General features: G+C 64.7%; 51 protein-coding genes (1 of these 51 only partly in view). 32 read left to right on the top strand and 19 right to left on the bottom strand.

Translation table 11 applies throughout. From position 1 onward, the window contains the following. Positions 1-428: 428 nt before the first annotated feature. The 3 genes from JJB99_RS27080 to JJB99_RS27070 form a co-directional block, all read right to left on the bottom strand. A complete protein-coding gene (locus tag JJB99_RS27080) occupies positions 429-1,889 on the bottom strand; it encodes a Spy/CpxP family protein refolding chaperone (RefSeq protein WP_200495317.1) in 1,461 nt (486 codons plus the stop codon). 485 nt (positions 1,890-2,374) lie between these two features. Beyond that, complete coding sequence (rocD, locus tag JJB99_RS27075; RefSeq protein ID WP_200495315.1) at positions 2,375-3,589, bottom strand: ornithine--oxo-acid transaminase; 1,215 nt, start codon at positions 3,587-3,589, stop codon at positions 2,375-2,377. Positions 3,590-3,815: 226 nt separating this feature from the next. Further along, the gene (locus JJB99_RS27070; protein ID WP_200495313.1) at positions 3,816-5,036 is read right to left on the bottom strand and encodes a cytochrome P450; all 1,221 of its coding nucleotides are present in this window, start codon (positions 5,034-5,036) and stop codon (positions 3,816-3,818) included. 106 nt (positions 5,037-5,142) lie between these two features. On the opposite strand from JJB99_RS27070, the gene JJB99_RS27065 reads away from it, so the two are divergent. The 9 genes from JJB99_RS27065 (at position 5,143) to cnbZ (ending at position 17,070) form a co-directional block, all read left to right on the top strand. After that, positions 5,143-5,685: a phosphonopyruvate decarboxylase gene (locus JJB99_RS27065; protein WP_200495311.1), complete on the top strand. Its 543-nt coding sequence runs from the start codon at positions 5,143-5,145 to the stop codon at positions 5,683-5,685. Beyond that, a complete protein-coding gene (locus tag JJB99_RS27060; RefSeq protein WP_200495309.1) occupies positions 5,682-6,272 on the top strand; it encodes a thiamine pyrophosphate-dependent enzyme in 591 nt (196 codons plus the stop codon). Before JJB99_RS27065 ends, JJB99_RS27060 begins: the two co-directional genes overlap by 4 nt. 66 nt (positions 6,273-6,338) lie before the next feature. Continuing rightward, entirely contained in the window at positions 6,339-7,040 is a 702-nt protein-coding gene (locus JJB99_RS27055) for a TetR/AcrR family transcriptional regulator (RefSeq protein WP_200500314.1), read from the top strand. Between the two features lies 1 nt (position 7,041). Further along, positions 7,042-8,235, top strand: coding sequence for an efflux RND transporter periplasmic adaptor subunit (locus JJB99_RS27050; protein ID WP_200495308.1), 1,194 nt, complete (start codon positions 7,042-7,044; stop codon positions 8,233-8,235). 70 nt (positions 8,236-8,305) lie between these two features. After that, positions 8,306-11,401, top strand: coding sequence for a MexW/MexI family multidrug efflux RND transporter permease subunit (locus tag JJB99_RS27045; RefSeq protein WP_200495306.1), 3,096 nt, complete (start codon positions 8,306-8,308; stop codon positions 11,399-11,401). A gap of 145 nt (positions 11,402-11,546) precedes the next feature. Then, positions 11,547-14,681: a GAF domain-containing protein gene (locus tag JJB99_RS27040; protein ID WP_200495304.1), complete on the top strand. Its 3,135-nt coding sequence runs from the start codon at positions 11,547-11,549 to the stop codon at positions 14,679-14,681. Beyond that, positions 14,678-15,067 carry a response regulator gene (locus JJB99_RS27035; protein WP_200495302.1) on the top strand — a complete coding sequence of 130 codons (390 nt, stop codon included), beginning with the start codon at positions 14,678-14,680 and terminating at the stop codon, positions 15,065-15,067. The genes JJB99_RS27040 and JJB99_RS27035 overlap by 4 nt, the downstream gene beginning before the upstream one ends. Further along, positions 15,064-16,314: an adenylate/guanylate cyclase domain-containing protein gene (locus JJB99_RS27030; protein ID WP_200495300.1), complete on the top strand. Its 1,251-nt coding sequence runs from the start codon at positions 15,064-15,066 to the stop codon at positions 16,312-16,314. Before JJB99_RS27035 ends, JJB99_RS27030 begins: the two co-directional genes overlap by 4 nt. Before the next feature lie 9 nt (positions 16,315-16,323). Beyond that, entirely contained in the window at positions 16,324-17,070 is a 747-nt protein-coding gene (cnbZ, locus tag JJB99_RS27025) for a 2-amino-5-chloromuconate deaminase CnbZ (protein WP_200495298.1), read from the top strand. A gap of 22 nt (positions 17,071-17,092) precedes the next feature. Here cnbZ and JJB99_RS27020 read toward each other — a convergent pair whose 3' ends face one another. From JJB99_RS27020 to JJB99_RS26965, 12 genes are all read right to left on the bottom strand, one after another. Beyond that, on the bottom strand, positions 17,093-17,980 hold the full coding sequence (locus JJB99_RS27020; RefSeq protein WP_200495296.1) for an ABC transporter permease: 888 nt from the start codon (positions 17,978-17,980) through the stop codon (positions 17,093-17,095). A 3-nt stretch (positions 17,981-17,983) separates the two neighbouring features. Next, positions 17,984-18,925, bottom strand: a complete 942-nt coding sequence (locus JJB99_RS27015) for an ABC transporter permease (protein ID WP_200495294.1) — start codon at positions 18,923-18,925, stop codon at positions 17,984-17,986. Positions 18,926-18,935: 10 nt separating this feature from the next. Then, a complete protein-coding gene (locus JJB99_RS27010) occupies positions 18,936-20,444 on the bottom strand; it encodes an ABC transporter substrate-binding protein (protein WP_200495292.1) in 1,509 nt (502 codons plus the stop codon). 23 nt (positions 20,445-20,467) lie between these two features. Continuing rightward, positions 20,468-21,574: an ABC transporter ATP-binding protein gene (locus tag JJB99_RS27005; RefSeq protein ID WP_200495290.1), complete on the bottom strand. Its 1,107-nt coding sequence runs from the start codon at positions 21,572-21,574 to the stop codon at positions 20,468-20,470. Continuing rightward, complete coding sequence (locus JJB99_RS27000; RefSeq protein ID WP_200495288.1) at positions 21,574-22,563, bottom strand: ABC transporter ATP-binding protein; 990 nt, start codon at positions 22,561-22,563, stop codon at positions 21,574-21,576. The genes JJB99_RS27005 and JJB99_RS27000 overlap by 1 nt, the downstream gene beginning before the upstream one ends. Next, a complete protein-coding gene (locus JJB99_RS26995) occupies positions 22,560-23,270 on the bottom strand; it encodes a DUF1028 domain-containing protein (protein ID WP_200495287.1) in 711 nt (236 codons plus the stop codon). Before JJB99_RS26995 ends, JJB99_RS27000 begins: the two co-directional genes overlap by 4 nt. Positions 23,271-23,279: 9 nt before the next feature. After that, the gene (locus tag JJB99_RS26990) at positions 23,280-25,085 is read right to left on the bottom strand and encodes a gamma-glutamyltransferase family protein (RefSeq protein ID WP_200495286.1); all 1,806 of its coding nucleotides are present in this window, start codon (positions 25,083-25,085) and stop codon (positions 23,280-23,282) included. An 81-nt stretch (positions 25,086-25,166) separates the two neighbouring features. After that, positions 25,167-26,156 (bottom strand): ABC transporter ATP-binding protein, encoded by a 990-nt coding sequence (locus JJB99_RS26985; RefSeq protein ID WP_200495285.1) that lies wholly within the window; start codon positions 26,154-26,156, stop codon positions 25,167-25,169. Beyond that, positions 26,153-27,139, bottom strand: coding sequence for an ABC transporter ATP-binding protein (locus tag JJB99_RS26980; protein ID WP_200495284.1), 987 nt, complete (start codon positions 27,137-27,139; stop codon positions 26,153-26,155). Before JJB99_RS26980 ends, JJB99_RS26985 begins: the two co-directional genes overlap by 4 nt. Before the next feature lie 13 nt (positions 27,140-27,152). Then, complete coding sequence (locus JJB99_RS26975) at positions 27,153-28,112, bottom strand: ABC transporter permease (RefSeq protein WP_200495283.1); 960 nt, start codon at positions 28,110-28,112, stop codon at positions 27,153-27,155. A gap of 1 nt (position 28,113) precedes the next feature. Continuing rightward, entirely contained in the window at positions 28,114-29,094 is a 981-nt protein-coding gene (locus JJB99_RS26970; RefSeq protein ID WP_200495282.1) for an ABC transporter permease, read from the bottom strand. Between the two features lie 115 nt (positions 29,095-29,209). Next, complete coding sequence (locus JJB99_RS26965) at positions 29,210-30,808, bottom strand: ABC transporter substrate-binding protein (RefSeq protein WP_200495281.1); 1,599 nt, start codon at positions 30,806-30,808, stop codon at positions 29,210-29,212. A gap of 304 nt (positions 30,809-31,112) precedes the next feature. Between JJB99_RS26965 and JJB99_RS26960 the strand changes: the two genes are divergently transcribed. The 6 genes from JJB99_RS26960 to JJB99_RS26935 all read left to right on the top strand — a co-directional run bounded on the left by JJB99_RS26960 (position 31,113) and on the right by JJB99_RS26935 (position 38,848). After that, the gene (locus tag JJB99_RS26960) at positions 31,113-31,370 is read left to right on the top strand and encodes a DUF6489 family protein (RefSeq protein ID WP_200495280.1); all 258 of its coding nucleotides are present in this window, start codon (positions 31,113-31,115) and stop codon (positions 31,368-31,370) included. Positions 31,371-31,390: 20 nt separating this feature from the next. After that, positions 31,391-32,170 carry an alpha/beta fold hydrolase gene (locus JJB99_RS26955; protein WP_200495279.1) on the top strand — a complete coding sequence of 260 codons (780 nt, stop codon included), beginning with the start codon at positions 31,391-31,393 and terminating at the stop codon, positions 32,168-32,170. Positions 32,171-32,216: 46 nt separating this feature from the next. Continuing rightward, positions 32,217-33,767 carry a WS/DGAT/MGAT family O-acyltransferase gene (locus JJB99_RS26950; RefSeq protein WP_200495278.1) on the top strand — a complete coding sequence of 517 codons (1,551 nt, stop codon included), beginning with the start codon at positions 32,217-32,219 and terminating at the stop codon, positions 33,765-33,767. An 8-nt stretch (positions 33,768-33,775) separates the two neighbouring features. Next, complete coding sequence (locus JJB99_RS26945) at positions 33,776-34,771, top strand: alpha/beta fold hydrolase (RefSeq protein WP_200500313.1); 996 nt, start codon at positions 33,776-33,778, stop codon at positions 34,769-34,771. A 136-nt stretch (positions 34,772-34,907) separates the two neighbouring features. After that, on the top strand, positions 34,908-38,144 hold the full coding sequence (locus tag JJB99_RS26940) for a bifunctional cytochrome P450/NADPH--P450 reductase (RefSeq protein ID WP_200495277.1): 3,237 nt from the start codon (positions 34,908-34,910) through the stop codon (positions 38,142-38,144). A gap of 29 nt (positions 38,145-38,173) precedes the next feature. Next, the gene (locus tag JJB99_RS26935) at positions 38,174-38,848 is read left to right on the top strand and encodes a spermidine synthase (RefSeq protein ID WP_200495276.1); all 675 of its coding nucleotides are present in this window, start codon (positions 38,174-38,176) and stop codon (positions 38,846-38,848) included. On the opposite strand, the gene JJB99_RS26930 is transcribed toward JJB99_RS26935, so the two are convergent. Next, entirely contained in the window at positions 38,845-39,765 is a 921-nt protein-coding gene (locus JJB99_RS26930; protein WP_200495275.1) for an alpha/beta fold hydrolase, read from the bottom strand. The two genes, JJB99_RS26935 and JJB99_RS26930, sit on opposite strands and share 4 nt — an antisense overlap. Before the next feature lie 170 nt (positions 39,766-39,935). Here JJB99_RS26930 and JJB99_RS26925 point away from each other — a divergent pair, with 170 nt between their 5' ends. The 16 genes from JJB99_RS26925 to JJB99_RS26850 all read left to right on the top strand — a co-directional run bounded on the left by JJB99_RS26925 (position 39,936) and on the right by JJB99_RS26850 (position 53,919). Continuing rightward, positions 39,936-40,316, top strand: a complete 381-nt coding sequence (locus JJB99_RS26925) for a hypothetical protein (protein ID WP_200500312.1) — start codon at positions 39,936-39,938, stop codon at positions 40,314-40,316. Further along, positions 40,313-41,395 (top strand): alpha/beta fold hydrolase, encoded by a 1,083-nt coding sequence (locus tag JJB99_RS26920; protein WP_200495274.1) that lies wholly within the window; start codon positions 40,313-40,315, stop codon positions 41,393-41,395. The genes JJB99_RS26925 and JJB99_RS26920 overlap by 4 nt, the downstream gene beginning before the upstream one ends. Continuing rightward, positions 41,392-41,985, top strand: a complete 594-nt coding sequence (locus tag JJB99_RS26915) for a GNAT family N-acetyltransferase (protein ID WP_200495273.1) — start codon at positions 41,392-41,394, stop codon at positions 41,983-41,985. Before JJB99_RS26920 ends, JJB99_RS26915 begins: the two co-directional genes overlap by 4 nt. A gap of 221 nt (positions 41,986-42,206) precedes the next feature. Further along, positions 42,207-42,662, top strand: coding sequence for a phasin (locus JJB99_RS26910; RefSeq protein ID WP_200495272.1), 456 nt, complete (start codon positions 42,207-42,209; stop codon positions 42,660-42,662). 209 nt (positions 42,663-42,871) lie between these two features. Then, a complete protein-coding gene (locus JJB99_RS26905; RefSeq protein ID WP_200495271.1) occupies positions 42,872-44,158 on the top strand; it encodes a DUF445 domain-containing protein in 1,287 nt (428 codons plus the stop codon). Between the two features lie 189 nt (positions 44,159-44,347). Further along, positions 44,348-45,118: an alpha/beta fold hydrolase gene (locus tag JJB99_RS26900; protein ID WP_200495270.1), complete on the top strand. Its 771-nt coding sequence runs from the start codon at positions 44,348-44,350 to the stop codon at positions 45,116-45,118. 215 nt (positions 45,119-45,333) lie between these two features. Next, positions 45,334-46,200: a phenylacetic acid degradation operon negative regulatory protein PaaX gene (paaX, locus tag JJB99_RS26895; RefSeq protein ID WP_200495269.1), complete on the top strand. Its 867-nt coding sequence runs from the start codon at positions 45,334-45,336 to the stop codon at positions 46,198-46,200. 76 nt (positions 46,201-46,276) lie between these two features. Next, positions 46,277-47,269, top strand: coding sequence for a 1,2-phenylacetyl-CoA epoxidase subunit PaaA (gene paaA / locus JJB99_RS26890; protein WP_200495268.1), 993 nt, complete (start codon positions 46,277-46,279; stop codon positions 47,267-47,269). A gap of 10 nt (positions 47,270-47,279) precedes the next feature. Next, on the top strand, positions 47,280-47,567 hold the full coding sequence (gene paaB, locus JJB99_RS26885; RefSeq protein WP_080136639.1) for a 1,2-phenylacetyl-CoA epoxidase subunit PaaB: 288 nt from the start codon (positions 47,280-47,282) through the stop codon (positions 47,565-47,567). A gap of 12 nt (positions 47,568-47,579) precedes the next feature. After that, on the top strand, positions 47,580-48,356 hold the full coding sequence (gene paaC, locus JJB99_RS26880) for a 1,2-phenylacetyl-CoA epoxidase subunit PaaC (protein ID WP_200495267.1): 777 nt from the start codon (positions 47,580-47,582) through the stop codon (positions 48,354-48,356). Then, positions 48,350-48,853 carry a 1,2-phenylacetyl-CoA epoxidase subunit PaaD gene (paaD, locus tag JJB99_RS26875; protein WP_200495266.1) on the top strand — a complete coding sequence of 168 codons (504 nt, stop codon included), beginning with the start codon at positions 48,350-48,352 and terminating at the stop codon, positions 48,851-48,853. The genes paaC and paaD overlap by 7 nt, the downstream gene beginning before the upstream one ends. A 2-nt stretch (positions 48,854-48,855) precedes the next feature. Further along, entirely contained in the window at positions 48,856-49,938 is a 1,083-nt protein-coding gene (gene paaE / locus JJB99_RS26870) for a 1,2-phenylacetyl-CoA epoxidase subunit PaaE (RefSeq protein ID WP_200495265.1), read from the top strand. Positions 49,939-49,993: 55 nt separating this feature from the next. Next, positions 49,994-50,443 (top strand): hydroxyphenylacetyl-CoA thioesterase PaaI, encoded by a 450-nt coding sequence (paaI, locus tag JJB99_RS26865; RefSeq protein ID WP_200495264.1) that lies wholly within the window; start codon positions 49,994-49,996, stop codon positions 50,441-50,443. 30 nt (positions 50,444-50,473) lie between these two features. Next, positions 50,474-51,805, top strand: coding sequence for a phenylacetate--CoA ligase PaaK (paaK, locus tag JJB99_RS26860; protein WP_200495263.1), 1,332 nt, complete (start codon positions 50,474-50,476; stop codon positions 51,803-51,805). A 51-nt stretch (positions 51,806-51,856) separates the two neighbouring features. After that, positions 51,857-52,861, top strand: coding sequence for a quinone oxidoreductase family protein (locus JJB99_RS26855; RefSeq protein ID WP_200495262.1), 1,005 nt, complete (start codon positions 51,857-51,859; stop codon positions 52,859-52,861). A 2-nt stretch (positions 52,862-52,863) separates the two neighbouring features. Next, positions 52,864-53,919, top strand: coding sequence for a YeeE/YedE family protein (locus JJB99_RS26850; protein ID WP_200495261.1), 1,056 nt, complete (start codon positions 52,864-52,866; stop codon positions 53,917-53,919). On the opposite strand, the gene JJB99_RS26845 is transcribed toward JJB99_RS26850, so the two are convergent. After that, complete coding sequence (locus tag JJB99_RS26845; RefSeq protein WP_200495260.1) at positions 53,898-54,812, bottom strand: DMT family transporter; 915 nt, start codon at positions 54,810-54,812, stop codon at positions 53,898-53,900. The genes JJB99_RS26850 and JJB99_RS26845 overlap by 22 nt on opposite strands. 100 nt (positions 54,813-54,912) lie before the next feature. On the opposite strand from JJB99_RS26845, the gene JJB99_RS26840 reads away from it, so the two are divergent. Continuing rightward, a complete protein-coding gene (locus JJB99_RS26840; protein ID WP_246775331.1) occupies positions 54,913-56,337 on the top strand; it encodes a PLP-dependent aminotransferase family protein in 1,425 nt (474 codons plus the stop codon). A 61-nt stretch (positions 56,338-56,398) separates the two neighbouring features. Here the strand turns inward: JJB99_RS26840 and JJB99_RS26835 are convergent, their stop codons facing one another. Then, a complete protein-coding gene (locus tag JJB99_RS26835) occupies positions 56,399-57,622 on the bottom strand; it encodes a bifunctional alpha/beta hydrolase/OsmC family protein (RefSeq protein ID WP_200495259.1) in 1,224 nt (407 codons plus the stop codon). A 25-nt stretch (positions 57,623-57,647) separates the two neighbouring features. Further along, positions 57,648-57,671, bottom strand: partial view of a sulfite oxidase-like oxidoreductase gene (locus JJB99_RS26830; protein WP_200495258.1) — the end only. Its footprint extends 639 nt past the window's final position; the window shows 24 of its 663 coding nt (coding positions 640-663); its start codon lies beyond the right edge, outside the window — the gene reads right to left on this strand; its stop codon occupies positions 57,648-57,650.

Raw genomic sequence — 57,671 nt, 5'->3', positions numbered from 1 at the left:
GGAGGGAGGTTCGCAGTGGAGAGAGTGCAGCGTTTGCGTGCGATGAGCTCATTGTGCCGGCAACAGGCCGCGTACAACAGCATGAACAAATGGAAGCTGCTTGCAGAAGCAGAATACTGGGACCATCTGGCCGAGCTCGAATTGTCTTCTCACTTCCAGCAATGCAACTCACTTACGACAACGCAACCCCATTGGCTCGAATGAGATAGAGCGGCCTCAAGCGATCGCCAACACGAATGATGCTGGCGGAAGACCATCTCCGCGTGAGGTCAGAACGAGGCTGTCGTTTGCGTTCCGTGCCACTGCGCTCTCACAGAGGCTGCAGCGGTGCCATTCTTAGTGTCGTCGCGCTTTGAAGCAGGATGATTACGTCGCCCCGCGTTGTTTGGACGCTGCGCAAATTGCAACGCGAGAACGCGCCGCCGCCCTCATTGGCCTGCGACCTGTTGCAGCGTGTTGAAGCGCGCCTTCTGCTCGCTGCTCAGCATGGCATAGAACTCCTCCAGGGCAGGCTCGACCAGCTTGGCGGCGGCCAGCATGGCCTCGAGCCGGTGCTGCATCGCTTCCAGCCGTCCGACCGGCGTCAGCGGCACATCGTTCGGGCAGGCCGCCTGCAGGCCTTCAACGCCCTTGGCTGTCGCCTCACTGAGGCGGTCGAGTGCCTCCTTCTGCTTGCCGGCGGGGTGGAGCACAGCCTCGATCCTTTGGATCGGCAACTGCGTCAGGCCGGATTTCGGATCGCCACAGCCCTCGGCACTGGCTTGCTGTTGCGGCGAGCGCTCGCCGACATTCGGACCGAGCGCGTTGAAGCTGGCCTGCTGCTCGTCACTGAGCGAGTTGTAGAAATTCTCCAGTGCCGGTCGCACGATCTTGACGGCTTCAAGCGTCGCGCTGATGCGGTTCATCATCGCCCGCAATCGGCCAGGGGGAGTCAGGGCATAGGTCTCCGAACAGGAATCCTTGAATACATCGGCAGCTCTTGCGGCCGCAGCCTTCAACTCGTCGAGCAGCGCGCGCTGCTCGGGCGTGGGCCGCACCGCCCGGGCGATATCGCCAAGCGGCCAGGCCGTCAGGCCCTTGTCCGGTGTGCCGCACAATTGCTGTAGCGTTCGCGGCCTCACGCTGGCGCGCTGGCGAACGCGGCCGCCGCCGCCGGCTTGTGGGTAATCATACGGGCTGATGCTGGCATAGGCGGAATAGGGGCCGTCACCACCCCAGAACACGGTGTCGACGAAGTCGTCATACGCGTACGCCCAATAGCCGGGCTCGTAGGCATAGGACCAGAACGTATAGTCGAAAATGTCGGAATAGGCATAAGGCCAGAACACGGGACCAAGCCAAGCCACGAATACCGCGGGATGGCGGTGGCGCCAGGCCTGCCGGGGAGCCCAGCCGCTCTGGCGGATGGTGAGCGCCGCCTGCGCTTGCGCAGGGACCTGCTCGCGGAAGCGCTCCGCAAACCGCCCGCGCTCGGCGGCCTGGGCCGTGGCGGCAGCAGCTGGGGCCCGCGCGGCCGGAGCTTGTAGTCCAAGCCGCTGTTGGCGCGCCAGGTCGCTTTGCTGCGCGCGCTGCTCACGCTGAAGCAAACGGTTCTGCGTCTGGAGCGTTCGTTGCTGCTCGCGCAACGCGCGCGCGCCTTCCGGCTTCTGCGACTGGAGTTGTTGCACGCGCTGCTGCAGGCGATCGATGCGGGTCTGGCGTTCCGTCGTCTGGCGCGACAGCATCTCGCGCTGGCGCTGCTGCACCATCTGCTGGCGCTGCTGGATCTGCTGTTGGCGCTGTTGCGCGCGCTGTTCGATCTGATCCCGCCGCGACAGCCGCTCGCTCGCGGCCGGCGGTCCGCTGGGCCGCGAGGGGGCGGCGATGTGTGGCGTCGGCCGGGGTGCCATGGCCGGGCGCTGCGGTGGGCCCGGCGCCCGATGGAATTCAGGCCGCGGCGCCGCCACGTGCGGGGCCGCCCGCGGCGGCGGTGCAGCGAAATGCGGGGTCGGGCGCGGTGGCGGTGAGGCAATGTGCGGCGCAGAATGTGGCGCCATGGCCGGTCGCTGCGGCATGGCCGGGGGATGGAATGCCGGCGCGGCCGGACGTGCCATGGCTGGCGGCGCCGCCGGACGGGCCATGGCCGGTGGTGCTGCCGGCGCTGCGGCTGGGCCGGGTGGCCCGCCCCTGCCATGTCCCTGGCCAGGTCCTTGAGCCAACGCGCCGGCGCTCGCCGCCAGCATCGAGACAACCACTAAACTAGTAAGGCAAACGCCACGCGGAAGCATGATCGTAGCCGCCAGCTCATAATCGCCCACGACATTCAACGCGCAGCTGGCGGAATCGTTCGTTGTTTGGCCATGGCCGGCATTGCGATCTTCCGACGCAGGCAGTCTCAGGAGAAATCCTGCGTCAGAGTGGTGGCGAGCCGCTCCAGCGCCCAGTCGACCTGGTCACTGGTGATCACCAGCGGCGGGGCGATGCGGATCGTTTGCTCATGGGTATCCTTGGCGAGGATGCCCTTGCCCTGAAGCGCCTCGCAGTAGCGGCGAGCGCGGCCCGCCTCGGGATGCAACTCGACTGCCAGCATCAAGCCGCGCCCGCGCACCTCGCGGATCGTATTGGCACGAATGTCCTTCAAGCCTTCCAGAAAGCGCACGCCCTGCCTGGCCGCGTTCTCGATCATGCCTTCCTCGACCAGCACGCGCATCGCCGCGCGCGCCACCGCGCAGGCGAGTGGGTTGCCGCCGAAGGTCGAACCATGCTGCCCGGGCCTCAGCGTCCCGAGCACGTCGTTGTTCGAGAGCACGGCCGAGACCGGATAGAAGCCGCCGGACAGGGCCTTGCCGAGCAGGGTCACGTCCGCCTCGATTCCCTCGTGCTGCTCCGCGAGCAGCTTGCCGGTGCGGCCGAGCCCGGTCTGGATCTCGTCGAGCACCAGCATCACGTTGTTGGCGGTGCAGAGCTCCCGCACCTTCGTGAAATAGCCGGCTGGAGGAATGACGACACCGGCTTCGCCCTGGATAGGCTCGACAAGAAAGGCGACCGTGTTTGGGGTGATTGCCTCCTCCAGCGCAGCAGTGTCGCCGAACGGGATGATCCTGAAGCCCGGCGCGAACGGTCCGAAATGTGTGCGTGTCTCGGGGTCGGTTGAAAAGCCGACGATGCCCAGCGTGCGTCCGTGGAAATTGTTGGCGCAGACGATGACCTCGGCCTGGCCGTCCGGCACGCCCTTCACCTCATAGCCCCATTTGCGCACCGACTTGATCGCGCTTTCGACCGCCTCCGCGCCGCTGTTCATCGGCAGCACCTTGTGGGAACCGGTGAGCGCCGCGATCTCTTCGTAGAACAAGGCGAGCTGGTCGTTGTGGAAGGCCCGCGAAGTCAGCGTCAGCCTGTGCGCCTGTTCGACCATCGCTGCCAGGATCTTGGGGTGGCAGTGGCCCTGGCTGACCGCCGAATAGGCCGAGAGGCAGTCGAGATAGCGGTTGCCTGCGGTATCCCAGACCCAGACGCCTTCGCCGCGCGACAGGACGACCCCGATCGGCTCGTAATTACGAGCCCCAAAGCGTGCTTCCGCTGCGATGAAATCGATGACCGACGAGCTCATCTGTCGTCACTCCATTGCTGCGCGCCGGCGTCAACCGACTGCGCCGGCCGCGCTCAAGCTGATGTGGGTAGCAGCCTGCCCGCTCGGAAGCCTTGACGCGCCCGATCGCATGGCGCGACCTGATTTGCCCGAAATGTCAGATGGTTCTGCGCGACCACAGGGCATCCTTCGCCGACCGACCCGCTACTGTGCATGGGGTTGTTTTCGCCATTTTTGTTTTGAGGCCTCAGCCGATCGCGCAGGGCACGCTCAGGAAGCCGCGAAACCGCACCCGTCCACCCCGCACCGGTTGGCCGCTCAGGGCATAGTTCGGGAAGCGCGCCAGAAAGCGTGAGACCGCAATCGCGCCTTCGAGCCGCGCCAGCGCCATGCCGGCGCATTGATGTGCGCCAGTGGCGAAGGCGAGATGCCGGTTCGGCGTCCGCGCGATGTCGAAGCGTTCGGGGTCGGGAAACTGCGCAGGGTCGCGGTTGGCAGCGCCAATGCACAGCGTCACCGATGTGCCGGCTTCGAGCATGATGCCGCCAAGCTCGACCCGCTCCGTCGTCATGCGGTTGCCGAGCTGGTTGGAGCTCTCGTAGCGCAGCATCTCCTCGACGGCCGTCTTGATGAGATCGGGATTGTCGATCAGCCGCTGCTTCTGATCCGGATTGCGGTCGAGGGCGACCAGGCCGTTGCCGATCAGGTTGGTCGTGGTCTCGTGGCCGGCATTGAGCAGGAAGATGCAATTGTGCAGCAGCTCCTTCTCGGTCAGCCGCTCGCCGCTGTCCTCGCCCTGGATGAGACGCGTCAGCACGTCGCGCTCCGGATTACCCGGCTTCTCGCGCCGCCGCGCGACCAGCGTCCGGAGGTAATCGAGAAAATCCGTCACCGCCTTGTTGCCGCGTGCGGCCACGTCAGGCGACACCACGGGTTCGAGCGCGCCGAGGATCGCCAGCGACCAGTCGCGCAGCGGCGCGCGTTCGTGATGGGGCACGTCGAGCAGATTGCCGATGACCTCGATGGGAATGGAGGCCGCGAAATCCTCGATCAGCTCGCAATGACCTTTGGCGGCGATCGCATCGAGCAGGCGGTCGACGAGCTTGACCAGATCGCTCTCCATTCCCGCGATCGCGCGCGGCGACAGCGCGCCCATGATCAGGCGCCGCACACGGGTATGCGCCGGGGGATCGTTGAAGACGAGGCTGGTGGTGTGGTGCTCGTAGAGCGGGGTGTCGCCGTATTTCGGCGCGAACTCGCGCTTCTTGTCCGAACTGAACGATTTGGTGTTCTTATAGGTGGTGACGAGATCGTCATAGCGGGTCAGGAACACGGTGCCGTTCGGCAGCCGCTTGACCGGCTCGTTCTCCCGCAGTGCACGATAGGTCGGGTAGGGATCGGCGTAGAATTCCGGCGTCAGCTTCTCCAGATCGAAACTGGCCGCCAGTTCTTTCGCATCTGCGTTCATCCGCCATACTCGCCGGTTGAGACCGTTATGCTGTTTTCGCTCTTTCGAGCGGCTCCGATCACCGTCTACAGTCGCGCCGTGATTTGCAAGACGACCGGACCGGAAAATGCACGCCCGCGCTGACGCTGCCGACACGGCCCCGACCTGGCCGGACGATATATTCGCGACCCTGCAACGCTTCGACGTCAGGCAGGTGCCCTACGTGCCCGATGCCGGCCATTCAAAACTGATCCAGCGCGTGCTGGGCTCGTCGACGATGCGCGGCATTCCGCTGACGACGGAGGAGGAGGGCGTGGCGCTGCTCGCCGGCGCCTGGGCCGGCGGCCAGCGTGGCGTGCTGCTGATGCAGTCGAGCGGCGTCGGCAATTGCATCAACATGCTCTCGCTGATCCCGATCCTGCGCTTTCCCTTCCTGACGCTCGTGACCATGCGCGGCGAGTGGGGCGAGTTCAATCCGTGGCAGGTGCCGATGGGATCGACCACGCAGGGCGTGTTAGAACTGTCAGGCGTCAAGGTGCTGCGCGCCTCCAACGCGGCGGAGGTGCTGGCCGTGCTGGAGGCCGCCGCAGCCCAGGCCTACAATGCGCTCACGCCCACTGCCGTTCTGCTGTCGCAGCGCCTGATCGGCGCCAAGGTTTTCACCAAATGAGCAAAGCCAATCTCCTCGATCGCCGTCAGGTGGTCTCCGCGCTGCTTGCTGACCGCAACGACGTCGTCGCGATCGGCGGCTTGGGCGCCTCCACCAATGACATCTGCGCGGCCGGCGACCACGCCCGCAATTTCTATCTCTGGGGCGGCATGGGCGGCGCCGCCATGATCGGGCTGGGTCTTGCTCTGGCGCAGCCAAAGCTGCCGGTGCTGGTGATCACCGGCGACGGCGAGATGCTGATGGGCATGGGCAGCCTTGCCACCATCGGCCTGCAAAAACCGTCCAACCTCTCGATCGTCGTCCTCGACAATGAGGCCTATGGCGAGACCGGCGGCCAGACCAGCCACACCTCCGCGGCCGCCGACCTCGTCGGTGTCGCTAGGTCCTGCGGCATCCGGGACAGCCGGGCTGTGACGACTATGGCCGAGGTCGAGGCCTTCGCCAAAGCCGTCCACGACCTCTCCGGCGGCCCGCGTTTTGCCAATGTGAAGATCGACAGCGCCAATCTGGAGCGGATTTTGCCTAGCCGGGACGGGACTTACATCGTCAACCGGATCCGTAGCGATCTCGGCTTCCAGCCGATCTAGACCTCGTGTAGGTTGCATCGCACCATTTGGCTTGACTTTTGCGTGGGTGAGTGCTTACTCACTCCCATGAGCTCATTGCGAATGACGAGCGACCTGAGGCGTCAATTGATCCTCGGCGCCGCAAAACGCTGCTTTGCGCGACACGGGTATACGGGCACCACAACCAAGAGCGTGGCGGCCGCCGCTGCCATTTCCGAGGCACTGCTGTTCAAGCATTTCCCGTCCAAGGCGGCGCTCTACGCTGAAATCCTCAGCGACGAATGCGAGGCCGACCCGGCTTTCGTCGAGCTGCTCGAACGGGAGCCGTCGACGGCCACCCTGGTCGAGCTGATCCGCGGCATGGTGGAGCATTTCCTCGAGATCGCCGACGGGCCCGACCAGGAAGAGGCGCAGCGCCTGCGACTGATGGCCACGAGCCATTTGGATGATGGCGAATTCGCCCGTTTGCTATATGCCAAGATCGAGACGCTGATCGGGCCGGCCTTCGTCGCCTCGCTCGGGCGCGCGGTGGCCGCCGGGGACGCGCGGCCATTCGGCGGCGATCCGCTCAACCTGTTCTGGTTCGCGCATCACACCGTGATGACGGCGGCGCTGACCAGGCTGCCGGTCACGCCGTGTCTCGCTTACGGCAAGGCTGACGACCTCGAGCGCCAGCTCTGTGAGTTTCTCCTGAGGGGTATCGGACTTAACGACGCCGCAATTGCTTCGCATCTGGGCCGCGATCAGGCCACGGATGCCGGCAAGACGGCGATTGCAGAAAGTGCATGACATGAACATCGTAGCCGAACACAAAATTTCGGGCGAACCGATCGATAACAAGGCTCCCAAGCGTCCGGTCCGGCCGGTGCTCTGGTTCATCATCGTCGGCACGCTTCTCGGCGCGCTCGTCGGTGGCCTCGTCTGGTTCAATTACTTCCGCGGCCAGATGATCAAGCAGTTCTTCGCCAACAACAAGCCGCCGCCGACTGCGGTCAGCGCGGCCGAGGCGAAATCCGAAGTGATCCCGAACCTGTTGACGGCGGTCGGCGAACTCGTCGCCGTGCACCAGGTCAACGTCAGCGCCGACGTCAACGGCCGCGTCACCGAGATCAAGTTCGAGCCGGGCGCCCATGTCGAAGCTGGCACGCCGCTGGTGCAGCTGTTCGACGCGCCGGAGCAGGGTGACCTCGCCAATTACAAGGCGCAGGCGACCGTCGCGCAGCTATCGCTCGATCGCGCCAAGCAATTGGCGTCGCGTCAATTCGGTCCGCAGGCAACCGTCGATACCGCGCAGGCGGCCTATGACCAGGCGTTGGCCGGCATCGCCAAGACCGAGGCGCTGATCTCGCAGAAGCTGGTGCGCGCGCCGTTCGCAGGCGATCTCGGCGTCCGCAAGGTCGAGGTCGGCCAGTATCTGACCGCCGGCACCGCGATCGTGTCGCTAACCGATCTGTCGGAGCTGTGGGCCAACTTCACGGTGACGGAAAAGGATTCCGGCAGCCTCAAGGTCGGCCAGACGGTCCGACTCAAGGTCGACGCCTATCCGGGCCGCGTCTTCGAGGGCAAGATCACCACGATCGAGCCGCAGATTGCCTCCGACACCCGCAATATCCGCGTGCAGGCGACGATCGCCAATCCGGAGAGGATCCTCAAGCCCGGCATGTTCGTGACCACCACGGTGGTGCTGCCGGACAAGCCGCCGGTGATCACCGTGCCCGAGACGGCGGTCGACTATACGCTATATGGCGACTCGGTGTTCGTGATCACCGAGAAGAAGGAAGAGGACGGCAAGACCAGCCTCTCGGCGGTGCGCACCTTCGTGCAGACCGGCAACCGCGTCGAGGGACGCGCAGAGATTTTGAAAGGTTTGAAGCCGGGGGACAAGGTCGTCGCCGTCGGCCAGATCAAACTGCCATCGGGCGCGGCGGTCTCGATTTCGACCGACCCGGCTCCGCAGATCCCGGCGCAGCCGCCGCGCTACTGACAACATCCCCAACGTGATCCGGCCTCGCCGGATCACGTTTCTTGAGACAAAAGAAATCGAGATTGCCGCGATGGCCTTTACTGATATTTTCATCAAGCGCCCGGTCCTGTCGGTTGTCGTCAGCCTGCTGATCCTGCTGATTGGCCTACGCGCGGCGATGGTGCTGCCGATCCGGCAATATCCGAAGCTGTCGAACACGGTCATCAACATCACGACCGTCTATCCCGGCGCGTCCGCGGACCTGATCCAGGGCTTCATCACGACGCCGATCGAGCAGGCCGTCGCCTCCGCCGAGGGCGTCGACTACATCACCTCGTCTTCGGTGCTCGGCACCTCGACGATCCAGGTCTACATCAAGCTGAACTTCGACCCAAACCAGGCGCTCACCGAGGTGCTGGCCAAGACGAACTCGGTCAAATACCTGATCCCGAAGGAATCCAACGACCCGATCGTCACCAAGACCACGGGCCAGACCACGGCCGTGATGTATCTGGGTTTCTCGTCCGAGGAGCTGTCGGGCTCGGCGATTTCAGACTATTTGACGCGCGTGGTGCAGCCGGTGCTGTCAACCGTCGACGGCGTGGCGTCCGCCGACATCCTCGGCGGCCAGACCTTTGCGATGCGGCTCTGGCTTGATCCGGTGAAGATGGCCGGCCGCAATGTTTCGCCCGCGGACATCTCGGCGGCGATCGCCGCCAACAACTTCCAGTCCGCTGCGGGCCAGACCAAGGGCTATCTCATCGTCTCGAACATCTCGACGAATACCGGCCTGACCGACGTCAACCAGTTCAAGAAGATGATCGTCAAGGCCAAGGACGGCGGTTTCGTGCGGATGGAGGACATCGCCACCGTCGAGCTTGCCGCCCAGAGCACGGATGCGAGCGTCGCCTTCAACGGCGAGCACGCGATCTTCATCGGCGTGCAGGCAACGCCGCAGGGTAACCCGCTGACGCTGGTCAAGGGCGTGCGCGCGCTGTTCCCCGAACTGGAACGCAACCTGCCACCATCGATGAAGATGAAGGTCGCCTACGATTCGACCAAATTCATCCAATCCTCGATCGACGAGGTGGAGAAGACGCTCGGTGAAGCCGTGATCATCGTGATCGTGGTCATCTTCCTGTTCCTGGCCTCGCTGCGCTCGGTCATCATCCCGGTCGTCACCATTCCGCTGTCGATGATCGGGGTCTGCACCCTGATGCTGGCGCTGGGCTTCAGCTTTAACCTGCTGACGCTGCTGGCGATGGTGCTCGCGATCGGCCTCGTGGTCGACGACGCCATCGTCGTGGTGGAGAACATTCACCGCCATCTGGAGGAGGGCAAGACACCGGTCCAGGCCTCGCTGCAAGGCGCACGCGAGATCGTCGGTCCCGTCGTCTCGATGACCATCACGCTCGCCGCCGTGTACGCGCCGATCGGCTTCCTCGGCGGCCTCACCGGCTCGCTGTTCCGCGAATTCGCCTTCACGCTTGCGGGCTCGGTGATCGTGTCGGGCGTGATCGCGCTGACGCTGTCGCCGATGATGTGCTCTGTGCTGCTCAAGAACACCGAAGAGGGCCGCTTCGCCAAGCTCGTCAACAGGGTCTTCGGTGCGGTGACGCGCTGGTATGGCCGCAGGCTCGACCGTTCGCTCGACTACAAGGCCATCACCGGGCTGTTCGCGGTGACGATCCTCGGGCTCGTCGGCTTCCTCTACATGCATACTTCAAAGGAGCTGGCCCCCGAGGAAGATCAGGGCATCGTGTTCGCGGTGACCAAGGCGCCGAAATACGCCAACATCGACTATCTCGATTTCTACGGCGAAAAGCTCGACGAGAAATTCCAAAGCTTCCCCGAGACCGACCTGCGCTTCGTGCTGAACGGCATCAACGGGCCGCAGGGCGGTATCGCCGGCATGCTGCTCAAGCCCTGGGACGAGCGCAAGCGTTCCTCGATCGCGCTGAAGCCGCTGGTGCAGGCCGAGCTCTCCAAGATCGAGGGCGTGCAGGCCTTTGCGTTCAATCTGCCGCCGCTGCCCGGCGGCCCCGGCGGTCTGCCGGTGCAGATGGTGATCAATTCGACCGCGAGCTTCCAGACCGTCTATGAGCAGATGGAGAAGCTGAAGGACGCCGCGCGCAAGAGTGGCATGTTCATCGTCTCCGACAGCGATCTCGCCTTCAACCAGCCGACCGTGAAGGTGAACATCGATCGCACCAAGGCTCAGGATCTCGGCGTTAACATGCAGAACGTCGGCAGCGCGCTGGCGGTGCTGCTCGGTGGCAACTACATCAACCGCTTCAATCTGGAGGGACGCTCCTATCAGGTCATTCCGCAGGTGCCGCGCGGCAAGCGGCTCTCACCGGAATCGCTCGGCGGATATTACGTTTCCACCAATACCGGCCAGCAATTGCCGCTGTCGACGGTGGTTTCGATCGAGACCACGACTCAACCGAATTCGCTGACACACTACAATCAGCTCAATTCGGCGACGTTCTCGGCCGTGCCGATGCCCGGCGTGACGGTCGGCGCGGCGGTCGACTTCCTCGAAGGCGAGGCCAAGAAGCTGCCGCAGGGCTTCAGCCATGATTATCTGGCGGACTCGCGCCAGTACGTGCAGGAAGGCAACCAGCTCGCGATCACCTTCGGCTTCGCGCTGATCATCATCTTCCTGGTGCTGGCGGCGCAGTTCGAGAGCCTGCGCGACCCGTTCGTGATCATGATCTCGGTGCCGATGGCGATCGTCGGCGCGCTGATCCCGCTGTTCTTCGGCGTGGCGACCATGAACATCTACACCCAGGTCGGTCTTCTGACCCTGGTCGGCCTGATCACCAAGCACGGCATCCTGATGGTGGAGTTCGCCAACGAGCTCCAGGTCAAGGAGCGGCTCGACCGCCGCTCCGCGATCGAGATGTCGGCCCGTATCCGCCTCCGGCCGATCCTGATGACCACGGCCGCCATGGTGACGGGCCTGATCCCGCTCCTGACCGCGTCCGGTGCGGGCGCGGCCAGCCGCTTCTCGATCGGCCTGGTCGTCGTCGCCGGCATGTCGATCGGCACGCTGTTCACGCTGTTCGTGCTGCCCGCCGTCTACGTGGTGCTGGCGACCGACCACCGCGCGGCGGCCGATTCCGAGCGGAACAAGCAGGTCAACGAGCTCGACCTCGATGCCAAGGCGCTGCGGCCGACCTGAGGCGGCGGACAATCGAACGAAAAGAGAAGGGCGGCAGCGGCCAATCCGCTGCCGCCTTTTTTGTGCCGGGGTGCCCGCGTCCGCCGTAAGGCTTAGGGCGAGCATGAGAGACAAGGCCGGGCCTTCTTGCTAGGTTCGGCCGGATATGACCCTCTCACTCCATCCCGACACCCCGCAAGCCAGGACGCTGCCGAGCGCGGTCTCGGACGGCGTTGGCTCTGGCGCGACGGCTGGGCGGGGGATCCGGACCCGTCTGTTCACCAAATATGTCGCGCTGTTCGTGGCCGTCGTCGCCATCGCGCTGCTGGCCAACGGGCTGTTCGAGGTCTTCTTTTACTATCGTGAGCACAAGGCCGCGCTGATCCGGGTCCAGCATGAGCAGGCCGAGGCGGCGGCGGCCAAGATCGGCCAGTTCGTCAAGGAGATCGAGAGCCAGCTCGGCTGGACCACGCAGCTGCCCTGGTCGGCGGCTTCGGTCGAGCAGCGCCGATTCGACGCGCTGCGGCTGCTGCGTCAAGTGCCCGCAATCACCGAGCTCGCCCAGGTCGATGCGACCGGCAAAGAGCGGTTACGGGTCTCCCGGCTCGCGATGGACGCGATCGACAGCGGGATCGACCTGTCGGCGGACCCGAAGTTCACCGAGGCGGTGGCGCACAAGGTCTATTATGGGCCGGTCTATTTCCGCAGGGACTCAGAGCCTTATATGACGCTGGCGCTGGCCGGCGCGCGCAAGGATGCCGGCGTCAGTATCGCCGAGGTCAATCTCAAGCTGATCTGGGACGTCGTGTCCCAGATCAAGGTCGGCGAGCACGGACATGCTTATGTGGTCGGCCCTGAGGGGCGACTGATCGCGCATCCCGACATCAGCCTCGTGCTGCGCAACACCGATATGTCGGGGCTCGCGCAAGTGCGAGCGGCGCAGGCCGCCGGCGGCGCGATGCCTGAAGCATTATCGGAATCGCGCAACATCCAGGGGCAGGAAGTGCTGACGGCATCGGCGCCGATCGCACCGCTGCATTGGACCATGTTCGTCGAGTTGCCGGTCGAGGAGGCTTATGCCGCGCTCTACGCCGCGTTGCAGCGGCTGGCGATCGTGCTGCTCGCAGCATCGATCTTCGCGGTGCTTGCGGGAATCTTCCTCGCGCGCCGCATGGTCGGGCCGATCCAGGCGCTGCGCAGCGGCGCCGAGCGGATCGGCGGCGGCGATTTCTCCCAGCGCATCTCGATCGGGACTGGCGACGAGCTCGAAGGTCTCGCCAATCAATTCAACGACATGGGCGCGCGGTTGCAGGAATCCTATGCCGACCTCGAGAACAAGGTCGAGCAGCGCACGGCGGAATTGAGTGAATCGCTGCAGCAGCAGACCGCGACCGCCGAGGTGCTGCGGGCGATCAGCAACTCCTCGGGCGACCTGCAGCCCGTCTTTGACGTGATGCTCGCGAACGCGACGCGGATCTGTGGGGCAAAATTTGGAATGATGCTGTTGGTCGAGGGCGATTCCGCCCGATGCGTGGCTCTTCACAATGCACCGGAGGCGTTCGCCGAACTGCGGCGGCGTGAGCCGCTGTTTCGTCCTGGCCCGGATACTGCGATGGGCCGGCTGCTCCTCACCAAGCAGGCGGTTCATGTCATCGACTCGAAGGCCGAACGTGCTTACGTCGAAGGCGATCCGGTCCGCCGCGCGAATGCCGATCTTGCCGGAGCGCGCACCATCCTTGCGGTGCCCTTGCTCAAGGAGACAGAGGTCATCGGCGCAATCGGTATCTTTCACCAACAGGTCCATCCGTTTACGGAGAAACAGATCGAGCTGGTGACGAATTTTGCAAACCAGGCCGTGATCGCCATCGAGAATACGCGGTTGCTAAGGGAATTGCGCCGGCGCACCGACGATCTCAGCGAATCACTGCAACAACAGACCGCGACCGCCGAGGTCTTGAAGGTGATCAGTCGTTCGGCGTTCGACTTACAGGCTGTACTCGACACGCTCGTGGAATCCGCGGCGCGCCTGTGCGACGCCGACGAGGGGACGATTTTTCGTCCCATGGATGATGGCTATCGGTTGGCTGCAAGCCACGGACTTGCAGAGCCTCAGAAAAACCACCTCGCCACATTTACGACCGTGCCGGAGCGTGGAAGTGTCGTCGGCCGGACCCTGCTGGAGGGGAAGACGATCCATGTCCCTGACGTGCAGGGGGATCCTGAATACGCGCCTTCGTCTGCGCGAAGAGGCTCCAACGTTCGTACGATGCTCGGTGTGCCTTTGCTTCGGGAGGGGACGCCCATCGGCGTGTTCGTCCTGACGCGGCATGTCGTGCGTCCCTTCAGCGCAAAGCAGATCGAGCTCGCCACCAGCTTTGCAGACCAGGCCCTTATCGCGATCGAGAATGTCCGGTTGTTCGAAGAAGTCCAGGATCGCACCAGGGAGCTGTCGCGGTCGCTCGACGATCTGCGCGCCGCGCAGGATCGCCTGATCCAGACCGAGAAGCTTGCCTCGCTCGGCCAGCTCACCGCCGGGATCGCGCACGAGATCAAGAACCCACTCAACTTCGTCAACAATTTCTCCTCCGTGTCGACCGAGCTGATCGACGAGCTCAACGAGGCCCTGCAGGCGGCCTCGCTCGACGGCAAGACCCGGGAGGAAGTCGACGAGCTGACCGGCATGCTCAGGAGCAATCTCGAGAAGGTGGTGCAGCACGGCAAGCGCGCCGATTCCATCGTCAGGAACATGCTGCTGCATTCGCGCGAGGGCTCCGGCGAGCATCGCCCGAGCGACATCAATGCGATCGTGGAGGAAAGCCTCAATCTCGCCTATCACGGCGCGCGCGCCGAAAAGCCGGCCTTCAACATCACGCTGAAGCGCGATTTCGATCCCGCCGCCGGCATGATCGATGTCTATCCGCAGGAGATCACCCGCGTCCTCCTCAATCTGATCTCGAACGGATTCTATGCGTCCGCCAAGCGCAACGAGAGCGCGCGGGACGGCTTCGAGCCCACTTTAAGCGCGGTCACGAAAAATCTCGGCGGCGGGGTCGAGATCCGGATCCGCGACAACGGCACTGGAATTCCGGACGAGGTGAAACAGAAGATGTTCAATCCCTTCTTCACCACCAAGCCGGCCGGCGAGGGCACCGGGCTCGGCCTGTCCATGAGCCATGACATCGTCGTGAAACAGCACGGCGGCACGATCGACGTGAACACCGAACCCGGTGTATTCACCGAATTCATCATCACCCTGCCGCGCACGATGGCGGCGGGCGGCACTTCCGGAGGCAAGAGTTGAACGTTTACATCCTGGTCGTCGATGACGAGCCCGACGTCGAGGCGCTGTTCCGGCAGCAGTTCCGGCGCGACCTGCGCGCCGGCCGTTTCCAGATGGAATTCGCGCCGTCCGCACCCGATGCGCTGAAGCTTGCCGCCGAGGTTCGAGATCCCTCGTTGATCCTGATCCTGTCCGACATCAACATGCCCGGCATGAGCGGGCTCGACATGTTGCCCAAGGTGCGTGCCGAGCATCCCGACGTTCCCGTCATCATGATCACGGCCTATGGCGATGCCGAGACGCGCCGCAAGGCGATCGAGCGCGGCGCCGTTGCCCTCCTGACCAAGCCGATCGACTTTGCGCTGCTGCGGCAGGAGATCGACACGAGGCTCGAGCAAGCCGCATGACTGCGACCATCCTCTTCGTCGACGACGAGCCGGATCTCGAGGCCCTGGTCCTGCAGAAATTCCGCAGGCAGATTCGCGACGGGCTGCTCGCCATCATGTTCGCCCGCGATGGCCTCGAGGCGCTGCAATCGCTCGAAGAGAATCCGCATGTCGACATGGTGGTCTCGGACATCAACATGCCGCGCATGGACGGGCTGTCGCTGCTGCAAAAGCTCCAGGACGCCGAGGACAAGAAGTCGACCATCATCGTCTCGGCCTATGGCGACATGAGCAACATCCGCACCGCGATGAACCGCGGCGCGTTCGACTTCCTGACCAAGCCGATCGACTTTTCCGACCTGCAAGCCACGATCGACAAGACCATCCGCCACATCGAGATGCTGCGCGAGGTGCGGCGCCGCCAGATGGTGGCGGAGCGGGCCCATGCCGCGTTGTCGCGTCATTTTTCGCCCGAGCTTGCCAAGCGTCTGGCAGCAAGCGGCGAGGGCGAGGGGATCGAAGTGCAGTGGCGCGACGTCGCCACGATCTTCACCGACATCACAGGTTTCACCTCGCTGGTCGAGACTGCGCCGCCGGAGACGCTGGGCGAGCTCCTCAACGAATATGTCGGCGGAATGACCGAGATCGTGTTCGAACATGAGGGGACGGTCGCGAAGATCATCGGCGATGCGCTCCAGGTGCTGTTCAATGCGCCGGGCGATCAGCCTGACTATGCGACGCGGGCGGTCGCCTGCGCCCACGATCTCGATGCCTGGGCGCAGGATTTCTGTGTCCGCCAAAGTGCCAAGGGTGTGCGTTTCGGCGCCACCCGCATCGGCATTCATGCCGGGCCGGCGCTGGTCGGCAATTTCGGCGGCAACCGCTTCTTCGACTACACCGCTTATGGCGACTCCATCAACATCGCGGCGCGGCTGGAAGCCGCCAACAAGCATCTGGGCACGCGCATCTGCGTCAGTGCCAGCGTCGCCAAGGCGGCCGAGAATTTCCAGGGCCGCCCTGTCGGCGAGCTGATGCTGCGCGGACGCAGCGAGCCGTTGCGCGCGTTCGAGCCGCTGGCGCAAGCCAAATTCGAAGCGCCGGAGACTGCGCTCTATTCCGAGGCCTTTGCCAAGATGGAGGCTGGCGATCTCGCTGCCATGCCGGCCTTTGCCGCGCTGGTGGGGATGCATGCCGAGGATGCGCTGGCCAGCTTCCATCTGAAGCGCCTGCTCAATGGGGCCAAGGGTAGCCGCATGCAACTGGATTAGGAGCTCGACATGGTCAGTGATTTCTCCGCCGGCAATTATCGCTTCATCCCGTCCGTGTTCCAGTATTCGGCCGGCGCGGCCGCGGACGACGGCTATGAGATCGAGCGCGTCCGGTTCGACCGCCTGGTGCCGCTCGCCGAGGGATTTGCGCTGGCGGCAAAGTACATCCAGGAGGCAGGCCGGCCGCTCACCGCATTCTGCGCCTGCGAGCTCCGCTCGCCGGCAGCCTTCAGCGAGGAGGGCTTTCGCGCCTTCAACCTGCACTATGTGAAGACGCTGTCGGAATGGGGTATCTTCGACGGCACCACCAATCCGGTGGCGCGCAGCAATGTCTGTCCCGAGATCGATCCGCCGTCCGAGCCGTGCTTCTACGCCTTCTCCTTCACGCGCCCGACGACATCGAAGGCGCCGTCCTTCGTGATCGCCGGCGGCGCCGAGGCGCGCGAAGGCAGCGGCAGCTATGTCGAGCGCACGGTACGATACCGCGACCTCAGCCGGGAGGGTCTTCGCGAGAAGGTGCGGTTCACCACGACCTCGCAGATGGAAAACCGGATGACCGCGTTCGGTTTCGGTTGGAAGGACACGACCGGTGTGCAGGCCTATTCGGTGCACGACTTCCACCACGCGCTGGTCGACGAACTGGTCCGCCGCGGCGCGCTGCGCTCCGGCTTGACCTGGCATTTCGCCCGGCCGCCGGTGGTCGATCTCGAATACGAGATGGATTGCCGCCGGGTGATGCGGGAGGTGGTGATCTGATCGCTCGACCCGCTAGTTTAATCTAACGCTGCCTTGGATCGAGCGCGTCGCGCAGCCCGTCGCCGAGCAGGTTCAGCGACAGCACGACCAGGAAGATGGCAAGTCCCGGCCAGATTGCCATCCAGGGCGCCTGGGTCAGGAACCGTTGTGCCGCATTGAGCATGCTGCCCCAGGACGGAGCCGGCGGCTGCTGGCCGAGGCCGAGGAAGGACAGCGCGGCTTCGGCGATGATGGCGGCGGCGATCGACAGCGTAGCCTGCACCAGCAGCGCCGGCAGGATGTTCGGCAGGATGTGCGAGAATGCGATCCGCCACGGCGGGTTGCCGAGCGCGCGGGCGGCCTCGACATAGTCCTCGGCCTTGACGCTCAGCACCTGGCCGCGGGTCAGGCGGATGAAGATCGGGGTTGCCGAGATGCCGATCGCGATCATGGCGTTGCCGAGGCTCGGGCCGAGAAATGCCGCGAGCGCGATCGCCAGGATCAGGAACGGGCAGGCCAGCATGGCATCGGTGATCCGGCTGATCAGCGCATCGACGAATCCGCCGCGATAGCCGGCGAGCAGGCCGAGTGGCACGCCGATGCCGAGCGCAATCGCGACCGAGATCAGGCCGGCGAGCAGCGAGGCGCGCGCGCCGTAGACGACGCGGCTGAAGATATCGCGGCCGAGCTCGTCGGTGCCGAACCAGTGTGCCGCCGTCGGTGGCTTGCGGACCAGGCTCCAGCTCGTCGCGATGGGATCGTAGGGCACGATCAGAGGGGCCAGCAGCGCGAGCAGGATGAACACGACGAGCACCACGAGGCCCGCAACCGCCGCCTTGCGCTTGAACAGCCGGCGCCGCGCCCGGCGCGCCGGGCTGTCCAGCTCACCGGCATCGGCGACGGGATTGGCTGCGAGCACAGCGTCGGTCATGGCCTAGCCCCTCAGCCTGGGATTGACGAGGATGTAGGCGATGTCAGCGATCAGGTTGAGCGTGATGTAGATCGTCGCCGTCACCAGCACGACGCCCTGCACGACGGCGTAATCGCGGTTGAAGACGGCATCGACGATCAGCTTGCCGAAGCCGGGGATGGAGAAGATCTGCTCGGTCAGTACGGCGCCCGACAGCAGCGTGCCGAGCTCGAGTGCGCCCAAGGTGATCACTGGGGTCAGCGCGTTACGCATGGCGTGCTTGAGGATCACCGAGCGCTCCAAGAGTCCCTTGGCGCGCGCGGTGCGGACATAGTCACTTTCCAGCACCTGGAGCATGGCGCTACGCGTGTGCCGCATCAGGACCGCAGCGATGGCGTTGCCGAGCACGAAGGCGGGCATGATGGTGGCAGCGAGACTCGCGCGCCAGCTCTCGGTGAGCGGAACGTAACCGGAGGCCGGCAACCATCCGAGCTCGATCGAGAACAGGAAGATCAGCATGATGCCGAGCCAGAAGTTCGGCGTCGAGATGCCCCACAGCGCGAACAAATTGGCGCCATAATCCCAGGCGGAGCCCTTCTTGACGGCGGCGACGATGCCGGCGGGAATGCCGATCAGGAAGGCGATGATGATCGCCATCGAGCCCAGCTGGAGCGTCACCGGCAGCTTCTGCGCGATCAATTCGCGCACCGGCATCTTGTTGCGCAGGGACTCGCCGAAATCGCCCGACAGTACGCCCTTGATCCAATAGGCGTACTGCACCGGGACGGGCTGATCGAGCCGGTACTGGTGCCGGATCTGTTCGATCACGGCCGGATCGCGCTCTTCGCCCGCCATCACCAGCGCGGGATCGCCCGGCAGCAATTGCTGCAGCGAGAAGATCAGCACCGAGACGAAGAACAGCGTCGGCACGATCTGCGCAAGGCGGCGGGCGAGGAAGTTCAGCATCCTTGCAACGTCACTTCAGCTTGAGGCCAATGACGCGCACGAGACCGTCGGGCATCTGCCGGTAGCCTTCGAGCTTGGTCGTGTGCGCGATGATGATGCGGCGGTGGTAGAGGTAGAGCAGCGGCTCCTCATCCTGGACCAGCTTCGCCAGGACCTCATAGCTCGCCTTGCGCTTGACGGGATCGGTGACGAGACGCGCGTCCTCCAGCGCCTTGTCGGCCTGCGGATTGTTCCAGGCGCCGTAGTTCTGCGGCGCGCCACTGTGCAGGAAGACGAAGGTGTTGCCGTCGGGATCGACGCGGCCGCTCCAGGCGAGCATATAGGCCTGATAGTCGCCGGCCTCGGCCTGCTTCAATCCGGTCGCGAATTCGGTGAGGCGGATCTTCATGTCGAACCCGGCTTCCGCCGCCATCGACTGGATCACCTGCGCCGGCGTCTCGGTCTCCGCGCCCTTCGGCACAAGGAAATCGACGCTGACCGGCGGCGTCACGCCGGCCTCCTTCAGCAGCGCCTTGGCCTTCTCCACGTTGCGGGGCCGGATCGGAAGGGACTTTTGATAGTAGGGATGATCGGGATTGACCCATTGATTGCCGGGCTGGAACTCGCCGTTGAACACGACCTGGTTGATCGCCTCGCGGTCGATCGCAAGGTCGAGCGCCTGCCGCACCTTGGCGGACTGGCTGAGCGGTCCCTTGGCCTTGTCCTTGCCGATGTTGAGCGTGATGCCCTGATAGCCGAGCTCGATCGCGGTCGCGACCTTCAGCCGTGAATCCGCGCGTACGTCCTTGAGGTCGGTGGCGAGCACGCGCTCGATCAGATCGAGGCCGCCGGATTTCAGGTTCGCCAGCCGCACCGTGGCGTCCACGATCGGCTGGAACACGATGCGGTCGATGAAGACGTTGTCCTTGTTCCAGTAGTCGGCGAACTTCTCGAACACGATGCGGTCCTGCTGCACGCGCTCGATGAATTTGTACGGACCGGCGCAGACGGGATGCAGGCCGAACTTGTCGCCGGATTCCTTCGCCGCCTTCGGCGACATCATCATGCCGGCGCGGTCGGTGAGCTGGGCAAGCAGGGGCGAGAACGGCGCCTTCAGTACCAGCTTGATGGTGAGGGGATCGACGATGTCGATGTGGTCGACCGAGGCCAGCTCCGGCTTGCGGAACGAGCCGGGGAAGGTCAGATGGCGCTCCAGCGAGAATTTGGCGGCCTCCGCATCGAACGGCTCGCCGTCGTGGAATTTCACGCCTGGCCGGAGCTTTATCACGAGACCCTTGCCGTCATCGACGGTCTCGCTCGACAGCGCGAGCTGCGGCACGATGTTCAGCTTCTCGTCGATGTCGAACAGCTTGTCGCAGAACGCCGAGAACACGATGCGGCCGACATAGGTGCGCGCCATGGTCGGATCGAGGATGTCAGGATCCTCGGCAAGACCGACGCGCAGGGTGGTCTGGGCCTGAGCGGCTCCAAGCGACAGCAGGACAGCGGCGGCCGTTGCGGCCAGACGAAATATCTTCATCGGACAATCCCCATTGCTGCGGCTTACGTCGTTGTAGGCCTTGCACCCTGTATACCAACCCCGGACGGGCCGGCGCCTTCCGTCTTTCGGCTGAACGCCGCGACCAATTTTGCCAGTGCCGGCGAGAACCCGGCCGCAGCGGGCAGGATGGCATCGGCGGGCGGCAGCTCGCTGACGCGGTGACAGGCGGTGGCGTGTCCGCTGGCGTCCGCCAGAAGCTCCGGCGCCTCGTTGCGGCAGCGCTCGATGACGAACGGGCAGCGGGTGTGAAAGCGGCAGCCAGCCGGCGGATCGAGCGCGCTCGGGATCTCGCCTTGGAGAATGACCTTCGCTCGCTTGGCGTGGGGCTCCGGCAGGGGAATCGCGGACAACAAGGCGCGGCTGTAGGGATGGCGCGGTTGGGCGAACAGCGCGTCCGCATCGGCTATCTCGACGATCTGGCCGAGATTCATCACGGCGACGCGGTCGGCGATGTGCTTGACCACGGCCAGATCGTGCGAGACGAAAATGTAGGCAAGGCCAAGCCGGTCCTGGAGCTCGCGCAGCAAATTGAGGATCTGCGAGCGGATCGAGACGTCCAGCGCCGAGACCGGCTCGTCGCAGATGATCAGCTTCGGTTCGACCGCAAGCGCACGGGCAATGGCGATGCGCTGGCGCTGGCCGCCGGAGAATTCGTGCGGATAGCGCCGGGCCAGCCGCGGCTCCAGCCCGACCAGCCGCAGCAGCTCCGCAACCCGCTCGCGCCGCTGTGCCGGTGGCACCAGATCGTGCAGCGCCAGCGGCTCGATCAGGATCTGGCCGACCGTCATGCGCGGGTTAAGCGAGGCGTAGGGGTCCTGGAAGATGATCTGCGCCTCGCGGCGGAACTTGCGGAGGGCGAGGGCGTCGAGCGAGAGCAGGTCGCGGCCATCGAAGCGCACCGTGCCCGCATCCGGCTCGATCAGCCGCAGCACCAGGCGGCTAACGGTGGATTTGCCGCAACCGGATTCGCCGACCAGCGCCAGCGTCTTGCCGGCTTCGAGCGAAAAGCTGACGCCATCGACCGCTTTGACATGCGCCAGCGCGCGGCCAAACAGCGAGCGCTGGGCGACGAAATGCTTGACCAGGCCCCTGACCTCGAGCAGCGCCATCACGACACCAGGCGTTCGAGCGGCGCGCGGATGCAGCGCGACAGGTGACCGGGGCCGACTTCCACCAGCGGCGGCGGCGCCCTGGTGCAGGCGTCCAGCACGAAGGGGCAGCGCGCGGCGAAGCGGCAGCCGGCGGGCGGCTGCGCCATGTTCGGCACCATGCCCTCGATCGTGGCAAGCTGTTCGGCGCGATGATCGAGCCGCGGGATCGAGCCGAGCAGCCCGACCGTGTAGGGATGCTGAGGCGCGGAAAACAGTTCATCGACTGGCGCGCGCTCGACGATCTCGCCGGCATACATCACCGCGACCTCGTCGCAGACTTCGGCGACGACGCCGAGATCGTGGGTGATCAGGATGATCGCGGCGCCGCTTGCCGCCTTCAGCTCGCGCATCAGCTCCAAAATCTGCGCCTGCAGGGTGACGTCGAGCGCAGTGGTCGGCTCGTCTGCGATCAGGAGCTGCGGATCGCAGGCCAGCGCCATCGCGATCATGACGCGCTGGCGCATGCCGCCGGAGAGCTTGTGCGGATATTCGTCGATCCGTCGCTCGGGCGAGGGGATGTGGACACGGCGCAGCAGCTCGACAGCCCGCTGGCGCGCGCTCTTCCGCGAGCCGCCGCGATGGCGCAAAATGGTCTCGATGATCTGGTCGCCGATGGTGAAGCTCGGGTTGAGCGAGGTCATCGGCTCCTGGAAGATCATCGCGAGCCGGTTACCGCGGAGGTCGCGCAGCGTCTGGTCGGACGTATGCAGCAGGTCAAAACCGTCGAAGCGGATTGCGCCTGATATTTCCGCGCTCTGCTTCGGCAGCAAGCCCATGATCGCCAGCGACGTTACGCTCTTGCCGCAGCCGGATTCGCCGACGAGGCCGAGCGTGGCGCCGTTGGCGACGCTGAGATCGACGCTGTCGACCGCATGGGTGACGCGGCCGTCGTCGCCGTGGAAACGGATGCGCAGGCCCTCGATCTCGATGAGAGGGCTCGCGCTCATGACAGCCTTGCGCGCGCTGCTTTGATGCTGGCGTCGATGACGCTGCGATCGGTGTTGCCGGCCGGGTTCTGCCGCGTCGGCAGCGAGCTGCGGAAGTGCACCCAGAGCTCCTGGCTGATGCGTTCGAGCCGTTCGAGTTCGCCGAGCGGATCGGAATGGTCGTCGGCGCGGATGTCCAGCGCCGGCCATTCCTCTTCGCCGTGGATCAGCAGTGCCGCGGACTGCTTGCCGCGCTTGTCGCCGCCCGCAGCCTCGCCCGCGCGCATGGCGGCGAGCAGGCGGCGCGGAAAGGGCAGGCTGTCATTGGTGATGTAGGTCTTGGCCGTCTCGTCAAGCACGTCGGCGCCGGTGAGCATGTTGCCGGCGATCGAGAAGCCGCTGCCCGCGACGTGCCCGCACCAGTCGACGCAGTCGCGGCCGGTATGCGCGGCGATCTCGCCGCTCGCGTCCATGATATGAAGCTGACGGCTCTCGCGGCCGTCATCGATCGCGAGCAGGGGGGCGAGCACGTCATGCGCGTTCAGGCCCTCGCGCAGCAGTTTGATGCCGTCGATGCCGTAATAGGGATTGACGAAGGCCTGCGTCGCGATCGCGCCGAGGCCGGCCGCGATATAGGGCACGCGAGCACCGACGGCGAAGAAGCGGCTCGCGACCGCAATGCCGAACTGGCCGGTGACAGGGTCTCGCGCGATGATCGACCAGGTCATAAGATGCCTTCAGCGCCCTGCGGCGTAGCCCTGCATGCCGCGCGGATTGGCGGCGGCGCGGCGGCGCGAACCGACGCGCGAGGCCGCAGTGAGGCGGCCTTCCGACCAGTCCGGCCCGACCTCGACGACATGTCCGCGCTCGCGCAGGTTCTCGATCGTCGCCTTCGGCACGCGGTTCTCGATCACGAGCACGCCGGGCCTTGCGGTGCGGGGCCAGAACGAGATCGGAAAGTGCTCGGAATGCCACGCCGGCGCGTCGATCGCCTCCTGGAGATTGAGGTTGCAATGGACGTGGCGCAGGAAGAATTGCGTGATCCACTGATCCTGCTGGTCGCCGCCGGGCGATCCCCAGGCCAGATACGGCTCGCCGTCGCGCAGCGCCATGGTCGGCGACAGCGTGGTGCGCGGCCGCTTGCCCGGCGCGAGCGAGCTCGGTTGGTTCTCCTCCAAATCGAACATTTGTGCGCGGCTGCCGAGGCAGAAACCCAGCTCGGGAATGACAGGCGAGGATTGCAGCCAGCCTCCCGACGGCGTCGAGGACACCATGTTGCCGGCCTTGTCGATGATATCGAAATGCACGGTGTCGCCGCGCACCTCGCCGAAGCGGCCGACGGTTGGCTCGCCGGCGCCGAGCGCGCCGACGGCCTCGCGTTGGCCTTCAGCGCGGCGCAGCCTGACCACGCCGCCAAAGCCCTCGACCGCGCCGGGCCGCAGATCGAGCGAAGCCTTCTCGGTCACCAACTTGCGACGTTCGTCGTTGTAGGCGTCCGATAGCAGCGTCGCGATCGGGATCTCGCTGAACTTGGGATCACCGTAGAATTTTTCGCGGTCAGCGAAGGCGAGCTTTGCGCATTCGATCTGAAGATGGATGAACTCCGGTCCGGTCGGGTCGAGCCCGTCGAGCGCAAAGCCCTTTAGCAGCGCAAGCTGCTGCAGCGTCACCGGGCCCTGGCTCCAGACGCCGGCCTTGCAGACGGTGTAGCGGCCGTAGTCGTAGGTGAGGGGAGCCTCGACCGTCGGCTGCCAGCGCGCCATGTCGTCGGCCGACAGGACCCCGCGATGCGGCGAGCCGCTGACGTCCATGACTTCCTGGGTCCGGCAGAAATTGTCGGTCGCTTCGGCGACGAAACCTCGCGACCACGATTTGCGCGCGCGCTCGATTTCGGCATCGCGGCCGCCACCGCCGCTCTCGGCTTCGCTCAGGATGCGGGTGTATGTTGCGGCCAGCGTCTTGTTGGTGAAGAGCGTGCCGGGTCGCGGCACTTCACCATTGGGCAGGTAGACCGCGGCAGAGGTCGGCCAATGCTTGCGGAACAATTGCTCGACGGTCTGGATCGTGGCGCAGGCTCGCTCGACCAGCGGATAGCCGTCGCGCGCATAAGAGATCGCCGGCTCCAGCACATCGCGCAGGCGCATGGTGCCGTAGTCGCGCAGCAGCATCATCCAGGATTCGAACGTGCCGGGGACGCAGGCCGCAAGCAGGCCGGTGCCGGGCACCATGTCGAGGCCTTCGCTTCTGTAATGCGCGATGGTCGCGCGGGCCGGTGCCGGGCCCTGGCCGCAGATCACCTCGGTGCGGCCGCGCTTCACGTCGTGGACGATGATCGGCACATCGCCGCCGGGGCCGTTCAGATGCGGCTCGACCACCTGGAGGGTGAAGGCGGTGGCGACGCCGGCATCGAAGGCATTGCCGCCCTTCTCCAGGATGCCCATGCCGACGGCGGTCGCAATCCAGTGCGTGCTGGCGACGACCCCGAACGTGCCCTCGATTTCGGGGCGCGTCGTGAACGGATCGGGATTGATGTTGCTGGCCATGGGCTACCTCATTTGCGGCGCGCGCACTTGATCACAGGCGATGCCGTGCCGCCAATGCGCTGCTGGCATGGCACGCGCGCGTCACGCCGGGACCGGTGCGGTGTTCACCGCGTGACAGGCGACGCCGTCAATCAGTTCCGGAACCTCCTTGCGGCAAAGGTCGAACGCCAGCGGACAGCGCGGATTGAAGGCGCAGCCGGAAGGCGGATTGATCGGGTTCGGGATCTCGCCCTTCACCGGAATGCGCTGGCGGCCGGACATCGCGAGATCAGGCACCGCGCCCAGCAGCATTTTTGTGTAGGGCATGCGCGGCCGGGCGAACAGCTCGCGCCCCTCCGCGATCTCGACGATGCGGCCAAGATACATCACGCCGACGCGGCTTGCCATGTGGCGGACCACGGCGAGGTTATGGCTGATGAACATGTAGGTCAGGCCGAACTTGTCCTGGAGGTCGCGCATCAGGTTCAGGATCTGCGCCTGCACGGAGACGTCGAGCGCCGAGGTCGGCTCGTCGCAGACGATGAACTCGGCATCGGAGGCGAGCGCCCGGGCGATCGCGATGCGTTGGCGCTGGCCGCCGGAGAATTCGTGCGGAAACTTCAGCCGGTCGTCGGGATGCAGGCCGACGAGGCTCAAGAGTTCGCCGACGCGCGCCTGGATGTCGCGTTCGCCCTGGATCAGGTCGAAGGCGCGGATCGGCTCGGAGATGATGGCATCGACCCGGAATCGCGGGTTCAGGCTCGCATAGGGATCCTGGAAGATCATCTGGATGCGGCGGCGCAGCTTTCGGCGCGCCTGGGCCTGCCGCGGGTCGGTCATCGAGACGCCGTCGATCAGCACGTCGCCGGAGCTCGGCGGCAGCAGGCCGACGACCATCCGCGCCACCGTGGTCTTGCCCGAGCCGGATTCGCCGACGAGCGCAAAGGTCTCGCCCTTCCTGATGTCGAAGGTGACGTGATCGACAGCCTTGAGATATTCGAGATGCCCGCCTTCGAGCATGCGGTTGAGCCAGGGCTTCGAGACGTCAAAGACGCGGCGTAGATTTCTGGCCTGGACGAAAGGCGCGCTCATGCCGCGCTCTCCGCCGTCACGGTGTCATAGAGATGGCACGCGACCGCTTGCGCGCCGCGCGGCAGTGGCTCCGGCCGTTCGATACGACAGCGATCGAACGCGAACGCACAGCGCGGATTGAACGAGCAGCCGCGCGGGATCGCCGACAGGCGCGGCATGGAGCCCGGAATCTGCACCAGGCGCTTGTCCTCACCCGCAAGCGTCGGGATCGCGCCCATCAGGCCCTTGGCGTAAGGATGTAGCGGATTCCTGACGACGTCCTGCACCGGGCCGATCTCGGCGACGCGGCCGGCATACATCACGGCGACACGGTCCGAGGTCTCCGCGATCACGCCCATGTCGTGCGTCACCAGCATCACGGCGGTGCCGTGGTCGCGGCCGAGCCGCTTGATCAACGAGATGATCTGCGCCTGCACGGAGACGTCGAGCGCGGTGGTCGGCTCGTCCGCGATGATCAGCTCCGGCTCGGCGCAGATCGCCAGCGCAATCACAACGCGCTGGCGCATGCCGCCGGAGAATTCGTGCGGATAGCCGTCGATGCGCTTTTCCGGCGCGGGAATGCCGACTTCGGCGAGCAGGTCGATGGCGCGGCGGCGTGCGGCCGTCTCGGACAGATTGAGATGGGTCCGGATCGTCTCGATGATCTGATCGCCGACCTTGTACAGCGGATTGAGCGAGGTGAGGGGATCCTGGAAGATCATGCCGATGCGCTTGCCCCTGATGCGGCGCATCTCCTCGGGCGGCAGATTGTCGATGCGCAGACCGCCGAGACGGATCTCGCCGCCGGCGATGCGGCCGGGGGGATCGATCAGGCCGATCACTGCGAGGCCGGTGACCGATTTGCCGGCGCCGGATTCCCCGACCACGCCCAGCACCTCGCCTTTGGCGATGTCGAAGGAGACGCCGTCGATGGCGCGGAGCGTGCCGCGGCGGGACGCGAATTCCACGTGAAGGTCGCGTACGGAGAGAACGGGTTCGGTCATGGGCAACGCATACTCATCGCAGTTTCGGGTTGAGCGCATCGCGCAGCCAGTCGCCCAGCAGGTTGATGGACAGGATCAGGGCGGCAAGCGCAAACCCGGGGAAGGCGACGATCCACCATTCGCCTGCGAAGAGATAGCCGTTGCCGATACGGATCAGCGTGCCGAGCGACGGCATGGTCTCGGGCATGCCCGAGCCGAGGAACGACAACGTTGCCTCGGTGATGATGGCGAGCGCGAGGTTGATGGTGGCGATCACGAGGATCGGTCCTGTGGTGTTCGGCAGCACGTGGCGCAGCATGATCACCGGGGCGGGCAGGCCGATCAATTGGGCGGCTGCGACATAATCCTTGTTCTTCTCGACTAGGACTGAGCCGCGCACCGTGCGCGCATACTGCACCCAAAAACTCAGCCCGATTGCAAAGACCAGGACGGCCAGCATGCTCATCTCGTCGAGCTTGTTGCCAAAGACCGATTTGGCGATACCGTTGATCAAGAGCGCAATCAGGATGGCCGGAAACGAAAGCTGCACGTCGGCGATGCGCATGATCAGCCCGTCGACGGCGCCGCCGAAATAGCCGGCCGTCAGCCCGAGCAGGATGCCGATTGCGCCGGACAGGACCACGCCGAGCACGCCGACGAGCAGCGAGATACGCAGACCGTAGAGGATCGCGGACAGTACGTCGCGGCCCTGCTCGTCGGTGCCGAGCAGGAACGGGCTCTGTCCATCGGCGGTCCAGAGCGGGGAGATGCGCGAATTCATCAGCTGGAGCTGCGCCGGGTCGAACGGATTCTGCACCGACAACACCGAGGCGAAGATCGCGATCAGGAAGAACAGGAGCGTCACCACAGCCGCGATCATGGTGATTTTGGAGCGGCGGAACGAATAGAACAGGTCGCTATCGATCGCGCGCCCGAACCAGCCCGGTGCGGCGGCGGGCTTCTCGGTGACGTGCGGAATGATGGTCTCGCTCATCTCAATGTGCCCGGCTGACCGTCGAGCGCAGCCGCGGATCGACGATGGTGTAGAGGATATCCACCAGGAGATTGATGGTGACGAAGATCAGGGAGACCATCATGAGATATGCCGCCATGATCGGGATATCGACGTTCTGAACGGCCTGCACGAACAGGAGCCCCATGCCCGGCCACTGAAACACGGTCTCGGTGATGATCGCGAAAGCAATGACCGAGCCGAATTGCAGGCCGGCCACGGTGATCACGGGAACCAGTGTGTTGCGCAGCGCGTGGCCGAAATGGATCGCCCGTGTGGTGAGCCCGCGCGCGCGGGCGAAGCGGATATAGTCAGTGCGCATCACCTCCAGCATCTCCGCGCGGACCAGCCGCATGATCAGTGTCATCTGGAACAGGCCGAGCGTGATCGATGGCATGATCAGCGCCTTCAGGCCGGACAGCGTCAGGAGCCCCGTCGTCCACCAGCCGATATGCACGACATCGCCCCGACCGAAGGAGGGCAGCCAGCCGAGCGTCACCGAGAACAGGTAGATCATGAGAATGCCGATCAGGAAGGTCGGCAGCGAGATACCGATCAAGGAGACGGCCTGGAATATGTGCGTGAGCCAGCTGTCACGGCGCAGCGCCGAGTAGACGCCCATCAGGATGCCACAGATCATCGCGAAGATGGTGGCACAGATCGCGAGTTCCAGCGTCGCCGGCATCCGCTCCATCAGAAGATTGGTGACAGGGAGGCGGAACTGGTAGGACACGCCGAACTTGAACTGCGCAGCATTGCCGACATAACGGCCGAACTGCACGATGACGGGATCGTCGAGGCCGAGCGATTTGCGGATCGCGGCGCGTTCGGCGCCCGACGTATCCATTCCGACCATCTGGTTCACGGGATCGCCGGCAAAGCGGAACATCGAGAACGCGATGACTCCGACGGCGATCATGACGCCGACGGCCTGAATGGCCCGGCGCAGTGTGAAAGCGAGCATCTGTTCCTTTCACATCTCTTCAGCAGCACGCATCATCGCGTTAGCCCGAAACAGCAAGTCCCGGAAGCCAGATATTGAAAGCGATGGCTTCCGGGACTTCACAAGATGTCGACACCTACTCGTCTTGCTTGGTCGCCCAGTAGAGCATGACCATGTTGTCCGCTCGCTGGGTCAGCTTCACCTTCTTCGACACGCCCCAAGCGAGCGCCTGCTGGTGCAGCGGGACATAGGCCCAGTCCTTCATCGAGATCTCGAAAGCCTGCTTGATCAGCTGATCGCGCTTGGTCGTATCGGATTCCACCAGAACCTTGTCGGCGAGCTCGTCGAACTGCTTGTTGCAATACCCGGCGAGATTGGCTTCACCGCGGTTGGGATCCTTGGGGTCGTCCCGGCAGCCCATGATGTCGTGGAGCACGTTCTGGGAGTCGAGCGTATCCGGGGTCCAGCCCAACATGAACAGCGAGGTCTTGTAGCCGCCGGGCTTCAGCACCTTGGCGAAATACTGGGCCTTGGGTTGCGCCAGCAGGTCTACCTTGATGTTGATGCGGGCGAGCATCCCGACGATGGCCTGACAGATTGCGGCGTCATTGACGTAACGATCGTTCGGACAGTCCATCGTCACTTCGAAGCCGTCGGCATAGCCGGCGTCGGCGAGGAGCTTCTTGGCGGCATCGGGATCGAACTTCGGCCGGGTGAAATCCTTCGAGGAAAAGATCTCTGGTGCGACCATCAATGCGGACGGCGTGGACAGTCCGCGCATCACGCGATTCTTGATCAGGTCGACGTCGATCGCCCGGTAGACGGCTTCGCGGACGCGAACGTCCTTGAACGGGTTCTTGCCCTTGACGTTGGAATAGAGGAGCTCGTCGCGCGCCTGATCCATGCCAACGAAGATGGTGCGGAGCTCGGGTCCCGTCAGCACGGTGGCGTTGGGGCTCGCTTTGACCCGCTCGATGTCCTGGACCGGAACCGGCTCGATCACGTCGACCTCGCCCGATAACAGCGCCGCGACACGCGTGGCCGGGTTTGCGATCGGCGTGAAGACGATCTCCTTCAGATTATGCTCCGGCTTGCGCCACCAGTTCGGATTGGCCTTGAAGACGGTCTTCACGCCTGGCTGATGGCTCTCGATGGTAAAGGCGCCGGTGCCGTTTTCATGGAGCGAGGCATAGCTCGGCGTCGTCGCGGCGGCCGGCGTCGGTGCCACCGCATCGTTCGCCTCTGCCCATTTTTTGTCCATGATGTACCAGGTCGCCCACAGCGCCGTCAGGATGGGATTGGGCGAGGTCAGGATGAAATCGACGGTATAATCGTCGACCTTGACGACCTTGGCATCGGCGGGAACGCGACTCTGGAAATTCGAGCCTTTCGCCCGCACGCGGTCGGCCGAGAATACGACGTCATCAGCCGTGAAGGGATCGCCATTGTGGAATTTCACGCCCTTGCGCAGGTGAAAGCGCCAGCGCGTCGGCTCCGGCGTCTCCCAGCTTTCGGCGAGCGCCGGAATGATCTTCAGGTCCTTCCCACGGGCAACCAGGCCCTCATAGACATGGCCGAGATGCGCACTGGTCGTCGACTCGTTCAGGGTGTAGGGGTCGAGCGATTTCAGCTCACCCTGGTTGGCGTAGCGCAGCGTCTGGCTCGACGCCGGCGAGACCGCCAACGCAAGCACACCGGCGAGCGTCGCCGCAAACAGATTTCGTCCGACTGACATTCTTGACCCTCTCCACTCGCCCACACCGTGATTTTTGCTTGTTCGGCAGGGCTGATCGATCCATGTTGCCCAGAGTTCTCGACCCGTGCAAGCGCCTTTCCAGCAAGGAACGCGCCAAGTTGCACCGCTGTGCAGCAATGCTGGTCGTGCCGTCTGGCATGGAGGACTGCGGCTTTCGACTTTGGTTGACTATACCGGCCGATTGCCAGCCGAGCCATCTGGCGTCGGCATCAGGTCGCTTGCGTCGCACCACAACTCGCGGCGATACTCCGACAGGCTGCTCGAATCTCAATCCGGAGGGGACATGAAGGTTAACATCGAAATCGACTGCACCCCCCTCGAGGCCCGCCAGTTCTTCGGATTGCCCGACGTGGCGCCGATGCAGACGGCGGTGATGGAGAAGCTGCAGCAGCAGGTTCTGAGCAACATCGACAAGGTCTCGCCGGAATCGCTGATCCAGAGCTGGTTCACCTTCGATCCGAAGATCGCCGAGCGGTTTCAGGACATGTTCGTCACCATGGCCGGCCTCGGCAGCCCGCGCAGTAGCGACAAGAAGAAATAGTGTCGCCCGAGCGGAACGGGATGCTGGAGACAGACCGGCTTCGTCCGCCGAGCCTTGGCCTGTTGCTGGCCGAAGCCCGCGGGCTGTTCGAATTGAATGCGAGCCTGTTACTGTCGCCCGTCCTGATGCGCGCGCCAAGGGGCGACGGCCACCCGGTGCTGGCGCTGCCGGGCTTTCTCGCCAGCGATCTCTCGATGGTACCGATGCGGCGCTATCTCAGCGAGCTCGGCTATGAGGCACATGCCTGGCGGATGGGGCGCAATCTCGGCGGCCTGACGCGGATGCGGGATTCGCTGCGCGCTCGTCTCGCCGAAATCCATGCCGCGACGAAGCGCAAGGTCAGCCTAGTCGGATGGAGCCTGGGCGGCGTCTATGCCCGCGATCTCGCGCTGTGGGCGCCCGAGATGGTCCGCTACGTCGTCACGCTCGGCAGTCCCTTTGCCAACGACGTACGGGCCACCCACGCCACCCGGCTCTACGAGGCGCTGTCCGGCGAGCGAGTCGAGGACTACGCCGATCAGAGCAATGCGATCGCGGGCGACCTGCCGGTGCCGACGAACTCGATCTATTCGCGCAGCGACGGCATCGTGAACTGGCGAACCTGCTTGTTGCGTCCCTCCGACCGCGCCGAGAACATCGAGGTGCACCTTGCGAGCCATGTCGGCCTCGGAGTGAACCCCGCCGCACTATGGGCCGTGGCGGACCGGCTGGCACAACCGGAGGGGGAATTCTGGCCATTTGACCGGGCAGGCCCGTTTGCCATTGCATATGCCCCGCCGGAACAGGCAGTATCGGCCTGACGAGAAGCGCTGCCCAAGGGCGCCCGTCAAGAATTCGGAGGGAATCATGGCTGACGGGAAGAAGCTGTCGTCGCTGGACGCATCGTTTCTCTATCTGGAAACGCCTGAAATGCCGATGCATGTCGGGAGCATGGCGATCTTTCGCCTGCCCGACGACTACAAGGGTGACTTCTTCGAAGACTTCAAGGCGATGATCGTCTCGCGCCTGCACATCGCGCCGATCCTGAAAGCACGCCTGGAGAAGACGCCACTCGACATCGACCATCCCTCCTGGGTCGAGGACGACCAGTTCGACATCGACCGCCACATCTTCCGCGCCAGCCTGCCGCAGCCGCGCGACCGCGCCACGCTCGAACGGATCGTCGGCTGGATGCATGCCAAGCTCCTGAACCGCGCCCGCCCGCTCTGGGAGTTCTATGTGTTCGAGGGCATGAAGGACAACGAGGTCGGGCTTTACTCCAAGATGCACCATGCCGCGATCGACGGTGGCGCCGGAGCGGCCTTGACCAACATGATCTACGACATCTCGCCGATCCCGCGGCAGGTCGACCCGCCGACGGGCGAGTCGAAGCCCGGACAGGAGCCGCGCGACATCGCGGCGAACCTGCTCGATTCCTATCAGCAGCTGTTCACCCAACCTCTCGACGCGTCGGCCGCGGCGAAGAATCTGCAACTGCCGCGTACGGGAAAAAGCGACATCGGCTCGATCCTGTTCGACAATGCGATGTACCAGATCGAAAGCGCAGTGCGCTTCGCCGGCAACATCCCGACCGTGCTCAAGAGCGTCTCCGAGGTGCTCGGCAAGGTCGCCGATCCCAAGTCGCGCGAGAGCCTCGCCAGCATGGTGTCGCCGCCGACCATGCTCAACAAGACGATTTCCTCGGAGCGGAGCTTCGCCGGCGTGTCGATCTCGCTGTCACGATCCAAGGCGCTGGCCAAGCAGGCCGGTGGCAAGCTCAACGACGTCGTGCTGGCGCTCGCCTCCGGCGTGGTCCGGCGCTACCTCCTGCAATACGGCACGCTGCCGGCGAAATCCTTGACCGCCGCCGTGCCGATCTCGCTGCGCGAGGAGGGCAACACCGAGGCCAACAACCAGGTGTTCGGCATGATCTGCGCGATCGCGACCAACATCGACGATCCCAAGGCGCGGCTGGAAGCGATCATCGCGCAATCGACCAAGTCCAAGGAGATGTCGCACCCGCTGCGCGCGCTGATGCCGCAGGTCTCCAACATCTCGATGCTGGGCGCGCCGATCATGGTGCAGATCCTGGCGCTGCTCTACAGCCGTTCCAACCTGTCGGATGTGCTGCCGCCGGCTGCCAACATCACGGTGTCCAACGTGCCGGGGCCGCGGCAGACGCTCTATGCCGCCGGCGCCGAGCTCTTGCACATCTTCCCGGTGTCGATCGCGACGCACGGGCAGGCGCTCAACATCACCGTGCAGAGCTATCGCGACCAGCTCGATTTCGGCTTCATCGTCGGCGCCAACATCATCCCGCATGTGCAGGTGATGTGCGACATGCTGCCGGAGGAGTTCGCCGCGCTGGAGGCGGCCTACGCGCCGCCGGCGGCCAACATCAAGGGCGCCGCTGAATAGGAGTCATGATGATTGAAATGCCGCCGCTCAAGTTCGTCCAGACGAACGGAATCCGCATGGGCTATTACGAGGCAGGTCCGGCCACGGACACCCCGCCGATCGTGCTGTGCCACGGCTGGCCCGAGTTCGCGTTCTCCTGGCGCCACCAGATCAAGGCGCTGAGCGAGGCCGGCATCCGCGTAATCGCGCCAGACCAGCGCGGCTATGGTGCGACCGACCGGCCCGAGCCGGTCGAGGCCTACGACATCGAAAATCTGACCGGCGACCTCGTCGGGCTGCTCGATCATCTGGAGATCGACAAGGCCATCTTCGTCGGTCACGATTGGGGCGGCTTCGTCGTCTGGCAGATGCCGCTGCGGCACATCGACCGCGTCGCCGGCGTGGTCGGCATCAACACGCCCCATACCAATCGCGCCTGGGCCGATCCGATCGAGCTGTTGCGCGCGCGCTTCGGCGATCAGATGTATATCGTGCAGTTCCAGGATCCGGCGCGCGAGCCCGACAGGATTTTCGGCAGCCGTGTCGAGCAGACATTTGACGCTTTCATGCGCAAGCCGGTGCCGCGCGCGGCCGACGCGCCGCCGGAGGAGGTTGTTGCCGGTGTCGGCGCCTCGCCGCGGCTCAATCTGGCGTTTCCGCAGATGATCGCCGGCTATGATGCGAAGCACGATCCGCGTACGCCGATCCTGTCGCCGGAAGAGAAGAAGGTGTTCGTCGACACCTTTACAAGGACCGGCTTCACCGGCGGTATCAATTGGTACCGCAACATGTCGCGCAACTGGACGCGCTCGGAAGGCCTCGATCACACCGTGCGGGTGCCCTCGCTGATGATCATGGCCGAGAACGACGCGGTGCTGCCGCCGTCTTCCGCCGATGGCATGGACAAGCTGATCCCCGATCTGGAGAAATATCTGGTCCGCGACAGCGGCCATTGGACGCAGCAGGAGAAGCCGGACGAGGTCAGCGCCAAGCTGATCGAATGGCGTAGAAGGCGGTTTGGCTAATTCGTCATTGAAGCTCGTCATTGCGGGGCGCGAAGCGACGAACCAATCCAGATCTGTCACCGCGGATGCATTTCTGGATTGCCTCGCTTCGCTCCCAATGACGATGTTGATACTGAGGCAGGGGGAGGCGCACTTAATGTCATCCAAGAACCGTCTGGACCCGATTCCGCAGCCGCCGGCCAGGCCGGTGGTCGGCAACATGCTGTCGCTGGATTCGGCCGCACCGGTGCAGCACCTGACACGGCTTGCCAAGGAGCTCGGCCCGATCTTCTGGCTCGACATGATGGGCTCGCCGATCGTCGTCGTCTCCGGCCACGATCTCGTCGACGAGCTCTCGGACGAGAAGCGTTTCGACAAGACGGTGCGCGGCGCGCTGCGGCGTGTGCGCGCGGTCGGCGGCGACGGCCTGTTCACGGCAGACACCAGGGAGCCAAACTGGAGCAAGGCGCACAACATCCTGCTCCAGCCGTTCGGCAACCGCGCGATGCAATCCTATCACCCGAGCATGGTCGATATTGCCGAGCAGCTCGTGCAGAAATGGGAGCGGCTCAACGCCGACGACGAGATCGACGTCGTCCACGACATGACCGCACTGACGCTGGATACGATCGGCCTGTGCGGCTTCGACTACCGTTTCAATTCGTTCTACCGGGGTGACTACCATCCCTTTGTCGAATCGCTGGTGCGCTCGCTCGAAACCATCATGATGACGCGCGGCCTGCCGTTCGAGCAGCTCTGGATGCAGAAGCGCCGCAAGACGCTCACTGAAGACGTCGCATTCATGAACAAGATGGTCGACGAGATCATCGCCGAACGCCGCAAGAGTGCGGAGGGAACCGACGACAAGAAGGACATGCTCGCGGCGATGATGACCGGTGTCGACCGCTCGACCGGCGAGCAGCTCGACGACGTCAACATCCGCTATCAGATCAACACGTTTTTGATCGCGGGCCACGAGACCACCAGCGGCCTGCTGTCGTGCACGATCTATGCGCTGCTCAAGCACCCCGACATGCTCAAGAAGGCCTATGACGAGGTCGATCGCGTTCTCGGCCCTGACCTCAATGCGAAGCCGACCTACCAGCAGGTGACGCAGCTCACCTACATCACGCAGATCCTGAAAGAGGCGCTGCGGCTGTGGCCGCCGGCGCCGGCCTATGGCATCTCGCCGCTCAATGACGAGACCATCGGCCGCGGCAAGTACAAGCTCCGGAAGGGCACGTTCACCACCATCCTGGTGACGGCGCTGCACCGCGATCCCTCGGTCTGGGGTCCGAACCCCGATGCCTTCGATCCCGAGAACTTCAGCCGCGAGGCGGAAGCAAAACGGCCGGTCAATGCCTGGAAACCGTTCGGCAATGGCCAGCGCGCCTGCATCGGCCGCGGCTTTGCCATGCACGAGGCGGCGCTCGCGCTCGGCATGATCCTCCAGCGCTTCAAGCTGATCGACCACCAGCGCTATCAGATGCATCTGAAGGAGACGCTGACGATGAAGCCTGAGGGCTTCAAGATCAAGGTGCGGCCGCGGGCCGACCCCGAGCGCGGCGCCTATGGCGGGCCGATTGCCGCAACAGCATCGGTGCCGAAGGCGCCGCGTCAGCCGACGGCGCGTCCCGGCCACAACACGCCGATGCTGGTGCTGTACGGCTCCAACCTCGGCACCGCCGAGGAACTCGCGACGCGCATGGCCGATCGTGCCGAGATCAACGGCTTTGCCGTGCATCTCGGCCCGCTGGACGACTACGTCGGCAAGCTGCCGCAGGAGGGCGGCGTGCTGATCATCTGTGCCTCCTATAACGGCGCGCCGCCTGACAATGCGACGCAGTTCGTCAAATGGCTCGGCGACGACCTGCCGAAGGATGCCTTCGCCGGCGTACGCTATGCCGTGTTCGGCTGCGGTAACAGCGATTGGGCGGCGACCTATCAATCGGTGCCGCGTTTCATCGACGAGCAATTGTCCGGGCATGGCGCCCGCGCGGTCTATCCGCGTGGCGAGGGCGATGCGCGCAGCGATCTCGACGGCCAGTTCCAGAAATGGTTCCCGGCGGCGGCCCAGGTCGCGACCAAGGAATTCGGCATCGACTGGAATTTCACCCGCACCGCCGAGGACGATCCGCTCTACGCGATCGAGCCGGTCGCGGTAACCGCCGTCAACACCGTCGTCGCCCAGGGCGGCGCGGTGGCGATGAAGGTGCTGGTCAATGACGAGCTTCAGAACAAGAGTGGGTCCAATCCCTCGGAGCGCTCGACGCGCCATATCGAGGTGCAACTGCCGTCCAACATCACCTACCGCGTCGGCGATCACTTAAGCGTTGTCCCGCGCAACGATCCGGCCCTGGTGGATTCGGTAGCCCGCCGCTTCGGCTTCCTGCCGGCCGACCAGATCAGGCTTCAGGTCGCCGAGGGCCGCCGCGCCCAATTGCCGGTCGGCGAAGCCGTGTCGGTTGGACGCCTCCTCAGCGAGTTCGTCGAACTGCAGCAGGTGGCGACGCGCAAGCAGATCCAGATCATCGCCGAGCACACCCGGTGCCCCGTGACAAAGCCGAAGCTGCTCGCCTGTGTTGGCGAAGAGCCTGAAACGCTCGAGCGCTACCGGACCGAGATCTTGGCGAAGCGCAAATCGGTGTTCGACCTGCTGCTCGAATATCCGGCCTGCGAATTGCCGTTCCACGTTTATCTGGAAATGCTCTCGCTGCTGGCGCCACGTTATTACTCGATTTCGTCCTCGCCATCAGTCGACCCGGCGCGTTGTAGCGTCACCGTCGGCGTGGTCGAAGGGCCGGCCGCTTCGGGCCGCGGCGTCTACAAGGGCATCTGCTCGAACTATCTTGCCAACCGTCGCGCCGGCGATGCGATCTACGCCACCGTGCGCGAGACCAAGGCCGGCTTCCGGCTGCCGGATGATTCATCCGTGCCGATCATCATGATCGGCCCCGGCACGGGCCTTGCGCCGTTCCGCGGCTTCCTCCAGGAGCGCGCCGCGCGCAAGGCGAAAGGTGCCGCGCTCGGCCCGGCCATGCTGTTCTTCGGCTGCCGTCATCCCGACCAGGATTTTCTCTATGCGGAGGAGCTAAACGCGCTGGCGGCCGACGGCATTACCGAGCTGTTCACGGCGTTCTCGCGCGCGGACGGACCGAAGACTTATGTGCAGCACATGCTCGGTGCGCAGAAGGACAAGGTCTGGCTGATGATCGAGCAGGGCGCGATCATCTATGTCTGCGGCGACGGCGGCAAGATGGAGCCCGACGTGAAGGCGGCGCTGGTTGCGATCCATTGCGAGAAGAGCGGCAGCGATGCCGCCACGGCGGCGCGCTGGATCGAGGAGATGGGCGCAAAGAACCGGTATGTGCTGGATGTCTGGGCGGGAGGGTGATGTTCGTCCGATCGTGCTAAACCTCTCGCATGATTCCCTGGGAAAAGATCGACACCGCCAAAATCCCCGGTTCCGATGAAGAGCTCCGCCTGATGCGGCGGGGCAAGGAGTTCTCGATCAAGCTCGGCACCAATGAGCTGATGAACAACCGCCTGTCAGGCTCCGAAGCCGCGCTCGCGACGCTTGCAGCGAAGCAAATCGAGAAGGTCGCCAAGCCTGTCATCCTCATCGGCGGCCTCGGCATGGGGTTTACGCTGCGTGCGGCGCTCGCCGTGCTGGGAAGCAAGGCGAAGGTGGTGGTCGCCGAACTGGTGCCTGCGGTGGTCGCCTGGGCGCGCGGCCCGATGGCAGAGGTCTTCGGAGATAGTCTCGATGATGTCAGGGTGAAAATCAGGGAAACCGACGTTGGCGAAATCATCCGCACGCAGCGCTCGGCCTTTGACGCGATTCTCCTCGACGTCGACAACGGGCCGGAGGGGCTGACCAGAAAGGGCAACGACGCGCTCTACAATGCGAGCGGGTTGACGGCAGCGAAGACGGCGCTGCGATCGGGCGGTGTGCTCGCTGTCTGGTCATCCGGACCTAACCCTGCATTCACCAAGCGACTTGGGCGCGCCGGGTTCGATGTCAACGAAGTCGCTGTCCGTGCTACCGGCCGAGGCGGCGGCGCGCGCCACGTGATCTGGATCGCGAGGAAAGCTTAAGCTGCCTGCGCCGCCGCGCCATGGGCGTGCTTGGCGATGGCGTCGATGATCTGCGGCCAGAACCGCCTCGGCAAGGCGTGACCCATGCCTTCGATCATCAACAGCTTTGCTCCTGGAATGGACTCCGCCGTGTCCTTGCCGCCTTCGGGGCGCACCAGCGGATCGACCGTGCCGTGGATCACCAGCGTCGGTGTCTTGACCGCATGCAGTCGCTCCCTGCGGCTGCCGGAGGCGAGCACGGCGCGCAGCTGGCGGCCGACGCCGGCCGGATTGAGCCCGCGCGCGAACACGCGCTCGGCACGGCCGGGGTCGAGCGCTTCCTCTTCCGGAAACGAGCCGGCGCGGAGCACCCTCCAAGTCTCGCCGTAGCGGACGATGAACTCCTCCTTGCTCTTCGGCGGCGGCGCCATCAGCATGGCGGCGGCCTCGCGTGTCGGCGGCGGCACGCGCGGATTGCCCGTGGTCGACATGATCGAGGTCAGCGAGCGCACGCGCTGGGGAAACGACAGCGTCACCTCCTGGGCGATCATGCCGCCCATGGAGGCCCCGACCAGATGCGCCGATTTGATGCCGAGCGCGTCCATCAGCCCGACCGTGTCCCTGGCCATGTCGATCAGCTTGTAGGGCGCGGCGACGGGAATCCTGAGGAAGCGCAGCTTCAGCAGCTCGAGCGGGGTCAGGCGCTTGCCGCCGGTGAGGTGGCTCGACTTGCCGATGTCGCGATTGTCGAAGCGGATCACGCGGAAGCCGTGCGCGGCGAGCTGCTCGCAGAAGCCATCATCCCAATGGATCATCTGCGCCCCGAGCCCCATGATCAGCAGCAGCGGCTCGGCATTGTCGTTGCCAAAAATCTCGTAACAGATGTCGATGCCGTTGGCACGGACGGTCTGCGGCGGCTGGTGGGCGGAGGCGTTCACGGGCGTGTTCCCTCGGGCTACTGATCGGCGCTGTATCGCACGGTTTCGTTCCGCGAAGAAGCCGTATGCGCGACACCGCGATCGCTGCTTGCCGGTTGACCGGCACTGCGCAACGGTGTGGTATGGCGGGAAAAGAAGGGCGCAAAGCCTTCCACATTGGGAGGACGCTGATGACCGACAAGATCACCGATCCGGTCGCCTTGTGGCAGAAGATGGTTGGCGAGATGGAGAAGGGGTTCAACGCCTTCGCCACCAAGGCCATGGAGACGCCTGAGTTCTCGCAGGCCATGAACCGCGCCGGCGGCGTCGCTGCAGGTGCTCAGAAGCAATTCGGCGATCTCATGGAGAAGTACCTGCTCTCCATGAACCTGCCGAGCCGCGAGCAGATGACCGGTATCGCCGAGCGGCTTCAGTCGATCGAAGGCCAGCTCGGTGAGATCAAGTCGATGCTGAGCCAGATGTCGGCGAATCCGGGCACGCAACAGGTTGGCGCGGCGCCGCGGCCGCCGCGCACGAAGCGTCCGCCGCCCGAAGGCGGAGAGCAAAAATGAATGCGCCGACGGGACTTGATTTCGCGGCCATCCCGGAGCGCATCCAGTCCGAAGTGCAGCGCGCCATCATGCGCAGCATCAAGGGCGTCGAATATTTCTCCACCTCCGGACCCACGCTCGGCTCGACGCCAAAGGACGTGCTGCATTCGCGCGGCACCATGAGCCTCTATCATTACCGGCCGATGTCGGACGAGATCTACCGCGTGCCAGTGCTGATCGTGATGGCGACCACCAACCGCGGCTACATCCTCGACCTCGTGCCCGGCCAGAGCTTTATCGAGTTCCTGCTGTGGCGCGGCTATGACGTCTACATGCTCGACTGGAGTGCGCCACGGCCGGAGGAGAAGAGCCTGCGCATGGAGGACTATGTCCTCGACTTCATCCCGGATTGCGTCCGCCGCGTGCAGGCCGATTCCGGCGAGCAGGACGTCTCCGTCATCGGATATTGCTTCGGCGGCGTACTCTCGCTGCTCTACGGTTCGATCTTCCCGGATGGGCCGATGAAGAATCTGATCTGCTTCACCACGCCGATCGATTTCCGCGAGATGAAGCTGTTCGCGAACTTCTCCGATCGACGCTATTTCGACGTCGACCGCCTCGTCGACAGCGTCGGCAACGTGCCGCCGGAGATGATCCTGTCCTCGTTCGAGATGCTGCGCCCCGCCTCGCGCACGGTGAGCCAGATCCAGCTCTGGGAGAACATCTGGAACGACGAATTCGTGAAGTCGTACCGGATGTTCGACCGCTGGGCGACCGACACGCTGCCGCTCGCCGGCGAATATTTCCGCACCATCACCAAGGACCTGATGTGGGACAACAAGCTGTTCAACGACACCATGTCGGTCGGCGGCCGCGCGGCAAAGCTGGAGAACATCAAGGTGCCGATCCTGCATGCGGTCGCCGAACACGACCACATCGTGCCTTATGATGCCGCAAAGCACCTGATCGCCAAGATCGGGTCGCAGGACAAGGAAGAGGTGGTGCTGAAAGGCGGTCACGTCTCGCTGGTCGCCGGCGCCAATGCGGTGAAGCGGCTGTGGCCGAAACTGGATTCCTGGCTGGGAAAGAGATCGACATGAGCGAGCAGCGTTCCTATCCGCGTCAGGTCAGCACCGATGCCGGCAATATCGAGATCCGCCTGATGTCGCCCGCGGACGAAGCCGCGGTGCTGGCGTTCGGCAAGCGCCTGCCGACCCACGACCTGTTGTTCCTGCCGCGCAACATCAGTGAGCCGAAGGTGCTGTCGGCCTGGGTCAAGGAGATCGAGCGCGGCGCGATTCAGAGCCTGCTCGCGGTAAAAGAGGGCACGGTCGTCGGCTGCGGCACGCTGGTGCGCGACCCGCATTCCTGGTCGCCTCATGTGGGCGAGATCCGGATGGTGATCTCGCCCGATGTCCGCGGTAAAGGGGTGGGGAAGGTGTTGTCGCAGGAGACCTTCGCGCTCGCGCTCGGCGCCGGCCTGGAAAAGCTCTCGGTGCAGATGACGGTCGACCAGCAGGCGGCGATCGCCTTGTTCGAGAGCCTCGGCTTCAAGGCCGAGGCGCTGCTGCGGGACCATGTCCGCGACGTCGACGGCAAGACCCACGACATCGTCGTGCTCGGCCATAACATCGCGCAAGTCCAGGCTCAGATGGAGGCCTACGGGCTGCCGGACGCGGTTCAGCACTGAGCAGTGCCGCCCGGCACAAAAGCGCAATTCAACCCCATGCAAAGTAGACATGCGGCAACAGCGGCAGGTTGCCTATCGTTAAGGCTGCTCACTATTTCGTGATATCGCACTGCAATATTGATATTGCATCGCACAATTAACTATGCCATATAAGCCGTGCCCCGGGCCAACGCGGACGGGGTGAGCCCATAGCTCAACCCAATGAGGATGGAGAGAACCCCATGACCACCGAAATCAACACCGCCTTCGACGGCTTCAAGGACGCTTTCAAGAACATCCAGAATCTGGAAGTTCCTGAGGCCGCCCGCGAGTTCGTCAAGAAGACCGCCAACACCGCCAAGGACCGTGCTGCCGAGGTGTTCGCTGGCTCCGAGCGCGTGACCGCCGCCGTCGAAAACGCGGTGACCGAGTCCGTCACTGAAGCCGGCAAGATCAGCCGCAACATCCAGCAGGCGATCTACGAAGACGCCGAGGCGTTCTTCTCTGGCATCGACAAGCTGGCCTCCGCCAAGTCGATCAGCGAAGCCGTCGAGATCCAGTCGAGCCTGCTCCGCGCCCGCGGCGAAGTGTTCGTCTCGCGCGCCAAGGCGACCGCCGACTATTTCGGCCAGCTCGCCGCCAATGGCGCCAAGGCCGCTCAGGATAACTTTGCCAAGGTCTACACCAAGACCGCCTGATCCGGCGCCCTGAGTACAAGCTGAAATTTGAGGCCCGCTTCGGCGGGCCTTTGTTTTTTCCTGGGTTCCCCGGATGCGTGCAGCGCGCCGCGCTTGCGGCGTGGTGCACTGCTGATCCGGGGTCCATGCTGGGTCCCGGCTCTGCGGAGCATCGCTGCGCGCTGCACCGCGTCCGGGACACACCGTGAGCGACGCGCTAAGTATTCACAATGAACGCACCCGCCGCTTTTTCCTTCGACACTCCCGGCGATACCGAACGAGCGGCCGAACTGCGCCGAGTCAAGGCGCTGGCGACGCTGGTGCTCGCTTCCACACTCGCGCTGTTCGTGGCCGCGAAATGGCTTTTGCCCGTGCACCCCGTGTTCGGCTTCATCGCCGCCTTCGCGGAAGCCGCGACCATCGGCGGCCTTGCCGACTGGTACGCCGTGGTCGCGCTGTTCAAGCGCCCGCTCGGCCTGCCGATCCCGCACACCGCGATCATCCAGAGCAATCAGGCCCGCATCGCCGACAAGCTCGGCGAGTTCATCCAGGTGCATTTCCTCGAGGCCGGCCCGGTCGAGGCCAAGCTGAAGGAGATCGATTTCGGCTCGTTCGTTGCCGACTGGCTGCGTGACCGCAAGCGCAGCGATGATCTCGCCCGCTTCGCGCTACGTCTCTTGCCCGAGGCTTTTTCCGCGACCGAGACCTCCGGCCTGATGACCTTCATCATCCGCCGCATGTCCTCGCAGCTCCAGGCGATCGACCTGGCGCCGCTCGCCGCCGGCACGCTGCGCGGCTTCGTCGCGGAGGGACGCCACCAGATCCTGTTCGACGATCTCCTGCGCATCATGCACGAGACGCTGAACCAGAAGGAGACGATGGCGATGATCCGCGAGAAGGTGCGCGCGGAGTTGCCGAGCCTGCTCAGGCTCTATCGGGCGGACAAGTTTCTGGTGAACAAGATCGTGGCCTCCGCCACCGCTTTCTTCAATGAGGTGCGCAGCGATCCCAAGCATCCGTTTCGTGGCGAGTTCGACCGCATGGTGCTGAGCTTCGTCGACCGGCTCGGCTCCGACCAGGCCTATATCGACCGCATCGACGGCCTGAAGCGCGATCTGCTGGCCAGGCCGGAGCTATCGGATCTTGCTCGCACCGTCTGGGCCAACACGCGCTCCTTCATCGAGCGCAGCGCATCCGGTGAAATGCAGGTGCTCCAGCATCACCTCGCCGGCATGTTCGTCGCCGCGGGTGAAGCGCTTGCCGGCGATGCCGACCTGCGCGGGGAGATCAATCAGGGCTTAGTAGCCGTCTTGCGCAGCTTCGTCGCTGACCAGAAAAGCGGCGTCTCGACCTTCATTTCCGACCAGGTCAAGGCGTGGAATATGACGCAGCTGATTTCGCTGATCGAAATCAACATCGGGCGCGACCTGCAATACATCCGCTTCAACGGTTCGCTGATCGGCGGGCTGGCAGGGCTGGCGCTCTACTCCGTAGAATTCCTGCTCCGATTGTTGTGACTTTTGCGTCACGCCCGTTAGCATTAACGCGCGGGCCTATTGTCGCTTCGTGTTCCACCGGCTTGAATGCCGGGAACCGGCCGCCTAGCTGATTCATGTTGCGCTGCGGAACGTTCGAGAAGCCGGCGTATTGGAATTCATGCTCATTTGCCGGCATCGCGGCTGGCGCCTGCTCAAGGAAAACAATCGATGACCGCCACTGCCCAGACGCTGCGTCCGCCGTCCCGTACCCTGATGTTTCTGGAAGGACGCGCGATCCACGAGTTCGGCGCATTCCTTGGCGCGCTGCCGCTCTTGAGCCTTGCGCCGCGCGGCGATGGACATCCGGTGCTGGTGCTGCCCGGCCTCGTGGCCTCGGACGCCTCTACGCGCGCGCTGCGCGCGTTTCTGACGAGCAAGGGCTATGCAGTGAGCGGCTGGCGCCAGGGCCGCAACTACGGCCTGCGCCCGGGCGTGCAGCATGCGATGGTCGACCTCGTCCAGGAGCTCAGCGATACCCATGGCCGCAAGATCAGCCTGGTCGGCTGGAGTCTCGGCGGCCTCTATGCGCGCCAGCTCGCCAAGATGATGTCCGAGCGCGTGCGCCAGGTGATCACGCTCGGCAGCCCCTTTGCCGGCGATCCCCGGTCGACCAATGCCTGGCGCGTCTATGAATGGGCGAGCGGGCGGAAGTCCGACGAGGTCGATCCGCGGTTCGGCGGCGATCTCGCCGATCCACCGCCGGTGCCGACCACCGCCATCTTCAGCCGCACTGACGGCGTCTGCGCCTGGCAGGGCTGCATGGAGAAGTCGGGCGCCGAGACCGAGAGCATCGAGATCGAAAGCAGCCATTGCGGCATGGGCCATCATCCCGCCGCGGTCTATGCCGTCGCCGACCGCCTCGCGCAGAAGGAAGGTCAGTGGCGGCCGTTCGACCGCGGCGGCTGGCGCAGCCTGGTGTACCCCGATCCGCATCGGTGATTTCTTTCTTCACCTCGCCCCGCTTGCGGGGAGAGGTCGATCGCGCAGCGATCGGGTGAGGGGGCTCTCCGCGAGTCCAACTGCCACCGTATGTGCGGAAGCAGCCCCTCACCCCGCCCTCTCCCCGTAAGAACGGGGAGAGGGAGACGACACAGCGGGGCGTGTGGCTTTAGCCTCCGTTGTCCCACCCGCACCAAACGCGCTATGCCTCGGGCATGGCGCATCCGCTCTCCCGTATCATCGACCAGCTCAAGCGCGAGCCGTCGCGCACCGGATCCATCGTCATTACGCTGTTCGGCGACGCCATCGTGCCACGCGGCGGTGTGGTGTGGCTTGGCACGCTCTTGGAATTCTTCGAGAGCCTGGACATCGACAGCGGCGTCGTGCGCACCGCGATGTCGCGCCTTGCCGCCGACGGCTGGCTGACGCGCGAAAAAGTCGGCCGCAACAGCTTTTATCGTCTGGCTGACAAGGGTCGCCAGACCTTCGAAGCCGCGACGCGCCACATCTACGATCCTCCGCCGTCGGACTGGAGCGGCCGCTTCGAGCTGCTGCTAATCGGTAATGGCGAGGACCGCGACGCTTCGCGCGAAGCGCTCCGCAATGCCGGCTTCGGCAGTCCGCTGCCGGGCGTGTGGGTCGCGCCATCAGGCGTGCCGGTGCCGGACGAAGCCGTGGGCGCCATCCGTCTCGAAGTCTCGGCCGAGGATGACAGCGGCCGCCGTCTCCTCAGCGCGAGCTGGCCGCTGGATCGCACCGCCGACGCTTATCTGAAATTCATGAAGACGTTCGAACCGCTGCGCGCCGCGATCGCGCGCGGCACGGACTTATCCGACGCTGATGCGTTCACGGCGCGCATCCTGCTGATCCACTACTACCGCCGCGTCGTGCTGCGCGACCCGCTGCTGCCCGAAAGCCTGCTGCCGGCGGACTGGCCGGGCAGGGCCGCCCGCGCGCTCTGCGGTGCGATCTATCGCGCCCTGCTTCCGCCGTCCGAACAATGGCTTGATCGCCATGGAACCAATGAGAAGGGCCCGCTGCCGCCGGCACGGAAGCTTCTGGAAAGGAGGTTCGGTACTTGACGTATATGTTACAGAAATATCTTGCATGACGAAATTTTTGATATATATTACCTCCCAATAAAACGGGAGGACGCGCATGTATACCCAGGCGCTGAACACGGCCGAGACCGATGATCGCGGTCTTGAGGACGCCGCCAAGGCTGCGCAGTTCCAGGCCCGCATCGATGCCGAAGAGCGCATCGAGCCGAACGACTGGATGCCGGCGGCGTATCGCAAGACGCTGACCCGCCAGATCTCCCAGCACGCCCATTCCGAAATCGTCGGCATGCTGCCCGAAGGCAACTGGATCACACGCGCGCCGACGCTGCGCCGCAAGGCGGCGCTGCTCGCCAAGGTGCAGGACGAGTGCGGCCATGGGCTTTATCTCTACGCCGCCGCCGAGACGCTCGGCACCTCGCGCGAAGAGCTGGTCGACGCCATGCTCGCGGGCAAGGCCAAATATTCGTCCATCTTCAACTACCCGACGCTGACCTGGGCCGACATCGGCACCATCGGCTGGCTGGTCGACGGCGCCGCGATCATGAACCAGATCCCGCTGTGCCGCTGTTCCTACGGCCCCTATGCCCGCGCGATGATCCGCGTCTGCAAGGAGGAGTCCTTTCACCAGCGCCAGGGCTACGAGATCATGCTGACGCTGTGCCGCGGCTCCGACGAGCAGAAAGCGATGGCGCAGGATGCACTGAACCGCTGGTGGTGGCCGGTGCTGATGATGTTCGGCCCGCCGGATGCTGCGAGCCAGCATAGTGACGCCTCCACCAAGTGGAAGATCAAGCGCTTCTCCAACGACGAGCTGCGCCAGAAATTCGTCGATGCCACCGTGCCGCAGGCACAATATCTCGGCCTCACCATTCCCGATCCCGGCATGACCCAGGATGCCGACGGCCACTGGCGCTACAGCGAGATCGACTGGACCGAATTCAAACAGGTGCTCGCCGGCAACGGCCCGTGCAACCGCGATCGGCTCGCCGCGCGCCGCAAGGCGCATGAGGACGGCGCCTGGGTGCGTGAGGCCGCTGCCGCTTATGCTGCGAAGCGCGCGCAGCGTCAGACTGCGCAAGCCGCGGAGTAAGGAGATCAATATGGCCACGCCGAACACGCCGCTGTGGGAAGTCTTCATTCGCAGTCGCAATGGGCTTGCGCACAAGCATGTCGGATCGCTGCACGCGAGCGATGCCACCATGGCCCTTCAGGCCGCCCGCGACATCTACACCCGCCGGGGCGAGGGCCTGTCGATCTGGGTCGTGCCGTCGACTGCGATCACCGCGAGCGATCCCGCCGAGAAAGGCATGATGTTCGAGCCGGCGGAGTCGAAGATCTACCGGCATCCGACATTCTACGAAGTGCCCGACGAAGTGGGGCATATGTGATGGGTTGACGTGATGTCTTGCGCCAACATCGAGGTCTCCGAGACGCCTCTGGTGCTCTACGCGCTGCGCCGCGCCGACGATGCGCTGATCCTCGGCCATCGGCTGTCGGAATGGTGCGGACATGCACCGATGCTGGAAGAGGACATGGCGCTGTCCAATATTGCGCTCGACCTCATTGGCCAAGCACGCGAGCTCTACAGCTACGCGGCCAGGGTCGAGGGCAAGGACAACGACGAGGACAAGCTCGCGTACCTGCGCGACGTCAGGCAATACCGCAATCTGCTGCTGGTCGAGCAGCCGAATGGCGACTTTGCCCAGACCTTGGTGCGGCAGTTTTTCTATTCCGCCTTCGCCGACCTCTACTGGCGCGCGATGATGGCTTCGCGCGATGCGACGCTGGCGGCCATTGCCGCGAAGTCGGAGAAAGAGAGTGCCTATCATCTGCGCCATGCCTCGGAGTGGATCATCCGGCTCGGCGATGGCACGGACGAGAGTCATCGACGCGCGCAGGCTGCGATCGATCATCTCTGGGCTTTCACCGGCGAGATGTTTGCGGTCGATAACGGCGAGCGCGCCCTGATCCATGCCGATATCGCGGTCGATCCCGCGAGCTTGCGCGGTCGCTGGTTGAATACGGTGGCCGGTGTTCTCGCTGAGTCGACGCTCGCTTTGCCGCAGAACGATTGGATGCAGCAGGGCGGCCGCGCCGGCCGGCACAGCGAGCATCTCGGCCATCTCCTGTCCGAGCTGCAATCGATGCAGCGTACTTTCCCGGGGCAGACATGGTGACGGTGCTTGAATGCGACAGCGATCTGCGCCGGCGTGCCTGGGATGCCGCGGCGAGCGTGGTCGATCCGGAAATTCCGGTGCTGACCATCGCCGATCTCGGCGTGCTCCGCGATATCGTCCTCGACGGCGATCATGTCGAGGTCGCGATCACGCCGACGTACTCCGGCTGCCCGGCCATGAACATGATCGCGCTCGAGATCGAGCTCGCGCTGGAGCGCGCCGGTTTCCATCGTCCGAAGGTGCGCACGGTGCTGTTCCCGGCCTGGACCACCGACTGGATGAGTGAGGAGGGACGCCGCAAGCTGACCGCCTACGGCATCGCGCCGCCGCAAGCGTCAAACTCGCGTCGTGCGCTGTTCGGCGAACAAGCCGTCACGTGTCCGCAATGCGGCTCGGACAACACCGAGCTGCTATCGGAATTCGGCTCGACCTCCTGCAAGGCGCTCTGGCGCTGCAGGGCCTGCCGCGAACCCTTCGATTACTTCAAGTGTCATTGACCATGTCAGCGCCCGCACCACGCTTCCATCGCCTGGCCGTCGCCGATCTCCGCCGCGAGGCGTCGGATGCGGTTTCAATGACCTTCACCATTCCCGGCGAGCTTGCCGGTGACTACGCCTTCACGCCCGGCCAGTATCTCACCCTCCGCACCATGCTGGACGGCGAAGAGGTTCGCCGCTCCTATTCGATCTGCTCCGGCCCCGACGACGGCGAGATTCGCATTGCGGTGAAGAAGGTCGACGGCGGTGCGTTCTCGAGCTGGGCGGCGGACGAGCTGAAATCGGGCGACGAGCTCGACGTGATGACGCCGACCGGCCGCTTCGGCGTGGTCCCGCCGGCCGATAGCGGCCGCATCCATGTCGGCTTTGCCGCAGGCTCCGGCATCACGCCGATCCTGTCGATCGTCAAGGGCATTCTGGCGCGCGAGCCGGGCAGCCGCTTCTTCCTGTTCTACGGCAACCGCGCGACCGACAATATCATGTTCCTCGAGGCGCTCGAGGAGCTGAAGGACCGCTTCATTGACCGCTTCTCGATCTTCCACGTCATCTCGGGCGAGGAGCAGGACATCCCGATCCTGCATGGCCGGCTCGACGGCGACAAGGTGGGGGTGCTCCTCCGCTCGCTGGTGCCGGCGGCAAGCGTCGATCATGTTTTCATCTGCGGTCCGTCCGGAATGAGCGAGGAGGTCGAGGCGACCTGCCGCAACCTCGGCATCGCCGACGAGCGCATCCATGTCGAGCGCTTCGTCTCCGAGTTCGGCGGCAAGCCGCGGCCGAAGAAGATCGTCGCACCCGACGCGCCGCCGAAGGCGATCGCGTCGCTGATTATCGACGGCAAGCGCCGCGACGTGCCCGTCGCCGAGGACGAGGCGATTCTCGATGCCGCGCTGCGCGCCGGCCTCGATCTGCCCTTCGCCTGCAAGGGCGGCATGTGCTCGACCTGCCGGGCAAAACTGGTGGAGGGTGAAGCGCCGATGGACATCAACTATTCGCTGGAGCCTTGGGAGCTGAAGGCCGGCTTTGTCCTGACCTGCCAGGCCAAGCCATCTTCGGAGCGGGTCGTGGTCGATTACGACCACGTTTGACAGTATTGGCCAGGCAGCAGAACATCATGTGCAAACATTTGTCCGGGAGAAGCGCGTGAACGTCAAAGCCGCCCTGTCGCCTGAGGATATTGCCCGTGCCTGCGCCGATGCGATGTGGGCGGAAGACGATGCCTCCAAGGGTCTCGGCATGGAGGTCGTCGAGATTGGCCCGGGCTTTGCGACCTTGGCGATGACGGTGCGGCCGGACATGGTCAACGGCCAGCGCATCGCCCATGGCGGCTTCATCTTCACGCTCGCCGATTCTGCCTTCGCGTTCGCCTGCAACTCGCATAACGAACGCGTCGTGGCAGCGCAGGGCCAGATCACCTTCATCAAGCCGGGCAAGCTCGGCGACCGCCTCGTCGCGAAGGCGCGCGAAGTCACTCGCGGCGGCCGCTCCGGCATTTACGACGTGCGCGTCACCACAGGCGACACCGTCATCGCGGAATTCCGCGGGCATTCGCGTGTCATTCCAGGCACGTGGCTGCCGACGCAAGACGAATAAAAAAGAACGGACCGATGTGGGGAAACGAGGATGGCTCAGACGAGGCTCAAGGAAGGCGGCAACGCCTATAGCGCCGAGATGGACGCGCATGAGCGCGCGTCACGCGACGAGATCATGGCGCTGCAGACGCAGCGGCTGGCTTGGTCGCTGAAGCACGCTTACGACAATGTCGCGCACTATCGCAAGGCCTTCGACAAGGCTGGCGTGCATCCCTCCGATTTTCGCGAGTTGTCCGATCTCGCGAAATTTCCGTTCACGGTGAAGACGGACCTTCGCGACAACTATCCCTTCAACATGTTCGCCGTGCCGCGTGAGAAGCTGGTGCGCGTGCATGCGTCTTCCGGAACGACGGGCAAGCCGATCGTGGTCGGCTATACGCGAGCCGACATCGACACCTGGTCGGAGGTCATGGCGCGCTCGATCCGCGCCGCCGGCGGCCGCACCGGCATGATCATCCACAACGCCTATGGCTATGGGCTCTTCACCGGCGGCTTGGGAGTGCACTATGGCGCCGAAAGGCTCGGCTGCACTGTGGTGCCGATCTCCGGTGGCATGACCGAGCGGCAGGTGCAGCTCATCAACGATTTCCGGCCTGACATCATCACGGTGACGCCGAGCTACATGCTGGCGATCCTGGACGAGTTCAAGCGCCAGAAGCTCGATCCGCGCCAGTGCTCGCTCAAGGTCGGCATCTTCGGCGCCGAGCCATGGACCAACGCGATGCGCCGCGAGATCGAAGAGGCTTTCGACATGGATGCCACCGACATCTATGGCCTCTCCGAAGTGATCGGTCCGGGCGTCGCGCAGGAATGCATCGAAACCAAGGACGGCCTGCATATCTGGGAGGATCATTTCTATCCGGAGGTGATCGATCCCGAGACCGGCGCGGTGCTGCCTGACGGCGAGAAGGGCGAGCTGGTGTTCACCTCGCTGACCAAGGAGGCGTTTCCGGTAATCCGCTATCGCACCCGCGACCTGACGCGGCTGCTGCCGGGCACGGCGCGGCCGGGCATGCGGCGCATGGAGAAGGTGACGGGCCGCTCCGACGACATGATCATCCTACGCGGCGTCAATCTGTTTCCGACGCAGATCGAGGAAGTGCTGCTCGCGACCGACTGGTGCGGCGGGCATTTTGTCCTCGAGCTGACCCGCGAAGGCCGCATGGACGAGCTGACCATTATCGCCGAGGCGCGCCCTGAGTTCTGGGACGGTCAGGGTCTCGTCGATCATGCCGACCGAATCTCGACCCAGATCAAGAACACCATCGGCATCAGCTCCAGGGTTCAGGTGGTCGCGCCGGCCACGCTGGAACGCTCGCTCGGCAAGGCCAAGCGCCTCTATGACAAGCGGCCGAAGGATTGACTTGACCGGCCCCAAAGGCGACAAGGCCCGCGAGAAATCGCGGGTCTTTCCATGTCGTCAGACGATCCCAGAACCATTGAAGCGCGTTGCGTGCGCCTCAATGCCAAGGCCGAAAACGCCACCGTGGTCGCACCGGTGGTCGAGCGCCACACGCTCACGCGCGGTCCGAACGATCTCCTGATCGAGGTCAAGGCTGCTGCCGTCAATCCGTCCGACGTCAAGGCTGCGACCGGACTGATGCCCTATGCCGTGTTCCCGCGCACGCCGGGCCGGGATTACGCCGGCGTGGTCATCGACGGCCCGGCTGGAACGGTCGGCCGCGAGGTGTTCGGCTCGTCCGGCGATCTCGGCATCCGCCGCGACGGCACCCATGCGAGCCATCTCGTCGTCGAGGCCGATGCGGTTGTGGAGAAGCCTACGACCGTGTCCTGGGAGGAGGCCGCCGGCATCGGCGTGCCCTTCGTCACCGCGATGGAAGGTTTTCGCCGCGCCGGTGTGCCGAAGAGCGGCGAGACGGTTCTGGTGTTCGGCGTGAACGGCAAGGTCGGTCAGGCCGCGGTGCAAATCGCAACCTGGCAGGGCGCGCGCGTCATCGGCGTGGTCCGCAAGGCGGAGCGCTATGAAGGCCATGCCAACGCCCCCATCGAGGTGATCGATGCCTCTGCGACTGAAGTCGCCACGCGCGTGCGCGAACTGACCGACGGCAAGGGCGCCGACATCGTCTTCAATACCGTGGGCGATCCCTATTTCCAGGCGGCGCACAAGTCGCTGGCCTTGCGCGGCCGTCAGATCCTGATCGCCGCGATCGACCGCATCGTGCAGTTCAACATCCTCGAATTCTACCGCGGCCAGCACACTTACGTTGGCATCGACACGCTCGGCCTGTCCTCGGCCGCGACGGGCGCGGTGCTGCGCGATCTCGGCCCCGGCTTTGCGAGCGGGCACCTGAAACCATTCCCGATCAAGGCAAGCGCGATCTATCCGCTGGAGCGCGCAAAGGAAGCGTACGTTGCCGTCGCCGGCTCGTCGCGAGATCGCGTGGTCCTGAAGCCGTAATCATGGAATCCACTCAGCTCGTCATCCTCGCCGGCCTCGTCATCGGCCTTATCTACGGCGCCGTCGGCCTGCTCAGCGGGTTCTGCCTCATGAGCAGCATGCGCGGCTTTCTGGCCGAGGGCGACGGGCGGCTGGTGCGGACCTATGCGCTGGCGATTGCGGTCGCGATCGGCGTGAGCCAGTTCCTCGCCGGCTACGGCATGGTCGATCTTGGCAAGTCGATCTATCTGCAACCGACCTTCTCGGTGCCGGTGCTGTTCCTCGGCGGCCTGCTGTTCGGCTACGGCATGGTGCTGTCGAACGGCTGCGGCTCGCGCGCGCTGGTGCTGCTCGGCCGCGGCAATCTCCGCTCCTTCGTCGTCGTGATCGTGCTCGGCATCGCCGCGCAGATGACGCTCAAGGGCCTGATTGCGCCGGCGCGTATTGCGCTGGTCCAGGCCTCGCAAACCACGGTCAACGGGAACTCGCTGCCGTCACTGTTGGCGACGCTCGGTGTCGCTGAGGCTGTTTCGCGCGCGCTGGCGGCAGCCGCGGTCGTTCTTGCGCTGGTCCTGTTCGCATTCGCGCATCCGGCGTTCCGGCGCGCGCCGGGCCAGATTGCGGCTGGCGTCATCGTCGGACTTCTCGTCGCCGGCGGCTGGTACGTCACCGGCTATCTCGGCGCCGATGATTTCAATCCCGTGCCGGTGACCTCGCTCACCTTCGTCGCGCCGATCGCGGATAGCCTGCAGTACGCGATGCTCTCGACCGGGCTGACGCTGAATTTTGGCATTGCGACGGTCGCAGGTGTCTTCACCGGCAGCCTCGCCGCGGCGCTCGCAACGGGCCGCTTCAAGCTGGAAGGCTATTCCTCGCCGCGTCACATGCTGCGCTCAGGCAGCGGCGCGGCGCTGATGGGCATCGGCGGCGTGATGGCGTTCGGCTGCTCGATCGGACAGGGGCTCACGGGCCTGTCAACGCTCGCGCTGGGCTCGTTCGTCGCCGTTGCCGGCATCCTGCTCGGCACCGCGGCAGGCCTGCGCGGACGCTTGCGTGTTCAGCCGCTCGCGGTGGCCTGACCGCGCAGCAGCCGGTCGCCGAGTGTTGCCAGAGCGATGCCGGTGACGATCAGTGCGGCCGCGATCGCAAGGCTGATGTCGATCGGCTCGCCCAGCAGGATCGCGGCTGCGGCGATGCCGACCAGCGGCGTCCCGGTGGTGCCGAGCGAGGTCGTCAGCGCCGAGATGCTCCTGTTGACCATCGACATCGCCCAATAGGCCAGCGCCGTTCCGATCAGGCCGGAATACAGGAACAGCAGCACCAGCTTCCACGACCACCTTACGTGAGGTAGGCCGTCCGCGATTGTCGCGCTGACTGACAGCACGATCGTCGCCACGAGCACTTGCCAGATCAGGAGCTGGAGCGGTGAGGCGATCCAGCGATGCGCGCGGATGTAGATGATGTTCGCGGCCCAGGAGATCGCGGCCAGGATGACCATGCCGGCGCCGAGCAGGACGTTCGTATTGGTCCAGTCGATGGACGTCGGGTTCAGGATCACGGCAAGGCCGATCAGCCCGAGCAGCGCGCCGGCGAGCTTCGGCGCGGTCAGCGTGTCCTTGCCCAGCAAGGGCGCAGCGATCGCGACCCAGAGCGGCGTGGTGTAGCCGAGCACGATGGCCTTGCTCGCGGGCAGGAAGCGCACACCGGCCGCGACCAGGACCGAGAACACCGTCATGTGCAGTAGCGCCACGCTCAGCACCACCGGAATGTCGCGCCGCTCCGGGACCACCAGATTGTTGCTGAGCCCGAGGATCACGAACAAGCCGGCCAGCGCAATCCAGCTCCGGATCGCGGACGTCCACAGCGGCGGAAAGAATTGGACGAGCTGCTTCGTCACCGACCAGTTCACGCCCCAGGCCAGCACGACGATCAGGAACAGGCCGATGGCTGCACGGGGTGACAGGGAGTTCATCGCAAAATCCTTGAAGCAGTCCAGTGCGGCGCATAGCATCCGGCCTGGCACCTGAAAAAGTGCCAGATTGGAGAATAGCAAGGTGCCAGTTTCAGACGGTGTGATCTCCGCCATGATCGACCTGAATCGGGCCGACGAGCAGGGGCTGATGGCGCAACTCACCAGCCAGCTCCGAAGGCTGATCGCGAGCGGCCGTATCGGCAAAGGTCGCGCGCTGCCGTCGAGCCGCTCGCTTGCGAGCGATCTCGGCGTCTCGCGCAACACTGTCACCTATGCGTTCGAGCAGCTCGCCGCCGAGGGATATCTGGCGGCGTCGCCCGGACGCCGTCCTGTGGTCACGGTCGACGGCGGCGAACGCGGCGAAGCAGCGAATGCTGCGGGTGCGCGCACCGGCAAGCTGCGGCTCTCGCCGTGGGCCTCAAAGCTCAAGCAGACCGACTGGCCGATGTCCTATCAGGCGCCGCTGAAACCGCTGCGTCCGGGGCACGGCGATGCCAGGGAGTTTCCGAACGAGGTGTGGGCCCGCTGCCTGCGCCGCAGTGCCGTGCGTGCGGCCAGACGTGAGCTCGGATCGATCAACCGGCCGCGCCTGCGCGAGTCGCTGGCGCATTACCTCGCGACCAGCCGAGGCGTTCGCGCTAGGGCGGACCAGATCCTGATCCTGCCGAGCGCGCAGGCCGCGCTGACCCTGATCGCGGCTGCACTGATCTCGCCTGGTGACGAGGTCTGGGTCGAGGACCCCGGCTATCCCGGCGCTGCGGCCGCCTTCCGCGCCTCCGGCGCGCGCGTGACCGGTATCAGGCTGGACGAGCAGGGCATGCGGCGGATGCCTGGACTGGCGGTGCCAAAGCTCATCTTCATGACGCCATCGCATCAGCACCCGACGGGGCGGCTGATGTCGCTGGCCCGCCGCACCGCGTTTCTTGGGGCAAGCCGGCCTGGCAAGACCTGGATCGTCGAGGACGATTACGACGGCGAATTCCACTACGACAGCCGCCCCGTGCCGGCCCTGCAAGGGCTCGATGCCCATGGCCGTGTCTTCTATGTCGGGACCTTCGCGAAGGCGATGACCTCGGATATCCGGCTCGGCTATCTCGTCGTGCCGCCCGCGTTGGTCAGTATCCTGGAAATCGCACAGCGGCACATCGGGCTGATCGCCTCCAGCCACATCCAGGAGGCACTGGCCGAGTTCATCGCCGACGGACATTTCCTGGCGCATCTGCGCCGAATGCGTCGGCTCTATCACGCGCGCCGCGATCACCTCGTCGAGGGACTGGAGCGCCAGCTCGGCGAGGTGCTTTCGGTCGAGGTGCCCTCGGGCGGCATCCAGCTCATCGCGCGCCTCAAGCGCGGTTCGGCCGATCAGGCCGCGGTCAGGCGGCTGGTTGCCGCGGGCGTTGAGACGCGAGCCCTATCCAGCCTGGCACTGGGCCAGCCGCGCGATCACGGCCTGCTGCTCGGCTTCGCCGCCTGGCGCGAGAGCGAGATCAGCGCGGCGGTGCGGACGATGGCGTTGTGCTTCTAGAGCATGATCCGGAAAAGTGTGAAGCGGTTTTCCGAAGAGATCATGCTCAGACGATAAGGCGCTAATCCACGGCCTTGGTCACGATGCGGATCTCCGAGGTCAGCGTCCGGTGCACCGGGCACTTGTCGGCGATCTCCATCAGCTTCTTGCGCTGCTCGGCATCGAGCGCGCCGTCCATCGCGATGTCGCGCTCGATCTGGTCGAGCATGCCGTCGCGCGTTTCGCACTCCGCGCAATCCTTGGCGTAGATTTTTGAATGCTTCAGCGTGACGGTGACGCCATCGAGCGGCAGCGACTTGCGGTCGGCATAAAGGCGCATGGTCATGGACGTGCAGGCGCCGAGGCCAGCCAGAAGGAAGTCATAAGGGCCAGGGCCGGCATCTTCGCCGCCGGCAGCCTTCGGCTCGTCCGCAACGAGATGATGCGGCCCGACGGTGACCAGCTGGTTGAACTTGCTCTTGCGGGTTTCCTGAACCACCACCTTGCGAGGTTCTTCGGCCAGATCCATCACCTTCGCGGGCTTTGCCGTATCGATGTAACGGCTCGCCCAGGCGGTGATCACATCCGCCGCATAGAGCGCGTCTGCGGGCTTGCTCAGGAGATGATCGGCGTGATCGAGCGAGACGAAGCTCTTGGGATGTTTCGCCGCAACGAAGATCTTGGTCGCATTGTCGATGCCGACGGTGTCGTCGACAGGCGAATGCATCACCAGCAGCGCCTTGTGCAGGCCGGTGATGTCCTTCATCAGCTCGTGCTCGACGATGTCGTCGAGGAATTCGCGCTTGATCCGGAACGGGCGGCCCGCGAGCGAGACCTCGACCTCGCCCTGCGCCCGGATGTTGTCGAGATGCTCCTTGAACAGACCGGTGACGTGCGCCGGATCGGACGGCGCTGCGATGGTCGCGACTGCCCTGGCTTCGGGAATTTTTCCGGCTGCCGCGAGGATCGCGGCGCCGCCGAGGCTGTGGCCGATCAGGATCGATGGGGCCTTGTGGACGTTGCGCAGATGATCGGCGGCGCGGACGAGATCGGCGACGTTGGACGAGAAGGTCGAATTGGCGAAATCGCCCTCGCTGGAGCCGAGCCCGGTGAAGTCGAAGCGGAGCACGGCGATGCCCCTGGCGGCGAGTGCGACCGAGATGCGCTTGGCGGCCAGCGTGTCCTTGCCGCAGGTGAAGCAGTGCGCAAACAGCGCGTAAGCTGCGGGCTCGCCGTCTGGCAGCTCCAGCGCGGCTGACAGCTGATGGCCACCTTCGCCGGTGAATTGAAAGCGCTCCGTTGCCATGGGCTCCCCCTCGTTTTGCTCGAACCTAGTCGCCTGAATAGCGCTGCTC

Origin of the sequence: Bradyrhizobium diazoefficiens (assembly GCF_016616235.1) — a bacterium.
Lineage (GTDB): Bacteria > Pseudomonadota > Alphaproteobacteria > Rhizobiales > Xanthobacteraceae > Bradyrhizobium > Bradyrhizobium diazoefficiens_H.
The sequence above is the reverse complement of the archived record's forward strand: the minus strand, read 5'-3'. Positions and strand labels throughout refer to the sequence as shown.

Coding starts and splice junctions, on each gene's coding strand:
- JJB99_RS27080 (WP_200495317.1), bottom strand. CDS start 1,889: ATGGCACCCCGGCCGACGCCACACATCGCCGCCCCCTCGCGGCCCAGC.
- JJB99_RS27000 (WP_200495288.1), bottom strand. CDS start 22,563: ATGAGCGCGAGCCCTCTCATCGAGATCGAGGGCCTGCGCATCCGTTTC.
- JJB99_RS26925 (WP_200500312.1), top strand. CDS start 39,936: ATGACCGACAAGATCACCGATCCGGTCGCCTTGTGGCAGAAGATGGTT.
- JJB99_RS26945 (WP_200500313.1), top strand. CDS start 33,776: ATGATTGAAATGCCGCCGCTCAAGTTCGTCCAGACGAACGGAATCCGC.
- JJB99_RS26940 (WP_200495277.1), top strand. CDS start 34,908: ATGTCATCCAAGAACCGTCTGGACCCGATTCCGCAGCCGCCGGCCAGG.
- JJB99_RS26985 (WP_200495285.1), bottom strand. CDS start 26,156: ATGAGCGCGCCTTTCGTCCAGGCCAGAAATCTACGCCGCGTCTTTGAC.
- JJB99_RS27050 (WP_200495308.1), top strand. CDS start 7,042: ATGAACATCGTAGCCGAACACAAAATTTCGGGCGAACCGATCGATAAC.
- JJB99_RS26995 (WP_200495287.1), bottom strand. CDS start 23,270: ATGACCTGGTCGATCATCGCGCGAGACCCTGTCACCGGCCAGTTCGGC.
- JJB99_RS26915 (WP_200495273.1), top strand. CDS start 41,392: ATGAGCGAGCAGCGTTCCTATCCGCGTCAGGTCAGCACCGATGCCGGC.
- JJB99_RS27065 (WP_200495311.1), top strand. CDS start 5,143: ATGCACGCCCGCGCTGACGCTGCCGACACGGCCCCGACCTGGCCGGAC.
- JJB99_RS26990 (WP_200495286.1), bottom strand. CDS start 25,085: ATGGCCAGCAACATCAATCCCGATCCGTTCACGACGCGCCCCGAAATC.
- JJB99_RS26900 (WP_200495270.1), top strand. CDS start 44,348: ATGACCGCCACTGCCCAGACGCTGCGTCCGCCGTCCCGTACCCTGATG.
- JJB99_RS26955 (WP_200495279.1), top strand. CDS start 31,391: ATGCTGGAGACAGACCGGCTTCGTCCGCCGAGCCTTGGCCTGTTGCTG.
- JJB99_RS26935 (WP_200495276.1), top strand. CDS start 38,174: ATGATTCCCTGGGAAAAGATCGACACCGCCAAAATCCCCGGTTCCGAT.
- JJB99_RS27010 (WP_200495292.1), bottom strand. CDS start 20,444: ATGAAGATATTTCGTCTGGCCGCAACGGCCGCCGCTGTCCTGCTGTCG.
- JJB99_RS26970 (WP_200495282.1), bottom strand. CDS start 29,094: ATGCTCGCTTTCACACTGCGCCGGGCCATTCAGGCCGTCGGCGTCATG.
- JJB99_RS27030 (WP_200495300.1), top strand. CDS start 15,064: ATGACTGCGACCATCCTCTTCGTCGACGACGAGCCGGATCTCGAGGCC.
- paaE (WP_200495265.1), top strand. CDS start 48,856: ATGTCAGCGCCCGCACCACGCTTCCATCGCCTGGCCGTCGCCGATCTC.
- JJB99_RS27070 (WP_200495313.1), bottom strand. CDS start 5,036: ATGAACGCAGATGCGAAAGAACTGGCGGCCAGTTTCGATCTGGAGAAG.
- JJB99_RS26910 (WP_200495272.1), top strand. CDS start 42,207: ATGACCACCGAAATCAACACCGCCTTCGACGGCTTCAAGGACGCTTTC.
- JJB99_RS26845 (WP_200495260.1), bottom strand. CDS start 54,812: ATGAACTCCCTGTCACCCCGTGCAGCCATCGGCCTGTTCCTGATCGTC.
- JJB99_RS26855 (WP_200495262.1), top strand. CDS start 51,857: ATGTCGTCAGACGATCCCAGAACCATTGAAGCGCGTTGCGTGCGCCTC.
- JJB99_RS27015 (WP_200495294.1), bottom strand. CDS start 18,925: ATGCTGAACTTCCTCGCCCGCCGCCTTGCGCAGATCGTGCCGACGCTG.
- JJB99_RS26920 (WP_200495274.1), top strand. CDS start 40,313: ATGAATGCGCCGACGGGACTTGATTTCGCGGCCATCCCGGAGCGCATC.
- JJB99_RS27020 (WP_200495296.1), bottom strand. CDS start 17,980: ATGACCGACGCTGTGCTCGCAGCCAATCCCGTCGCCGATGCCGGTGAG.
- JJB99_RS26960 (WP_200495280.1), top strand. CDS start 31,113: ATGAAGGTTAACATCGAAATCGACTGCACCCCCCTCGAGGCCCGCCAG.
- JJB99_RS27045 (WP_200495306.1), top strand. CDS start 8,306: ATGGCCTTTACTGATATTTTCATCAAGCGCCCGGTCCTGTCGGTTGTC.
- JJB99_RS27040 (WP_200495304.1), top strand. CDS start 11,547: ATGACCCTCTCACTCCATCCCGACACCCCGCAAGCCAGGACGCTGCCG.
- paaK (WP_200495263.1), top strand. CDS start 50,474: ATGGCTCAGACGAGGCTCAAGGAAGGCGGCAACGCCTATAGCGCCGAG.
- paaX (WP_200495269.1), top strand. CDS start 45,334: ATGGCGCATCCGCTCTCCCGTATCATCGACCAGCTCAAGCGCGAGCCG.
- cnbZ (WP_200495298.1), top strand. CDS start 16,324: ATGGTCAGTGATTTCTCCGCCGGCAATTATCGCTTCATCCCGTCCGTG.
- rocD (WP_200495315.1), bottom strand. CDS start 3,589: ATGAGCTCGTCGGTCATCGATTTCATCGCAGCGGAAGCACGCTTTGGG.
- JJB99_RS26975 (WP_200495283.1), bottom strand. CDS start 28,112: ATGAGCGAGACCATCATTCCGCACGTCACCGAGAAGCCCGCCGCCGCA.
- JJB99_RS27060 (WP_200495309.1), top strand. CDS start 5,682: ATGAGCAAAGCCAATCTCCTCGATCGCCGTCAGGTGGTCTCCGCGCTG.
- JJB99_RS26835 (WP_200495259.1), bottom strand. CDS start 57,622: ATGGCAACGGAGCGCTTTCAATTCACCGGCGAAGGTGGCCATCAGCTG.
- JJB99_RS26905 (WP_200495271.1), top strand. CDS start 42,872: ATGAACGCACCCGCCGCTTTTTCCTTCGACACTCCCGGCGATACCGAA.
- paaB (WP_080136639.1), top strand. CDS start 47,280: ATGGCCACGCCGAACACGCCGCTGTGGGAAGTCTTCATTCGCAGTCGC.
- JJB99_RS26965 (WP_200495281.1), bottom strand. CDS start 30,808: ATGTCAGTCGGACGAAATCTGTTTGCGGCGACGCTCGCCGGTGTGCTT.
- paaC (WP_200495267.1), top strand. CDS start 47,580: ATGTCTTGCGCCAACATCGAGGTCTCCGAGACGCCTCTGGTGCTCTAC.
- JJB99_RS27055 (WP_200500314.1), top strand. CDS start 6,339: ATGAGCTCATTGCGAATGACGAGCGACCTGAGGCGTCAATTGATCCTC.
- JJB99_RS26980 (WP_200495284.1), bottom strand. CDS start 27,139: ATGACCGAACCCGTTCTCTCCGTACGCGACCTTCACGTGGAATTCGCG.
- JJB99_RS26850 (WP_200495261.1), top strand. CDS start 52,864: ATGGAATCCACTCAGCTCGTCATCCTCGCCGGCCTCGTCATCGGCCTT.
- paaD (WP_200495266.1), top strand. CDS start 48,350: ATGGTGACGGTGCTTGAATGCGACAGCGATCTGCGCCGGCGTGCCTGG.
- JJB99_RS27005 (WP_200495290.1), bottom strand. CDS start 21,574: ATGGCGCTGCTCGAGGTCAGGGGCCTGGTCAAGCATTTCGTCGCCCAG.
- JJB99_RS26950 (WP_200495278.1), top strand. CDS start 32,217: ATGGCTGACGGGAAGAAGCTGTCGTCGCTGGACGCATCGTTTCTCTAT.
- paaA (WP_200495268.1), top strand. CDS start 46,277: ATGTATACCCAGGCGCTGAACACGGCCGAGACCGATGATCGCGGTCTT.